This is a genomic window from Gilliamella sp. B3482, assembly GCF_026536805.1.
GTDB lineage: Bacteria > Pseudomonadota > Gammaproteobacteria > Enterobacterales > Orbaceae > Gilliamella > Gilliamella apicola_E.
Genome location: NZ_JAFNNL010000007.1, coordinates 1 through 57671 on the forward strand (window position 1 = coordinate 1; position 57671 = coordinate 57671).

Below are 57671 nucleotides of genomic sequence, written 5' to 3' on the forward strand. Positions count from 1 at the left end.
CCAACTTCATTATCGTCTGCTTTCGCTGACGCCGTGTCAGTGGATGCGCATTATAGGCACTTCTTTTTTTTTGGCAAGTGAAAAACAGCAATTCATTAATCGTTCGAATAAGCTTTAATCATCTAATACACTAATTCTCTGATATTTATCAAGATTATATTTAGATAATTTTTCCATCAATTTTTTAACTTGTTGGTTACATAATGTGCTCAAGACAATATTGTCTGTTGAAGATTGTGCTGTAACATTCTTTAGATCAAATCGCTCATTAAGTAATGAATAAACTCGAGAAGCGATCGCATTTCCCGAATCAATAAAAGTCGTATTAGGGAAAAGTAGTTTAAGTTCATCTTTAATAAATGGATAATGAGTACAACCAAGCACAATTGTATCAGGAATGACTGGTAGATTGAGCCATGGCTGCATTAGTATCTCAAGTTGCTGCATATCAACAGCAATGCCTTGTAACTTATTCTCTGCTATATAAGCTAATTCAGATAAACCAAGTAATTTAACATTACAATCAGGAGCAAACTCTTTAATTAAATTACTTGTATATGCTCTTTGAATTGTAGCTTTCGTCGCTAATAACCCAATACATTTATTTTTAGTAATTATGCTTGCAGGTTTAATTGCAGGTACAACACCGACAATAGGAAAAGAAAACTTTGAGCGTAAACTAGGTAAACAAATAGTACTTGCGGTATTACATGCAATGACGGCTAAATCAATTGAATATGATTCTATAATTGTATCTATTATATGACTTACTCGTTTAATTAAAAATTCAGAGGATTTGTCACCATAAGGAAACATCTCATTATCAAAGGCATAGATATACCGTAAATAGGGTATTTTATTGTAAATTTCGTTATAAATAGATAACCCACCAATACCCGAATCAAAAACTAATACTGTTGGAGTTTTTTTTACAATATTCATATGCAGTTAACGAAGGTTAAAAAATTAATCGAGCCATATCCTAAATTGATTAAAATTTTATGCAAGCAATTTTGTTTAAGGTAGTACTGGCTTTTTACAGAATAAATCATTAAAATAGACGTCTAGATGGTAAAACTGCCAAACATAAGTATTTCATACGATTATATTTAGAGCATTGCTCTAAATAAGTTAAAGAAGGTAACACATGTCAGAATTTTTATTTACTTCAGAATCTGTATCAGAAGGTCATCCTGATAAAATAGCCGATCAAATATCTGATGCAGTTTTAGATGCTATCTTAGAGCAAGATCCTAAAGCTCGAGTGGCTTGTGAAACTTACGTAAAGACTGGTATGGCATTAGTTGGCGGAGAAATTACAACTTCTGCTTGGGTAGATATTGAAGAATTAACTAGAAAAACGATTAATGATATTGGTTATACCAGCTCAGAAATGGGGTTTGATGCTAATTCTTGTGCTGTTCTAAATGCTATTGGTAAACAATCACCAGATATTAATCAAGGTGTTGATAGGCAGAATCCATTGGAACAAGGTGCTGGTGACCAAGGTATCATGTTTGGTTATGCTACAAACGAAATGCCTAATTTAATGCCTGCAGCAATTAGTTATGCCCATGACCTTATGCAACGCCAAGCTGAAGTGAGAAAAAATGGCACCCTCCCTTGGTTAAGACCTGATGCAAAAAGCCAAGTTACTTTAATTTATCAAAACGGAAAAATCCAAGGTGTTGATACTGTGGTTTTATCAACCCAGCATTCAGAAGGTATTGAACAAAAAGCTCTACATGAAGCCGTCATGGAAGAAATCATTAAACCAACGTTACCGGCGGAATGGCTAACTTCTAGAACGAAATATTTTATCAATCCTACAGGACGTTTTGTAATTGGTGGACCTATGGGAGATTGTGGTTTAACCGGCCGAAAAATTATTGTTGATACCTATGGCGGTGCAGCACGTCATGGTGGTGGTGCGTTTTCTGGAAAAGATCCTTCAAAAGTAGACCGTTCCGCTGCCTACGCAGCAAGATATGTTGCTAAAAATATTGTTGCAGCGGGACTTGCTGATAAATGCGAGCTACAAGTTTCTTATGCAATTGGTGTTGCTAACCCAACATCGATTTATGTCAATACTTTCGGTACTGAAAAAATTGAACATAATAAAATTATATCTTTAATTAAAGAATTTTTTGATTTAAGACCTTACGGATTAATTCAAATGCTAGATCTCATCCAACCAATCTATCAAAAAACTGCAACTTACGGCCATTTTGGTCGAGATATATTCCCTTGGGAAAAAACAGATAAAGCAACCATTCTTAGAGATGCAGCAGGATTATAAACGAATTCCAATTTATCTCCATAATCAAGTATTGGCTTGTTTAAGAACTCACTTAACTCAAGCCAATAATATATTAAATACTAATTATAAAGAACCCAAAGTCAGTTATAAACCTAAAGGTAGTGTTGCTGGATGTGCTTTTTTAACTCGCTGGGAAATTCAGCTCAATAGCATAATGCTTAATGAGAATGGAGAAAAATTTATTAATGAAGTTGTTCCTCATGAATTAGCACATCTCATTACCTTTCAAAAATTTGGAAAAGTAAAACCACATGGACAAGAATGGCAATATATCATGTCTGAAATAATGAAAAAGGAACCTAAAGTTACTCATAATTTTAATATTAAACGTAACGAATATGTCTATATTTGTAATTGCCAAGAACATTATTTATCACCAATACGACATAACAAAATTCGAAAGAATAAAACTAGTTATCAATGCCGTAAATGCGGTACTATACTAAAACTAAAAATATCTATTTAATTTTGAAGTAAAACATGCCTAATTTTGATACACATTTTTACAAAAGTTCCACAATTATTGTGATTTTAAGCTTTTGTTTATATATAGCAGGTAACTTTTTCATTCCATTGTATGGAAAATTGACAGTTAGCTTGGTCGAACATTTACAGTCTCTTTTCTTATTATTTATGTGCTGTTACACATATTTATATGCTAAAAAGGTCAAGAATCATGTAAATCTTTACAAATTTTGGGTTTGGACAATTTTCTGGTGGTTTATGCTTTTTGGCAGAGGAATCAGCTGGGGCCGTGACTTTTTCCCTGAGGTACCCCGTTTCTACTATAAAATAATTGCTGGTATCTTAATTGGAATACCTTTTTTAACAATATTTTTACCGACAATCCGTCAAGAGATAGTTCGCCGTTATAAATTTGAAAAAATTCCTGTCTGGCACATCTTTTTTGCTTTCCTCTTTCTAGGAATTGCTGATATTGCTGAACATCATCGTATTGGTCATCAATTTTTAGTCCTAAGCAACGAAAGAAAAGATCTTATTGAAGAGTTAATGGAAATACCTTGTCTTTTAAGTCTTGCATTAATAACTATTTATATGCAAAAAAATGAACAAGAGAGGTTAAACAAGCCATGTTAAGCTATCGTCATAGCTATCACGCGGGAAATCATGCAGATGTGTTAAAACACATTGTATTGACGTTATGTATTAATGCATTGAAAGAAAAAGAAAAGCCTTTTTTATATTTAGATACACATTCTGGCGCTGGTCGCTATTTACTACAAAGTGAACATGCTGAAAAGACTGGAGAATTTTTATCAGGAATCAATTTAATTTGGCAACAATCTGATACGCCAGAACTACTTAACACCTATTTATCTGTTCTGAAGCGTTATAATCCTTTCGATAATTTAAAATATTATCTAGGCTCACCTTTAATTGCTAAGCAATTACTAAGAGAGCAAGATAAACTTAATCTTACTGAACTTCACCCAACTGACTATTCCTTATTAAGACAAGAATTTAGTAAAGATAAGCGAGCTAAAGTATTTAAAGAAGATGGATTTGCACAACTCAAATCAAAATTACCCCCTGAATCACGACGTGGTATTATTTTGATAGATCCATCATATGAGATAAAAGATGATTATCAAAAAATCCCAAAAGCATTAATTGAAGCATATAAACGTTTTGCAACCGGGGTTTATTTAATTTGGTATCCAGTTGTCTCTAGAACTCAAACACAAAAGATGATTGAGCAAATTATTAATTCAGGTATTAAAAGAATTTCACAATTCGAATTGGCAGTAAAACCCGATAATAATCAGAAGGGAATGACAGCTTCAGGTATGATTGTGATTAATCCACCTTGGAAGTTAAATGAGCAAATGCAAACAATTATGCCTTGGTTAAAAAACATTCTTGATACAGAGAAAACAGGAAATTATCTTATCAAAGAACTTGTTAGTGAATAATTTAATCTATTTTTAAGTTAAAAATGCGAGATTTTCTCGCATTTTTTATTAAAACTTCAAAAATCTCTATTAAGGGAAGAAATGGCAAGCAAAGAGATAAATCCATAATATTAAAGTCAAAAGTAATGAAAGAAAAACAGCCGCGGAGCCATAATCCTTTGCTCGACCAGATAATTCATGTCGCTCACTTCCAATTCTATCAACCACACATTCAATAGCACTATTAATGAGTTCAACTATCATCACAAAGCCTATTGAACCAACTAATAAAATTCGCTCATAAATAGAAAAATCAATAAGCATTACAATAACATAAGCAAGAATTAACAAAATTAATTCTTGTCGGAACGCTGCTTCATTTATGATAGCTGATTTAAATCCCTTTAATGAGTACTTCGTCGCATTGATAATACGTTGTAGTCCTGTTGCTTTTTTCACAATAACTTCCCAAATTTAAAATTATCTTACATAGCCATAATTCATCAGACGCTGGAACCTTCTTTCAAGAAGCACAGGCAACTCCAAACTACCTAATTCATCAAGATCAGATAATAATTGCTTTTTAAGTGAGGCTGCAACAGCACTATAATCTCGATGAGCGCCACCTAAAGGTTCAGGGATAACTGCATCAATAAGTTTTAGTTTTATCAATTTATCTGCAGTCATATTCATTGCTTCAGCCGCCACTGGTGCTTTATCTGCGCTCTTCCAAAGAATAGACGCACAACCTTCAGGAGAAATAACAGAATAAGTGCTATATTGGAGCATATTAACTTTATCGGCCACACCTATTGCAAGTGCTCCACCAGAACCACCTTCACCAATAACAGTACAAATTGTTGGTACATTTAAACGAGACATTTCACGTAAATTACGAGCAATCGCCTCAGCTTGCCCCCTTTCCTCTGCGCCAATACCAGGATAAGCACCTGGTGTATCAATAAAGGTAATGATAGGTAATTTAAATCGCTCAGCCATTTGCATTAATCTCAATGCTTTACGATAACCTTCAGGAGCAGGCATACCGAAATTACGATAAATTTTTTGTTTAGTTTCACGACCTTTTTGGTGACCAATAACCATAACAGGTCGGTCATCAATACGAGCTATTCCACCAACAATTGCTTTGTCATCTGCGTAAGCTCTGTCACCGGCCAGCTCATCAAAGTCGGTAAAAATTTCATTAATATAGTCCAATGTATAAGGGCGATTAGGATGTCGGGCTAATTGAGCTACATCCCAAGGTGATAAATTTGAAAATATCTTCTTAGTCAACTCACGACTTTTTTGATTCAACTGTTTAATTTCTTTATCTAAATTGATATCCAATTCAACTTGTTGCGAATCAATATTCTTTAAGGAATTAATTTTTGCTTCTAATTCCGCTATCGGCTTTTCAAATTCCAAAAAATTATTCATAACGCTTATGATTGCCTCTTGTATTAATTGTATTTAGTTAAAATACATTACTAAATTTAGTATACTGACTATTTATTAAAATAAAATTAAGTCAATTTTACTATGTAATAATCATTGAAGTCACCAATATTTATTATTAATGAACATCAACATTCCAAATGGCACAGCTAGCTTTTAATAGGTTAACTGCAACCATTAAATAAAAAAATCTGTTTTTTAATTAATCAAATTCAAAGTCCACTCGCTCATTTCCTAATAAAGTTTTCAACTCTATTATTAGCGCATCTTCAGGCACAATCCGCCAAGTTGTACCAAATTGAAGACGTACCACAGAATCTTCTCTATGATAATAGAGATTAATCGGGACACTACCATGTCGATAAGGTTCTATAATTTGTTGTAATCGCTGTAAAATTGGACGGTTAACTTCAGCGTCAGATAAGGTTAAAGATAATCCTTTAACATACTTAGCCCTAGCATCTTTTAAGTCGACAATATCGCGAACCGACATCTTAAATCCGCCATTAAAATCATCATGACTAACTTGACCTGAAACGATTAAAATTTTATCTTTCACTAACAAATGACCAAACTTTTCCAATGCGTCAGAAAAAAGCAAGCCATCAATTCGTCCAGATCTATCGTCTAAAGTGAATAATCCAATCTTATTACCTTTTTTAGTTATTCGAACTCTGGCATCAACAACAATACCGGCAAATGTTGCCATTTTCCCCCATCCAGTTGGAGCCGCTTCACTTATTCTAACTCCACCAGAATATCGATTAAGTTCTTTTAAATATTGCGTAACTGGATGGCCGGTTAAATATAAACCTAAGGCTTCTCGTTCACCTTCAAGTAATACTTGTTCGGGTAATTCAGGAACAGCAGCATAAGCATTTTCAACTTGTTCTGGCTCCTCAGCTAATACACCAAACATATCTTCTTGCCCAATGGTTTGAGCTCTAGCATACTGATCTGCTGCTTGCATGGCGTCATTGATACTATGCAAAATAGCCGCTCTATGAGGACCTAATTTATCAAAAGCCCCAGCCATAGTTAATTTCTCTAACACGCGCCGATTGATTTTCTTCATATCTGTTCGAGCACAAAGCTCAAAGATATTTTTAAAATAACCACCACTATTACGTGCTTCGACAATAGCCTCAATTGGGCCCTCACCAACGCCTTTTATTGCACCAATACCATATACAATTTCGCCTTTATCATTCACATGGAAATGATAAAGACCACTGTTAATATCAGGAGGATTTACTTGCAGCCCCATTCTTAAACACTCATCAACAAGACCCACAATTTTATCTGTATTATCCATATCAGCAGTCATTACGGCTGCCATAAATTCGGCGGGGTAATGCGTTTTCAACCATAATGTTTGATATGAAACAAGTGCATAAGCAGCTGAGTGAGATTTATTAAAACCATATCCGGCAAACTTCTCAACCAAATCAAAGATATGCATGGAAAGTTCACCATCAACACCTTGTTTTTCAGCTCCTTCTTTGAAGACCGAACGCTGTTTGGCCATCTCTTCTGGTTTTTTCTTACCCATTGCTCTTCGAAGCAAATCGGCGCCACCAAGTGTATAACCCGATAGCGTCTGAGCAATCTGCATAACTTGTTCTTGATATAGGATGATACCATAGGTCGGTTCTAAAATTGGTTTAAGTGATTCATGCTGATGATTTATATCAGGATATGATACCTCCTCCCGACCATGTTTACGGTCAATAAAATTATCTACCATGCCTGATTGCAACGGACCCGGTCGAAATAGCGCAACTAAAGCGATCATATCTTCAAAACAGTCAGGTTTTAAACGTCTGATCAAGTCTTTCATTCCGCGCGATTCCAGTTGGAATACAGCTGTTGTCTCAGCTTTTAATAATAATTGGAATGATTCGTCATCATCAAGTGGTATGCAAGTAATATCAACTGGTGGTTTTCCATCTTTTAATCGGCGCTCATTAATCATTTTAATAGCCCAATCAATAATGGTTAAGGTCCGTAACCCTAAAAAGTCAAATTTAACAAGCCCTGCGTATTCAACGTCATTTTTATCAAACTGTGTTACTGGGTGATGACCTTCGGGATCGCAATAAATAGGAGAAAAATCGGTAATCTTAGTCGGAGATATTACTACACCACCGGCATGTTTACCTGCATTTCGAGTTACCCCTTCTAATTGTCTGGCGATATCAATGAGAGACTTAACTTCTTCGTTGTTATCATAAAGCTCTTGAAGTTGAGGCTCAACTTCAAATGCTTTAGCTAATGTCATACCCGGATCAAGTGGAATTAATTTTGAAATACGATCAACAAATCCATAAGGATGACCAAGAACTCGTCCTACATCGCGAATAACTGCTTTAGCAGCCATTGTACCAAATGTAATAATTTGAGATACTGCATCGCGACCATACATATCAGCAACGTGATCAATAACCATATCACGCTTTTCCATACAAAAATCAACATCGAAATCCGGCATTGAAACCCGTTCTGGGTTTAGAAAACGTTCAAAAAGTAGGTCAAATGCTAATGGATCTAAATCAGTTATCTTTAGAGCATAAGCAACTAAAGAACCGGCTCCTGAACCACGTCCTGGGCCAACAGGAATATCATTATCTTTTGACCATTGAATAAACTCCATGACGATCAAAAAGTACCCAGGAAAGCCCATTTGGTTTATTACGTTTAATTCAGTTTCTAACCGGTCATCATACTCAGAACGTCGCTGTTTTCGAACTTCTGGATCAGGAAAAAGAAACTCAAGCCGCTCTTCTAAACCTTCACGTGATTTATGCACCAAAAAATCTTCGGTTGACATATCACCCGTAGGAAACTGTGGTAAAAAATATTCGCCGAGTCGAATAGTCACATTACATCGTTTAGCTATTTCAACACTATTTTCCAATGCCTCTGGAATATCGGAAAACAATTTGCACATTTCTTGTTCCGATCGTAAGTATTGCTCGGATGAATAGTTTTTCGGCCTACTTGGATCTTCAAGTGTATTACCATCGTGGATAGCTACTCGAATTTCATGCGCTTCAAAATCAGAAGATGATAAGAAGCGCACATCATTAGTCGCCACAACCGGTAAGGAATATTGTTCAGCGAGTTTAATTGCGCTATGAATAAATAACTCTTCATTGGCGCGATTTGTACGGACTAATTCAAAATAGAAATGTTGATTAAAATTTTCTAAATAGTAAGTGATCGCCTCATCAATAATCGCTTGATTATCGCGAATAACACCAATACCAATATCACTTTCACGACCAGCTAATATGATTAAACCTTCTCGATGGATAGTTAGCCATTCTTGATCAACAACAGGCATATCACCAATATAGCCTCGTTGATAAGCTTTTGAAATTAATAAGGTAAGATTTTGATAGCCTGTATTATTAGCGGCTAATATTGTTAATCGATAAATATCATCACTTAGTTGTGAACTTTTAATTGCTAAGTCAGCACCAATAATAGGTTTAATGCCTTTTCCCATGGCTGATCCATAGAACTTAACTAGTCCACAGAGATTGGTAAAATCAGTAATTGCAAAAGCAGGCATTTGCAATTTACTTACTTCATTGACTAAAGCACCTACTTTAGCGATACCATCAACCATTGAAAAATCGCTATGCAAATGAAGATGAATAAACTTAGGTTCGGTCATATTTACCAAAAGTAATTACACAAAAAATTAGCCACAATTATAGCACAAACCAGACGAATATTCTTATTGCTTTATTTATCAAAAAATCGACTAATAAAACAATAAATAAAACTTCCGTTATAAAGAACGGAAGTTAATCAAATTAGTCTTAAAAATTATAAAAAGTTATTTGCGCCGTAAACCTTCAGCATTAGCTGCTTTTATCGCAGCAAATACTGTTTCTGGAGAAATTTCTGCAGGAGAATTATGAATTGATTCACCTTCAGCACAAGCTAAAATTGCCACTTGCATCAAATTATCATCGCTAACATTAGCTAATCCAATTTCTGCTAGCGTAGTTGGCAATCCAACTGACTCACAAAAATGATAAACAGTCTCGATCATTTCAGGATCGCTATCGATTAGCATTAACATAGCAAGCGTACCAAATGCTACTTTTTCACCATGCCAATAATTATGCGTTGCTTCTAATGCTGTAAATCCATTATGAATGGCATGGGCAGCTGAAAGCCCACCACTTTCAAACCCCAATCCGGAAAGAAGTGTATTAGCTTCAATTACATGTTCTAGGGCTGGAGTTACGACTTTTTGTTCACAAGAATTTTTTGCCTGAACACCATAGTTAAGTAATATTTCAAAACAAAATTTTGCTAACGCAAATGCAGTCATTGGACCTGGTCGTCCAGTCATATTCCCAGCTTTTGATTGTCTACAATCTTCGGCCTCAAACCATGTTGCTAAAGCATCTCCCATACCGGCAACTAAAAATCTTACAGGAGCATTAGCGATAACTTTTGAATCAACTAATACTACATCAGGATTTCTGGGTAACACAAAATATCTTTTAAATTCACCAGTTGGCGTATAAATTACTGATAAAGCACTACAAGGCGCATCTGTAGAGGCAAGCGTAGGGACCACAACACAAGGGTAGTTAATAGTTGCTGCAATCGCTTTCGCTGTATCAATAACCTTCCCCCCACCTATACCTACAATCACATCAATATTTTGAGATTTAGCTAACTCAATTATCCTTGCAATCTCTTCATCACTACATTCTCGATTAAATATATCTACGATACTTTCAATATTACCTGATAGTGATTTTTCGATAGTTTTAGATAAATTTTTATGTGCAGATGGACTTTCAAGTAATAATGCTTTTTTTCCAAGCCTTGCTAACTCTTGGCCTAGGCTATTTTCAATTGCATTAAAACCTTGAATGTAACGATTTGGAAAAAGTGCAGTAGTAATCATAATAACAACTCCTAAAAAATAAAAAATCCTGCATAGATAAATCTTATTATTTTAAGAAATATTTCTATCTATATTATTAGATTAAAACATACGCTTTTATCATTAATATACTACTAAATATTTTAAAAAATGAGGTGTATGCCACATTTTTTATTGTGAAATGTATTATTGAAAAATGAAAAAAAGAAATAGTTGCTTCCCATCACCAAATCGTGATGGGAAAAATGGAGATTAAATCTTTTTGAATAAGACTGAACCGTTAGTACCACCAAAGCCAAATGAATTACAAAGTGCATATTCTAAGTTTTTCACTTGACGAGCTGTGTGTGGAACATAATCAAGATCACATCCCTCATCAGGATTATCTAAATTAATTGTTGGAGGAACAGCCTGATCGCGTAATGCAAGTACAGTAAAAATAGACTCAACCGCACCAGCTGCACCTAATAAGTGCCCAATCATTGATTTAGTTGAACTTACCATTACTTTGTTGGCATTTTCTTTAAAAATGCTTTTAACTGCTTGAGTCTCAGCTTTGTCACCAGCAGGAGTTGATGTACCATGAGCATTAATATAACCAATATGTTCAGGTGTTATTCCTGCATCACGAATCGCACATTTCATAGCTAATGCCGCTCCGCTTCCATCCGCTGGAGGTGAAGTCATATGATAAGCATCACCACTCATACCAAAACCAACTACTTCAGCATAAATCTTAGCACCACGTTTTTTAGCATGTTCATATTCTTCTAGGAACATGATACCTGCACCATCACCAAGCACAAAACCATCACGATCTTTATCCCATGGTCGACTTGCAGCTTTTGGGTTGTCATTATTCGTTGACAATGCACGCGCAGCCCCAAAACCACCGATACCAAGAGGAGTACTCGCTTTTTCACCACCACCAGCTAACATCGCATCGGCATCACCATATGCAATCATACGCGCTGCATGACCAATATTATGTACGCCAGAAGAACAAGCGGTAGCAATAGTAATACTTGGACCTTTTAATCCGTAAATAATTGATAAGTGACCAGCGATCATATTTACTATAGTCGATGGTACAAAGAAAGGACTAATTTTACGTGGTCCACCATTAACTAATGCACTATGATTTTCTTCAATTAATCCTAGTCCACCAATACCTGAACCGATAGCACAACCGATTCGCTCTGCATTTTCTTCCGTAATTTCAATACCCGCATCTTGCATTGCTTGCATACCTGCCGCAATACCGTATTGGATGAAATAATCCATTTTACGAGCATCTTTACGTGAAATATTATAATCTTCGCCATCAAAGTTTTTAACCATCGCTGCGAAGCGTGTTGCAAAAGGGGCTGTATCAAAGTGTTCTATAAGTTCTACACCACTTTGACCGGCTAATAAAGCTTGCCAAGTAGAATCAACTGTATTACCTACTGGAGATATCATGCCCATTCCAGTAACAACAACTCTGCGTTTAGACACATTGTCCTCCAGAAAAGGATTGAAATGAAATTTGAATCATTGAAAATTTTTTATGAGTTTTCAAAATTAAATTGGAATCCACTCTATAAAAATAGAGATATAAATACAAACTAGGCGATCATTTGACCGCCTATTATGAAAACTCTGCTAACCTTATTGATTTGCAGTAATATAATCAATTGCTGATTGTACAGTTGTAATTTTTTCAGCTTCTTCATCAGGAATTTCAGTATCAAATTCTTCTTCTAAAGCCATAACTAATTCAACTGTATCAAGAGAGTCAGCGCCAAGATCTTCAACGAAAGAAGATTCATTTTTAACTTCATCCTCTTTAACACCAAGTTGCTCAACAATAATTTTCTTAACTCGCTCTTCAATAGTGCTCATACTCTTTTTTTTCCTATAAATATCGCCGAAAGTGGCGGTGAATGTAAGTTTATAAAATGTTGAAAAAGATGCCAATCATTTTTCAACCCAATTGCTTATTTTTTGTTCAAAACGTGAAATTATTGACTCATTTTACACTATTCTGATCAATTACACCATATACATGCCGCCATTGACATGTAAAGTTTCACCCGTAATATAAGATGCCTCATCAGAAGCAAGAAACGCGACTGCATTAGCAATTTCAGCGGGTTCACCCAAACGCCCTGCTGGCACTTGTGCTAATGTTAACGCCTTTTGTTCATCAGTCAATGCTTCTGTCATATCAGTTGCAATGAACCCTGGTGCTACCACATTAACCGTAATACCTCGAGATGCAACTTCACGAGCTAATGATTTACTAAACCCAATCAATCCAGCTTTTGCAGCCGCATAGTTAGCTTGGCCTGCATTACCCATAGTACCAACAACAGATCCTATAGTAATAATTCTACCATAACGTTTTTTCATCATTGTACGCATTAATGCTTTTGATAAGCGGAATACAGACGTTAAATTAGTATCTAAAATATCTTGCCACTCATCTTCTTTCATTCTCATTAATAAATTATCACGAGTGATACCTGCATTATTAACGAGAATATCAATATCACCAAATTCCGTTTTAATTGTATTAATAACTGATTCAATAGATCCTTCATCGGTCACATTTAGTGCTAAACCTTTACCTTTAGTGCCTAAATATTCACTTATAGCTTGAGCACCTTTTTCGGTTGTTGCAGTTCCAATAACGGTTGCGCCACAAGCAACTAATTTTTCTGCAATTGCCTTCCCGATCCCACGGCTTGCGCCAGTAACTAAAGCAATCTTTCCTGATAGGTTCATAACTACCCCTTTTACCTTCTATTTAGTATTTTCTATCGCAACATCTAATGATGCTTTATCATTAACAGCATAAGCCGATAATGAATCAACGATTCGTTTAGTTAAACCAGTTAAAACTTTGCCTGGTCCGATTTCAACTAACATTGTTACACCTTGTTTTGCCATATCCTCTACTGTTTCAGTCCAACGAACAGGGCTATATAGCTGAGCGATTAATGCTGTTTTGATTTTGTCTGCTGATGTTTCAACTTTAACATCAACATTATTAATTACTGCAAATTTAGGGGCATTGAATGTGATATTATTTAATGCTACCGCTAATTTATCAGCGGCTGGTTTCATCAAAGCACAATGTGAAGGCACGCTAACTGCCAGTGGTAATGCTCGTTTAGCACCAGCCTCTTTACACAGAGCACCTGCTCGTTCAACCGCTTCTTTATTACCCGCAATAACAACTTGACCCGGTGAATTAAAATTAACTGGTGCAACGACTTGGCCTTGAGCCGCTTCGTCACAAGCTTTACGGATCGAATCGTTATCTAAACCAATGATAGCAAACATTGCCCCTGTACCACTTGGTACAGCTTCTTGCATTAGTTTTCCACGTAGCTCAACTAATTTAATTGCATCTTTAAAATCAATTACACCAGCACATACCAATGCTGAGTATTCGCCTAAACTATGGCCTGCCATAAATTCTGGTTGAGCGCCATTAATACTTTGCCAAACACGGTAAATAGCAACAGATGAAGCAAGTAATGCTGGTTGAGTTTGCCAAGTTTTATTTAATTCATCAGCAGGACCATCTTGCACTAAAGCCCATAAATCATAACCTAACACTTGTGAAGCTTCATCAAAAGTTGACTTCACAATTGGATAGTTTTCAGCAAGATCTTTTAACATACCTACAGCTTGTGAGCCTTGTCCTGGAAATACCATTGCAAATTTGGTCATTTTGAAATCCTTGATTACTTAAAATAAGTTATAAATTAAAATTTAACGAGTGCAGAGCCCCAAACGAAACCACCGCCAAAAGCTTCTAACAATATTAACTGCCCTCGTTTAATACGGCCATCTCGCACACCTGCATCTAAAGCGCAAGGTACCGATGCAGCAGAAGTATTACCTTGTTTATCAAGCGTCACAATAACCTTACTCATATCCATATCAAGACGTTTAGCCGTAGCTGAAATAATTCGTAAATTAGCTTGATGAGGAACTAACCAATCTAAATCTGATTTATTAAATGCATTCTCGGATAATAGCTCATCGACTAAATTTGAAAGTTCTTTGACTGCAATTTTAAATACTTCATTGCCATGCATTGTCATATAAACTGGATCATTAAGTGAACGACGATCGACATATGGATATTTTAACAATTCACCATAACGACCATCAGCATGAAGATGAGAAGCAATAATTCCTGGTTCTTGTGAAGCACCCACTACAACAGCTCCTGCACCATCACCAAAAATAATAATTGTCCCGCGATCACTTGGATCAACACCACGAGTTAACATATCTGAGCCAACCACTAAGGCATATTTAATTGCACCACTCTTCACATATTTATCCGCAATATCAAGCGCATAAATAAATCCTGAACAAGCAGCTGATACATCAAATGCAATTACATCACCCAGATCCAATTTGGCCTGTAATTCAGTAGCTGAACTTGGAAAAGCATTAACCGATGTTGCTGTTGCAACAATAATCAAACCAATCTCTTGTTTATCGATTTTCGCCATTTCAATCGCATTAATCGCCGCTTCATAAGCCATACTAGTAACGGTTTCATCGGGTGCAGCAATGCGTCTTTCTTTAATACCAGTACGGGTAGTTATCCATTCATCACTAGTATCGACCATCTTTTCAAGATCGGCATTGGTTCTTATTTGTTTTGGAAGATAGCTTCCTGTTCCTAATATCTTTGTATACATCTAATTATTCGCTCTTAGGTAGTGCAGAAGAAAGACTATTGGCAATCTTCTCAGGTATATTCGTTTCGATAGCTAAAATAGCTTGCTCAATTGCTGCAAAAAATGATTTTTGATTGGCACTACCGTGACTTTTAATCACAATACTTTGAAGTCCAAGTAAACAGGCACCATTATATCGTCCAGGATCTAAATAACCAAAATTTTTTACTATTTTTCGTTGAAGCCATTTACTCAAAAATTTCATAATTAATGAGTTTTGCCCTAATAGCATTTTAAATGATGACATGAAAATTTTGATTAATCCTTCTACTGTTTTGAGCGTCACATTACCAACAAAACCATCACAAACAAGCACATCAGTTTTACCGGTCAACAGCTCATTGCCTTCTAAATAACCGATATAATTAATTTGATCATTGGCTTTCAAAATAGACGCCGCGGCACGAATTTTATCTAGCCCCTTAATATCTTCTTCACCAATATTAAGCAGAGCAACGCGCGGATTTTTAATATGAAGGACTGATTTTGCTAGTATTTCGCCCATTATGGCAAACTGCACTAGCATATCACTATCGCATTCTGCATTAGCACCTAAATCAAGCACAACAGTATTTTGGTTATTTAACGCAGGAATGGTGGCAACTAATGCCGGGCGATCGATACCAGTTAAAGAATGCAACAACAGCTTAGATAGCCCCATCAACGCACCAGTATTACCGGAACTGACGCAAGCCTGAGCCTTACTACTTTTCACTAACTCTAATGCAATCCTCATTGAGGAACCTTGGCTATGCCTAATTGCATATGATGGTTTCATATCGTTAGCGATGATCGCAGTAGATTCAGTTAACATCAAACGACCATTTTCTTGATATTGAGTAACCAGCTTTGCATTTTCTTTAGACAAAAAAAAGCCAACTTCCTTTAAATCACCGACAAGAAAGATAGAAAGGTTTGGATAATGGTGTAATGCTTGAATTGCAGCAGGAACAACAATACGAGGACCGAAGTCCCCGCTCATAGCATCTAACGCAATGGTTAGATTATCCAAAATGTCACCTGAAGATTTCTAGTTACTAAATAATTATTTAGAAATCACTTTACGACCGCGATAATAACCATCAGCGGTTACGTGATGACGTAAATGTGTTTTACCTGATTCATCAACTGAGATATTAGCAACAGTTAATGCATCATGAGAACGACGCATACCACGTTTTGCACGAGTTTTACGATTCTGTTGAACAGCCATGGATTTACCCCTTATTCTTTAAACTAACTAAAATTGCAAATGGATTTGGTTTTTCATTCTCCGCTGGAATTTCACCAAATACCATATCTGCCTCTGACACTTCGCAGTGTTTACTATCATGCACCGGCGCAATTGGTAATGAGAGAATAATTTCGTCCTCAATTAACGCTAATATATCTACTTCACCAAACTCGTTAACTAAAACGGGTTCATAATGTTCCGGTAATGCCTCTGCTTGAGCATCGCTCTTAACAGGGCTGAATTTATTCATCACATGGACTTCAGTGATAAAAGGTTTAAAACAACGCTGACAAATCAACTCAAGCGTCATTTTTGCATCAATGGTGATAACGCAAAGTTTTTGTTCATCATAATCAAAAGATAGATGACATTCGATATCACTTTTTGGACTTTCAATCCTCGTTGCACTTTTTGCTGGATAATATCCAACATAATCAAGTCTTTTTTGTGCTGCTTTAATTGGGTCAATTGTTAATGGTAATTTATTTTGCATAAGATATGCATGTCTACCTTAAAAATTATTAAGTGCAGCTAAAAACCACACAAAGCCATAAGGCGCGCATATTACCTTTAAATCACTGTTTCGTCAATGGGTAAGCACAAGATAATTTGTTTTCATTATTAATTATTCCTTTAATATTTATCATTTTTATTTCCTGACATTAGTATTAGAAAAAAAAGTTGAGGAGCGGGGTTTTTTAATATCCAAAATCGTTATTTATTTGATCATTGAAATTCTATTCACTTAATAGAAATCGCTTTCTCAATTTCAAATTTAAAGCAAATTAATTATGATAGCCGCCCAAAACTGTCTTTTACTATGGCTTGAAAATCATCGAAATTTCGACTATTTAGTAACCGCTTAGTTGATCTTTCTTTAACAAAATTAACCACTAAATTATAGATTCGCATTGCATCTTCATATTCATCTTTACTGATTGCTAATAAGAAAATGACATGCGCAATCTCATTTTTATTCCATTCAATACCTTGAGGAGCCAAAATAGTTGTTACCACTGTCTTTTTAGCCAACAACCCTACTGAATGGGGAATAGCAATATTTTCACCAATTAAGGTTGATACAATATTCTCTCGCTCCACCACCGATGGATGAAAATCTGATCCAACATATCCTGATTTCTCAAGGCGCTGACAAATTATCTGAAACAGTTCATTTTGTGTCATTGGCTTATCAATAATTAGGAAAAACTTTTCATTAAAAAAGCGCTCAATAATATATGGCATTGTGCGATCTACCATAGACAATCGCCCTAATTGTTCAAGTTGATAAGGTGTTGGAAATGGCGCTATTTTTACTATTTGCTTATCTTTTTCGGTCAAGCGAACGGTAGAGACAACAAAATCTTCCTCAATATGAGTTAACTGTTCATATTCTCGATAAGAAAGCGTTCGTTTAATTAAAATATGAGGGAAATCTCGTTTAATCTTTGATTCAATCATACGCAAGGTGGCATTACCTAATTCACTAACGAGTAAAATTTGCACTAATCTTTCATATCCAGCACTATAGTTACGCTCTAATGCGACGCCTATATGAATTGCTAAATAACTAATTTCATCTTCAGTCATTTTAACATCAGTAAATTTATGAATATTCGCTAATGCTGATAAAGTAATATCATAGGCAAAAGGGTAATATTGCTTAATTTCATGTAGTAATGGATTGGAAGTATGAATTTTATACTTGATCCGAGATAGCATCGATGAAATATGGATTAACATATCTTGGCGAAGTTTCATGTCATCTTTCAAATTATAGTGATAAGAATCATTGATATAAGACAAGATATGTTCAAATAACTCTAGACTTTTAGCTTGATTAGGTGATTGCATAATAGTGCGCGACATAATCTGCACACATAAATAATTAAATTCAGCATCTGAAAGTGCACTGCCTAAAAAATAAGAAAAGCCTTCAGAGACCTCTCGTGCAGCTCCAATTACTGTAGAATCAATATGATCCACTTGATAGTCCAATAATTCATGACCTTGCGTAATTCTAGTTATCGAAACTGCACAACAATAGAGCAAATACCCTTGCCCTTCCGAAGTTAATTTCAATTCAAAACGTTCAAACTGGTCTTGTAATAGGCTTTCAAGATACTCTAAATCAATATCAGGCAATATTGCCTGTATTAAACGATTAACATTGATAGTATCGCCCGTTATATGGTGTTGCCATAAAATATCAGTTAAACAAGCTCGGATAGCTGATTCCTCTCCGACTAATCGCATACCAGAATAAGGACGATTATCGAGCGATAAATGGTATTTGTCTAAATACTGCTTAACTTCAATAACATCATTTTGCAATGTATTACGGCTTAAAAACCATTCACCAGCAATATCATCCAATTTTACAGATTTAGATTGTGTTAAAAATGCAATAAGTAAGGCGGAAACACGTTCTTTATTAGTGCGAGGAACCCGTTCAATTTGCTGAACGATGGGTATTGTTGCATAAAGGTTAGAATCAACTATTACAAGGCGATAACCAATATTTTTAATATAATCAACCTGCGCACCATAAGTTTGTAACACATCATTTAAAGCAGAAATATCCGAACGAATAGTTCTTATCGATACTGAAAAACGATTTGCTAGCTCTTTTTGAGGTAGCAATTCATTTTTTATCGTATCAAAAATATAAGCTAATCGTTGATAAGGGAATAGCAATTTAGATGCCATTACTCATCCTGCTAATTTTTGCGTAATAGCTAAAAGTTGTTTAACATCTTCAGTTCTTGTCGCACCAGTTTCTTTATCAATAATTGACGTATAAATATGTGGAATCACTTTTTTTACACCTGCATCTAAAGCAATTTTCAAAATGGCTTCATAATTGTCTAAATCTATTCCCCCTGTAGGTTCTAAATAAAAATCAAATTCAGCACAGCATTTAGCTACATATTCATATTCATTTACATGTTTTAAACCACCCATAGGAAAATATTTTATAGAGCTCCCTCCCATATCTTTTAATAACGCAATAGCGGTTTCAACAGGTACGATTGCAGCGGGTGATTTTGAACTTAATGGTCCGGTTGCGATATTAACTAAGCCCACTTTACCTGTTGGTGATACAAGTCCATTGATTACGGTTTCTTTTTGCCCTAATAAAGCGCGACTTGTTCCTACTCCAGTAAAAACTTGATTGACATGTTGAGGCTGAAGAACGGCTGATATTTCAGACACCATGTTAGATTGATTTGGATCACCCGCGCCAAGGCCAACTGAAATTGCATTATCAATGGCTAAAGCATATTTTTTCATATCAGTGATTGCTTGATCATTATCTGGATAGTTTTTTGATAAGACGCCAACAACAACATAAGTTTGAGCGGCTTCATAAATAGCACGCGCATTATCAATTGAATTGGCTAGTACATTCAAACAAACACGGTCATTAAAATAATTTGGTGTTAATTGCATTATTTTACTCCTTGGATAATTTTTTTAATTTTGTTATAGATAATATCAAGCTGTTCGGCAGTGACACTGCGAACATCTGCATCTACTTTGCCTTCATTGGCCTTATATTCCCTAAAATAGACTGCAACTTCACCTTGCTTCATCAGCTCAATCATTTCAATTGCGGTTTTACCAATAACTTTTGAATCAAATGATATTTCTGCTCGAGCAATATCGCGCCCTGCACCATCCCAAACAACTTTTGCTGATATGCCATCAATTGAATTTAATTTTTCAATAAATGGTGTCATTTTAGAAACCATTTCTTGTCCAGTTTCTTGTTTTGGATCATTAATATATAATTCAATAGCCTTTGTTAAACCTAAAATACCTTCTTTCCCCACTTTCATTGGTCTTCCAATACCTTGGGACTGAAGTTTAAGCCACTCAATTGCTTGATGACGACCAATGACTAATCCACTAGTCGGCCCTTCAATAGCTTTTGCACCACTATAGATAACTAAATCCGCACCTTGTTGATAATAGGCTTGTAAATCCTCTTCTGCAGCGGCATCAACAATTAATGAAATATTATATTTTTTGGCAATCGTGGCGGTTTGAGCTACGGATAACATACTTTTTTGCACGCAATGGTGTGATTTAACATATAAAATAGCTGCAGTATCAGGATTAATTAGTGATTCAATATGCTCTGGTTTACACTCATTCGCATACCCCGCCTCAACGACAAGCCCACCACCCAAAGACACCATCGTACCGATAGGAGCACCAAAATTAACGTTATGTCCTTTGGGAACGATAATTTCACGAGGTACATATTTATCAGAACTATGGAGATTAAATAGCAAATCACGATCATCTTTAACAATTAAACCCGCGACAGCTTGCGCAATTCCAGCAGAAGCACAGGACACAACTACAGCATTTTCTACATTAAGTAATTTAGCAATGTATTGACCTGTTTTATCAACAAGATCTTTTATTTCAAAATATTCATTCAAACCATGAGATACGGTATCTACCACTTCTGCTCTAGGGGTTGATACACCTAAAATAGTCATTCGCCCGGAAGCATTAATCACTTTTTTCAAATGGTATTTACTGTATATTTCTTTTTCAGTTTGAGATTCTGAGCTCATTTTCACTACCTTCTTGTATTATTTCATTAATATTATTAACGATAGAAGCCAAAGGAACAAACTGCTCATGACATTCACGCACATCACCTTCTGAATCAGTAAACAAAACAGTCTGCTTTCTTACATCAAAAATAGTCAAATCAGCATCATAGCCAATTGCTATTTCTCCTTTGTTTTTTAAATGCAATATTTGTGCCGCATTTTTCGTCACACTATCTATAATTCTAGTTTTGCTATAACCTAAACAAATTAATTTACTCATGACATTAGCCAAGCTAAATACTGGGCCTTGTAAGCGATTTTTAGAATAAATATCAGAACTGATAGTGTTAGGATAAACATCTAAACATTTAGCGCGCTCGGCAACAGCAAAACTAAAACTTTCACCGCCATGACCAATATCTAAAATGACGCCACGCTCAATAGCGCGTTTAATTGAATCTCGCAGATTATTTTGTTTATCGAATATTTGATTTGGTTTACCATTAAAACAGTGAGTAATAATGTCACCTTTAGTTAATAACTCTGCAATTTCATCAAGTTCAGGAGGATTATTACCAACATGAATCATCAGTGGTAAACCAGTCTTTTTCTGCATCTCTTTTGCTTTGATTAATGGTAAAATACCATTGTCACCAACAACGCTACGGCTCATCCTAACTTTTATTCCAATAATAAAATGAGGATATTTAGCGAGTGATTTGTCAAATAACGCAACATCAACATCTTGCATATCAGCAAGCTCATTTTGCCTTATTAAGCCAATTTTTGAGATATTTAAAAAAGAATAAACATGAGTCTTAGCTTGCATAGCTAAATCATAAAACTCATCAATATCTAGGGCACCAACACTGCCGGCATCAACCACTGTCGTCACCCCAGCCTTAACACCAATTAGATCGGGTTCATCATGATATATAGGTGAGCGCGCAAAGCAGTGAGTGTGAGAATCGATCCAACCAGCACTGATATAGTGTTGACTTTTTAGATCCAACATCCGTTCAGATGGTGCTGTTATATCCTTGCCAATTTCAACAATTTTGCCATGGTTAATCGCGATATCAGTTACTGAATCATTAATAAGTTTGGCATTTTTTATAATTAAGTCATACATAATTTAATCCAACCCCTCCACCATGCTATAAATAGAGGGGAACATGACGTTATATAATTGGGAAGATACCACCAAAGATCATGGCACCCAAGATTGCACCACCAGTAATAGGCTTTTTCCACACATAAAATAGTAGTGCACCAAGCAGTGAACCTATACCGATTGGAATAGAAGCAACCATAGCTGATAAAATAATCATTGGACCAAGAAATCTACCTGAAGCATTCCCCGCGCCCATCATGACATCAGCCCCAAAGGTTGAGCCGCCGCCACTGTTAACGGTAAATTTACGTATCAGGATGATAATTAAGCCTATTGCTAAACCGAGAATTAAACCTGTTACTAATGCCACAAAAAAATTCTCAATTGGCAATGTATAGCCACCAGCTAATAACAGCGCAGGTACCCCTAAACCAATACCGGTTTGTAGTGCACCACCGATATCAAGGATACCAACTAGCGATCCTTCAATAACACGTGCAAATAAAAAGCTCGCCCCAAAAGCTGCTACAGCGCCATAGTCGCCCGTTGTCATTCCTGATTTAAGCATTGCAACAAAGGCAATTTCATTAAAAGCGCCAATACCATATACATAGAAAGTATGCGTCCCAGCAAAAATACCAGCAGAGAGTAATCCACAAAGAATAGGGAAAGACCAATCTGCATACCAAAAACTTTTATTAATGGTTGTTTGAGTATTCATAATGTGTTGTTCCCTATATTATTTAAACCAATAAGACAAACCATCTCGAAATGAATTTATCATCTTCATATCAAAACCACGGAAATATCCGCTCATGACAAATAAGATGATTACTGCAACAAGCATGATTTTCATTACTCGATTCCAACCACTGTCATCTACACCTTTGCCAATCAAGATTCCCAGAACTAATCCTGGCACTGCATTACCCATAATTAATTGGGCAAGGCCTCCAAACAATGTGCCCCAAAAACCACTTCTACGACCAGCATCTAAGGCAGCTAACCAGAAAATAACTGGCATCACTGTAGCCACAAGCAAATTCGCAGCTGGAACTAGGACTTTTGTTGCAGTGATTTTTAATGAATCAGGAATAACTGATGTCGTTGTATTTAAAAATAACACAACAATCACACCGATAAATGCACAAGCAATCGCCATTTTCTTAGGATCATGTAGCGTTTGAGCTAAATTTCGGTTTTTTATCATCAATAATGCAGCTCCCCAGTTCGGGATAATACGATGATCAACATCTTGCGTGAATGAACCCGCAGCAACTGATGAAGCCCATGCATTAAAAAAGAATCCTAAACCAAATGAAAAGTGAGCAGCTGGATCACCCTCACATGAATTGAGCTCACCTAGGGTACGAAATGCCCCCATACCTTGATAGGTTGGAGCATGAAACATTCGAGCGGCACCCGCTCCTACTCCAAATCCACACAGTCCACCAATTACAATAGACTTTAACGCTATAATTAGAATTTCCATGACTTTCCTTTTACGTTATTTAGAGATAAATTTAATATCGCTTAGATCGATAAACGTAACATTTACTGATACATCAAGAGTGATGTCATAAAATGCTTTTTTTCTAGGTAAAAAGATAAATAAAAAACGTTCTGTAGTTATCTTTTCTGTAGCAGAAACAACACTAATATCTAGGGGTTCAATTCGTAACATTACATTATTCGTATTTTTAAGCACCTGTTTCTGCACTTGGCTTAAGGCTATGGCAAATGCACGCTGCTTTGAATCCCCTTGCCCGGTTACTCTTACTTGTATCTGCTCAGTTTTTTTCATATTTCAAACCTATTTAAGAACGAGGGTATTTTTTTAAAAATGCTTGGGCGATACGCTGACCAAGCTCTACCGTATCCATAAAACCAAAACCAAGCACTTTACAACCATCATTAATGGCAGTTTCACCTTCTTCAATCGAACGCATACCATGTCGTTGTGAATAACCATACTTATTTTGGGCTGTTATCGCACCCGCGCCACCACTTCCACAAAACGAAAGCCCTAAATCCGCATTTTCTTGATTCATCACATCACCTAATTTCATATCGGCGGCCATACCTGGTATAACAATTGCGCGACATCCATCAATAGAATTGATTCCTTCTGCAATTTTTTGTCCTTTTCCCATTCTATCGCCGATTACGATGACTAATTCAGCCATAATTGTTCTCCTATTAATTATCGTTTTTTATATCTAGTAACTTGTTTAGTTGGCCATGGCCACCTCATAATGAACAGCCAATAAATAAACCTCTTCCATTGGAAGATTATTGAATAGTTCTACTGTTTTACGCGAAAGAGCTAAAGCTTGCTCTGATAATTCATCAAATATAGTGGGATCGACTTCGGGGAGTTTTTCTAAAGTTTTTGCTCTTTCTACCATCGCTTTAACATGTGATAACAGCATCGCTTTTTGCACATCATTTTGAGTGATTTGATGCTCAGCTAACCAATGATTAATGATTTTTATCGTTTGCTCAGTAACAACTTCGGGATCTAAATCATCTTCGACCATTCGGAATTGTGGCATAGTCATTATTATTCTCTTGTTTATTTATAAGATGACTTAGCCTAAATGAAATAACAATCAATGTGGAGAGAGACTTTTTCCTATTGCAAAAGGAAATTTATTGTCATGATGAGTGAGTTCTGTAACTAACAAGGATTGTCGTGTTGGATAAGTAATTGAGTAAATTGATTTCAAACTTAATCATTAAAAACGATTAAAAACGTCATTAACGCCCTAAATTAATATTAAAAAACCCCGTTCCTCAACTTTTTTTTGATGATCGGGGTTTTAATGTTAAAGCTGATTATTGTGGAGAAGATATATAACCAAGATCGTTTTATTAAAAATTACCAGCTACCGGAAGCGCCACCGCCACCGCTAGAACCTCCACCGCCGCCGCTAAAGTCGCCGCTATCGCTAAAACCACCGCTAGAATCACCAAAATCGTCACTTCCTCCGTGACTATTTCCTCCTCCGCCAGCTCCGGGAGTTAAAAAGTTGCTAACTAGGAGACTGAAACAAAATACGACAAACATTATAAAAAACAGAAAAAATGCTATCTCAAGTATATATTCCACATGCCAAAGAGTGTATCCAGCAACAGATAATGCGTTAAATAAACCAGTACGTAAACATTGTTTGGTTTTATCTTTACGATATAATAATTTGGCAAGTATAAAACAAATAACGAATGACACCAGCGCATAATAAGCAAAGTTTTCTGTAAATAACTGTTCAATCCTAAGGCCTTGTTCATTATCTTCACATTTCGGGGTAGGATTATCGATTTTTTGTTTTAGCACAGATAAGGCGTTATCAATACCCTGATAATAGTTATTTTGTCGAAATTGTGGTGCTAATTGCTCACGAATAATTTTACTGGCCACTAAGTCTGTAATAGTTCCTTCAAGCCCATAGCCAACCTCAATTCGCATGAGTTTATCATCTTTAACAATAACTAATAAAATACCATTGTCTTGTCCTTTTCGACCGATTTTCCATTGAATAAAGACTCTATCTGCGTATTGTTCTACCGTTTCATCATCCAGTTTGGAAATCATTAAAACCGCTATCTGGGCACCATCTGTTCGAGGCTTTTCAAAGCCAATTAGGCTTGATTCTAATGACTCTTTTTGAGAATCGGTTAAAGTATGAGTCGTGTCGATAACACGATGTGCAAATTCCGGGATGTCAGTTAGCCCATAACAAAACCAACTGAATGTTAACAATAAACTACTTAGAAAATATCTTTTCATTATATTTTCTGCCTCATGACTAACAACGCTAAATAAAACTATTATATAGTCAAATCAAAATCTTACTATTAAAACTTAATGAGTATGATCTTTGTTCATCTCATTACCAACGACCAGATGCACCGCCACCACCACTGCGGCCACCACCGCCACCACTAAATCCGCCACCTCGAGAACCACCGCTAGAACCACCAAAACCGCCACTTCCTCCGCGATTATTTCCTCCTCCGCCAGCTCCGGGAGTTAAAATGCCGCTAGCCATGGTACTTAAACAAAATACGACACACATTATAAAAAACAGAAAAAATGCTATCTCAAGTATATATTCCACATGCCAAAGAGTGTATCCAGCAACAGATAATGCGTTAAATAAACCAGTACGTAAACATTGTTTGGTTTTATCTTTACGATATAATAATTTGGCAAGTATAAAACAAATAACGAATGACACCAGCGCATAATAAGCAAAGTTTTCTGTAAATAACTGTTCAATCCTAAGGCCTTGTTCATTATCTTCACATTTCGGGGTAGGATTATCGATTTTTTGTTTTAGCACAGATAAGGCATTATCAATACCCTGATAATAGTTATTTTGTCGAAATTGTGGTGCTAATTGCTCACGAATAATTTTACTGGCCACTAAGTCTGTAATAGTTCCTTCAAGCCCATAACCAACCTCAATTCGCATGAGTTTATCGTCTTTAACAATAAGTAATAAAATACCATTGTCTTGTCCTTTTCGACCGATTTTCCATTGAATAAAGACTCTATCTGCGTATTGTTCTACCGTTTCATCATCCAGTTTGGAAATCATTAAAACCGCTATCTGGGCACCATCTGTTCGAGGCTTTTCAAAGCCAATTAGGCTTGATTCTAATGATTCTTTTTGAGAATCGGTTAAAGTATGAGTCGTGTCGATAACACGATGTGCAAATTCCGGGATGTCAGTTAGCCCATAACAAAACCAACTGAATATTAACAATAAACTACTTAGAAAATATCTTTTCATTATATTTTCTGCCTCATGACTAATAACGCTAAATAAAACTATTATATAGTCAAATCAAAATCTTACTATTAAAACTTAAAGAGTATGATCTTTGTTCATCTCATTACCAACGACCAGATGCACCACCACTGCGGCCGCCACATCCACCTCGGCACTCGAATAGCTATATGAAGATCGACTGCTTCTGCCACTCCCGCTACGACTTCTTCTTATGCCGTTTTTACGACTGATAGCGATGAATAACAAGTTAGCAAACACATAATTTATACCAAAAATAAAAACGACATCGGTAAGATATAAGTAACTAAAATCGTGAACATATCAAGTTACAATAAGGAGAAACAAACTATTTGATAGTGATGTGATGATAATGCGTTTAAATTCACTTTTTTCGAATTTAACCGTGAAAACGAACAAACAAAAAAAGAAAACACTTTCCAGCTTTGTTGAATAATCCAGTTAAACAACATATCTAACATTTCACTTAACCCAATTCTATGATTATTCTGGGTTTGTTTCTCTGGATGAATTTCATTACCTATTGTGACATCTTTTAATACCGAAATTGCATCATTAATACCCTGATAATAGTTCTTTTGCTTAAATTGTGTGGCTTACTGTTCTCGAATGATGTGGCTAGCGATTGTTGTAAAAAATAAACTGCTATTAATCGATATGATTAAGGCGCATATAGCGCCTTATTTTTTATCCTATTTACCAGCTACCGGAAGCGCCACCGCCACCACTGCGACCACCACCGCCGCCGCTAAAGCCGCCACCTCCGCCGAAGCCACCGCTAGAACCACCAAAACCGCCTCCTCCTCGATGATTTCCTCTTCCGCCACCAGCTCCGGGAGTCACAATGCGGCTGGCAATGGTACTCAAAATAAATACCACAAACATGATAAATACTATAATAAATACATCGCGCATATGCCAAAGAGTAAATCCACCAACAGATAGTGCGTTAAATAAACCAGTAAGAAGACATTGATTGGTTTTATCTTTACGATACAATAATTTGACAACTATAAGACAAATAACGAATGACACCAGCGCATAATTACTCAACATGGAAGTAAAATCTTCTGATGATAACAAGTTAAAGCCTTGTTCGTTATCTTCACTTTTCGGGGAAGGATTATCGATTTTTTGTTTCAGTGCAGATAAGGCATTATCAATTCCTTGATAATAGTTATTTTGTCGAAATTCTGGCGCTAATTGTTCACGAATAATTTTACTGGCCACTAAGTCAGTAATAGTTCCTTCAAGCCCATAACCAACCTCAATTCGCATGAGTTTATCATCTTTAACAATAACTAATAAAATACCATTGTCTTGTCCTTTTCGACCGATTTTCCATTGAATAAAGACTCTATCTGCGTATTGTTCTACCGTTTCATTATCCAGTTTGGGAATCATTAAAACCGCTATCTGGGCTCCATCTGTTCGAGGCTTTTCAAAGCCAATTAGGCTTGATTCTAATGACTCTTTTTGAGAATCGGTTAAAGTATGAGTCGTGTCGATAACACGATGTGCAAATTCCGGGATGTCTGTTAGCCCATAACAAAACCAACTGAATATTAACAATAAACTACTTAGAAAATATCTTTTCATTGTATTTTTTGCCTTATGATTAACAACGCTAAATAAAATTTTAATTTTTACAACAAACAGTTAATTGCGATCCATTTAATAAAGCGTTTAGACAAGATATCATTGGTTAACTAAAACTAGTATATAGCCGAATCAAAATCTTACTATTAAAACTTAATGAGTATTATCTTTGTTCATCTCATTACCAACGACCAGATGCACCGCCACCACCACTGCGGCCGCCGCCTCCGCCGGTTCGGGAACTTCTACTCGAATGGCTATATGAAGATCGGCTGCTACTGCCACTCCCGCTACGACTTCTTCTAGTGCCGTTTTTAAAACTGATAGCGATGAATAGCAAGTTAGCAACTACATAATTTATACCAAAAATAAAAACGACATCGATTAGATATAAGTAAGTAAAACCGTGAACACACCAAGTTACAATTAGGATAAATAAACTATTTGATAGTGATGTAATGATAATGCGTTTAAATACATTTTTTTCGAATTTAACCGTGAAGGCTAAACAAACAAAAAAGGAAAACACTTTCCAGCTTTGTTGAATAATCCAGTTAAACAACATATCTAACATTTCACTTAACCCAATTCTATGATTATTCTGGGTTTGTTTCTCTGGATGAATTTCATTACCTATTGTGACATCTTTTAATACCGAAATTGCATCATTAATACCTTGATAATAATTATTTTGCTTAAATTGTGGGGCTAACTGTTCCCGAATGATGTGGCTAGCGACTAAATCGGTAACAATGCCTTCAAGCCCATACCCCACTTCAATACGCATCTGTCGGTCATCTTTTGCTACTAACAATAAAATACCATTATCCAGCCCTTTTCTTCCAATTTTCCATTGGTTAAAAACTCTCTGCGCGTACTGCTCTATGGTTTCGTTGTCGAGTTTTGCGATCATCAAAACCGCTATTTGCGCCCCATCAGTTTTCGAGTGTTCAAATTGAATTAGGCTTGATTCTAAAGACTTGACTTGCGATGCACTTAAAGTATTGGTTGTATCAATAATATGACTATTAAAAGCAGGAATTTCAGTCAAACCATAACTAAACCAACTAAGCATTAACAACATACTAAAGAAAACATATTTTTTCATTATATTTTGACCAAAATGACCTGCAATAGAATAATATTATTACTTTTAAAAAACGCATATCAAAAGCTAATCTACTCTATTTTAGGTTTAAGTAGTATAAGACATCAATGGGTAGAAATGACTATTATATAGCCAGATAACAATTTTGCTATTAACATCTGCTTTTTTATCAAGTTTTGCCGTCATGGAAATTTGGCACTATTTATTTTGTATTGGGGGAAACTTAATAGAGCTTTATTGTACAATATTTCTATGTGATCGAGTTAAGGTATGGTCATAACTCGATCTTAAAGGAAGAGAATTTCAGTTGATCGATACCAACTGATGATTAACAGCAAACTTAACACTCAATATTTTTTGAGCAATTATGTTTATTGAAAGTTAACTGCGGGTGCATTTGAAATTTCTTTTTCATTATCAACCGTAAATTGCTGTTTAGGTTCTACACCTATAAAGCCAGCAATCCACTTATTTGGTATTTTTCGGATATAAATATTAAACGATTGAACTGCTTGTATATATCGTCCTCTGGCAACTGCGATCCGATTTTCAGTGCCTTCTAACTGGCTCATAAGATCCTGAAAAAGTGAACTGGCTTTAAGATCTGGATAGTTTTCACTGACAGCAATTAAGTGGCTTAAGGCAGTACTTAATTCTGATTGCGCTTGTTGGAATTTAGCAAATAAAGCCGGATCGGTTAGCTGATCAGCGTTGATTTGAATTGAGCCAACTTTACTTCTTGCTTCGGTCACTTGAGTTAACACTTCTTTTTCGTGTGTAGTATAACCTTTAACCGTATTAACTAAACTTGGAGTTAAATCAGCCCGACGCTTATATTGGTTGACAACTTCTGACCATGCAGCTGCTACACCTTCGTCACGGGTTTGGATATCATTGTATCGACTAAAGCAGAAAAATGCTCCAACAATAATTAATACCAAAACACATAATAGAAATTTTGATTTCATTGTATATTCCTATAAATAGTTGAATTTATGGATAGCTTAACAAATGAATACATCAAAAAATAGAATTAAAATAAGCTATCTGCGATTTTTAAACACTTATTTATACCTCAAGTTTAAATCTCACTAACAAATTTATACCGATATTTCGATAAAAAGAACAAGCTCTGAAAAAAACAAGGAATGTAAGTTATCAATCTGTGGACTCACTAATATTGAATTGGCTATATTGCAAATTAATATCGCCTTAATCCACACCGTTTAAGATAATTTACTCAATATTATTATAGCCATTTTTATAATGCATGCTATGTATAATCCTAATTTACGCATAAAAAATATACCGCTTATTTTTATTCTTGATCATAAAACTTTTATTAATGATGATTTAGGTAGATTTTACCAATTTATAATAAGCGGTTTATTATTTGATAATTATTTATAATACACTTTCAAAGCATTCTAACTGTGCTGGCTCATAGTAAATATCGTTATTATTTGGTCTATTTCCGGTATTACGATGAGTATGTTTGAATTGTTCTGAGTTTACCCAAGCGTCGAAATCGGCTTTTGATTCCCACTCAGCAAATGATGAAAATAACGTATAATTTTCCTCCGTTTTCCCCTTTAAAAAATAAAAACGATTAAAGCCTTTCATCTCTTTTAAATGGGTATCACGATTACTCCATATTTCAATAAAAGCCTCTTCACTACCTCGTTTTACTTTAAATCGGTTCATGACAATATACATATCAAAACTCCTTTTTTTAAATACACATAAAAAAATAGCACGTGCTTACACGTGCTATTTTAATAACTTAGTCCTACTGACTATTGATTTTCTTCTGCAGAATTGAGTAATTCTGCTAAGTTAGCTGTTGCTTCTTCAGCTGAAACAGTTGGTTGAATTTCATCATCAATAGGCATTGTACGTTTACGCAAACGCTCTTTATGATAAGCATAACCAGTACCAGCTGGAATCAAGCGACCAACAATAACGTTTTCTTTCAAGCCACGAAGCTCATCATTTTTACCAGCTACTGCTGCTTCAGTTAATACGCGAGTCGTTTCTTGGAACGATGCCGCAGAAATAAATGATTCAGTAGTAAGTGATGCTTTAGTAATACCAAGCAGATCATGCAAGTAAACAATTGGCTCTTTACCTTGTGCCTCAAGCTCACGATTAATAATCTTCAAGCGTGAAACTTCAAGTTGTTCGCCGTCAAGTAAACGAGAACCACCCGGATGAATAACTGTCGCTTTACGTAACATCTGACGAACAATAACTTCAATATGTTTATCATTGATTTTTACACCTTGTAAGCGATAAACTTCTTGAACTTCGTTAACGATGTAACGTGTCACTGCATTAACACCACGTAAACGTAAAATGTCATGTGCAGATTCTGGACCGTCAGAAATCACATCACCACGTCCAACTTGTTCGCCTTCAAATACGTTGAGTTGACGCCATTTTGGAATCATCTCTTCATATGGATCACTACCATCTAATGGAGTGATAATTAAGCGACGTTTACCTTTGGTTTCTTTACCAAACGAGATAATACCATCGATTTCAGCAAGAATTGCTGGCTCTTTAGGTTTACGTGCTTCAAATAAGTCAGCAACGCGTGGTAAACCACCGGTAATATCTTTAGTACCAACCGATGCTTGTGGAATACGTGCAAGTGTATCACCCACATTGATTTCAGCACCATCTTCTAATTGTACTAATGCTTTACCTGGTAAGAAATATTGAGCAAGCATCTCTGTACCTGCAACATAAATATCTTTACCTTTAGCATCAACAATCTTAATTGCTGGACGTAAATCTTTACCAACACCTGTTCGTTCAGCGACATCTAAAATAACAATTGATGATAAACCTGTTAATTCGTCGGTTTGACGGGTGATAGTTTGACCATCAACCATATCAACAAATTTAACAAAGCCTTTCGCTTCAGAGATAACTGGCATGGTATGTGGATCCCAGTTAGCAACTGTTTCACCGGCATCAACCGCTGCACCATTACCTTTAGTTAGAATCGAACCATAAGGAACTTTATAAGTTTCTTTCATTCGACCTAATTCATCGATAATCGTTAATTCAGCATTACGAGATGTAATAACCAGTTTCTTATCTGGGTTAGTTACAAATTTAGCATTAGATAATTTGATGCTACCTTTGTTTTTAACTTGAACACTTGATTCTGCTGCTGCTCGTGATGCCGCACCACCGATATGGAACGTACGCATGGTTAACTGTGTACCTGGCTCACCGATTGATTGAGCAGCGATAACACCGATTGCTTCACCTTTATTTACTAGGTGACCACGGGCTAAGTCACGACCATAACATTTCGCACAAACACCAAAGTCAGTATCACACGAAACAACTGAACGAACTTTAACGCTATCAACAGATTCTTCTTCAAGTAAATCACAATAGTTTTCATCAAGTAGCGTATTACGAGGAATTAAAATATCCGCACTACCTGGTTTTAATACATCTTCTGCTGTTACACGACCTAATACACGTTCACGAAGTGGCTCTTTAACATCTCCACCTTCGATAACTGGTGTCATCACTACACCTTCTAACGTACCACAGTCATCTTCAATAACGACTAGATCTTGAGCTACGTCAACTAAACGGCGAGTTAAGTAACCTGAGTTCGCAGTTTTTAATGCGGTATCGGCAAGACCTTTACGCGCACCATGGGTCGAGATAAAGTACTGAAGAACGTTTAACCCTTCACGGAAGTTTGCCGTAATTGGTGTTTCGATGATTGAACCATCCGGTTTTGCCATCAATCCACGCATACCAGCTAACTGACGAATCTGAGCTGCAGAACCCCGCGCACCAGAGTCGGCCATCATATAGATGCTGTTAAATGAAGATTGAACTTCTTCTTTACCTTCATGATTGATCACTTTTTCAGTTGATAAGTTATCCATCATCGCTTTAGCAACACGTTCATTGGCTGCTGCCCAGATATCGATAACTTTGTTATAGCGTTCACCAGCGGTAACTAAACCTGATTGGAACTGTTCTTGAATTTCAGCAACTTCAATTTCAGCTTCATTGATGATTTGTAATTTTTTAGCTGGAATTTCCATATCATCAATACCAACCGATACACCAGAACGTGCTGCATAAGCAAATCCGGTATACATTACTTGGTCAGCCAAGATAACAGTTTCTTTCATGCCTAATTGGCGATAACAAATATTTAAAATTCGTGAAATCGCCTTTTTACCAAGTGGTTGATTGATGACAGAGAAGCTCATACCTTTAGGCATAATTAACCATAAGATAGCACGACCAACTGTAGTATCAACTACAGAAGTTGTATCTTCCCACTCACCAATACTATTACGGTGGCTTTCAGTAATACGTACTTTAACTTTAGCATGTAGCTCAACAAGACCTAAGCGATACAGTTTTTCTGCTTCTTTAGGTCCGGTTAAAATCATGCCTTCACCTTTCGCATTGACTTTATCACGAGTCATGTAGTAAAGACCTAATACCACGTCCTGAGAAGGAACAATGATAGGCTCACCACTCGCAGGTGAAAGAATGTTGTTGGTTGACATCATTAACGCACGCGCTTCTAATTGCGCTTCTAACGTTAATGGTACATGAACCGCCATTTGGTCACCATCGAAGTCAGCATTGAATGCCGCACAAACTAATGGATGTAATTGGATCGCTTTACCTTCAATTAGGATAGGTTCAAATGCCTGAATACCTAATCGGTGAAGTGTTGGTGCACGGTTTAGTAATACCGGATGTTCACGGATAACTTCATCTAAGATATCCCAAACAATTGCATCTTCACGTTCAACCATTTTCTTGGCTGCTTTAATGGTAGTTGCATAACCACGACGCTCTAATTTACCGTAAATAAATGGTTTGAATAATTCAAGTGCCATTTTCTTCGGTAAACCACATTGATGTAATCGTAAGTATGGACCTACAGTGATTACTGAACGACCTGAGTAGTCAACACGTTTACCTAATAAGTTTTGACGGAAACGACCTTGCTTACCTTTAATCATATCGGCAAGTGATTTTAATGGACGTTTGTTTGAACCGGTAATAGCACGACCACGGCGACCATTATCTAATAATGCGTCAACAGATTCTTGTAACATACGTTTTTCGTTACGTACGATAATATCTGGCGCTGCCAAATCTAATAAACGTTTTAAACGATTATTACGGTTAATCACTCGACGATATAGATCGTTCAAATCTGATGTTGCAAAACGTCCGCCATCTAGCGGTACTAATGGACGTAAATCGGGTGGCAACACAGGTAATACGTTTAAGATCATCCATTCTGGTTTATTTTCTGATTGAATGAATGCTTCAATAATCTTAATACGTTTAGTCAGTTTTTTACGCTTAGTTTCAGAATTGGTAGTTTCAAGCTCATCACGTAGTGCTTCACATTCAGCTTGCACATCGATATTACGTAGTAATTCTTGAATTGCTTCGGCACCCATACGAGCATCGAATTCATCACCAAACTCTTCTAACGCATCTAAATATTGTTCTTCTGTTAAAATTTGACCGCGTTCTAAGTTTGTCATTCCGCCGTCAAGAACCATAAATGATTCAAAATAAAGCACACGTTCAATGTCACGAAGTGGCATATCTAATAATAGACCAATACGTGATGGTAATGATTTTAAAAACCAGATATGTGCAGTAGGTGATGCGAGCTCAATATGCCCCATACGCTCACGACGTACTTTGGCTTGAGTAACTTCAACACCACATTTTTCACAGATCACACCACGGTGTTTTAAACGTTTATATTTTCCACATAAACATTCATAATCTTTTACTGGTCCAAAAATACGAGCACAAAACAATCCGTCACGTTCCGGTTTGAACGTACGATAGTTAATTGTTTCAGGTTTTTTAACTTCACCAAAAGACCATGAACGAATCATATCAGGAGAGGCAAGGCCTATCTTGATAGCATCAAAATCTTCAGTTTTAGTTTGTGCTTTTAGAAACTTTAGTAAGTCTTTCACAATTGACTCCTATGGAGTTAAACCAATTAGATAACTTATCATTGCTGATAAGTTATCCCTATAAATAGAAATCATTTCAGTTAGTTAAGATTACTCTTCATCTAACTCGATATTAATACCTAACGAACGAATCTCTTTTAATAATACATTAAATGATTCTGGAATCGCAGGCTCCATACGATGATCACCATCTACAATATTTTTATACATCTTAGTACGACCATTCACATCATCTGATTTAACAGTTAACATTTCTTGTAGAGTATAAGCAGCACCATATGCTTCAAGTGCCCATACTTCCATCTCACCGAAACGTTGACCACCAAATTGAGCTTTACCACCCAATGGTTGTTGTGTAACCAGACTATATGAACCTGTAGAACGCGCATGCATCTTATCATCAACTAAGTGATTCAATTTCAGCATATACATGTAACCTACAGTTACTGGACGTTCAAATTGCTCACCTGTACGACCATCAAACAATGTAATTTGACCTGAAGTTGGTAAATCACCCAGCTCAAGTAATGACTTGATTTCTTGCTCTTTTGCACCGTCAAAGACTGGCGTTGCAAGAGGCATACCATTACGTAAATTTTGTGCCAATGTCATCACTTCTTGGTCAGTAAATTCAGCAACATTGACTTTCTGTGCTGCCCCTAAACCAAGGTCATAAGCTTTTTGAATGAAATCACGTAATTTAGCTAACTCTTGCTGTTCTTTTAGCATTGCATCGATCTTCTGACCAATACCTTTTGCCGCCATACCTAAGTGAGTTTCTAAAATCTGACCGATATTCATACGAGACGGAACACCAAGTGGATTCAATACGATATCAACCGGACGTCCTTTATCATCATATGGCATATCTTCAATTGGGTTGATTTTAGAGATAACCCCTTTGTTACCATGGCGACCCGCCATCTTATCACCAGGCTGAATTTGACGTTTAACGGCTAAGTAAACTTTAACAATTTTGAGAACTCCAGGTTGTAAATCATCACCTTGAGTAATCTTCATTCGTTTAGCTTCAAGTTTCTTATTAAATTCAGCTTTGATTTCATCATGTTGTTCAGCAAGTTGTTCTAATTGAGCTTGCTTACTTTCATTAGAAATACCAATGGTTAACCATTTTTCACGTGGTAAAGCATCTAATTTGTCTGCTTTAATACCACCAGAAATTAATACATCACGGATACGAGCAAACAATGCTGCTTCTAAAATTTTAAGTTCTTCAGTTAAGTCTTTTCTTACTTGTTTCAGTTGCATCTCTTCAATTTCAAGTGCACGTTTGTCTTTTTGTACACCATCACGAGTGAAGACTTGTACATCAATAACCGTACCTGAAACACCATTTGGTACACGTAATGAAGTATCTTTAACATCAGATGCTTTTTCACCGAAAATAGCACGTAGTAATTTCTCTTCTGGTGTTAATTGCGTTTCGCCTTTAGGCGTTACTTTACCAACAAGAATATCACCACCTTTTACTTCAGCGCCGATATAAACAATACCAGACTCATCAAGTTTAGAAAGTGCTGCTTCACCCACATTTGGAATATCAGCAGTAATTTCTTCAGCACCAAGTTTAGTATCACGAGATACACAAGATAGTTCTTGAATATGAATCGAAGTGAAACGATCATCTTGTACCACTTTTTCAGAGACTAAAATAGAATCCTCAAAGTTATAACCGTTCCATGGCATAAATGCCACGCGCATATTTTGACCAAGTGCTAACTCACCTAAATCCGTTGATGGACCGTCTGCAAGTACATCGCCACGCTCAACTTTTTCACCTAATTCCACGCATGGAATTTGGTTAATACAAGTATTTTGGTTAGAACGGGTATATTTAGTTAAGTTGTAAATATCAATACCTGTTTCACCGGCATACATTTCATCATCGTTAACGTTAATAACAATACGTGAAGCATCAACATATTGTACTGTACCGCCACGACGAGCAACCGCAGTTACACCTGAGTCAACAGCAACCGCACGTTCCATACCAGTACCAACAAAAGGTTTCTCTGCTTTTAATGTTGGTACAGCTTGACGTTGCATGTTCGCACCCATCAAGGCACGGTTCGCATCATCATGCTCAAGGAATGGGATTAATGAAGCACCAACAGAAACGATTTGTTGTGTTGATACGTCCATATAATGAACTTGTTCCGGGCTATATAAACCAGATTCACCATTTAAACGGCAAGTCACTAAATCTTCTTTAAAGCGACCATCGTCATCAAGATTTGAGTTAGCCTGAGCTATAACAAACTCACTTTCATCGATTGCTGATAAATAGTTAATCTCATCAGTCACAACACCGTCAATCACTCGACGATATGGCGTTTCTAAGAATCCATACTCATTGGTACGTGAATAAACCGCTAATGAGTTAATTAAACCGATATTTGGACCTTCCGGCGTTTCAATCGGACATACACGACCATAATGTGTAGGATGTACGTCACGCACTTCAAAGCCTGCACGTTCACGAGTTAAACCACCTGGACCTAATGCAGAAATACGACGTTTGTGAGTAATTTCAGATAATGGATTGTTTTGATCCATAAACTGAGATAATTGGCTAGAACCAAAGAACTCACGAATTGCCGCTGAAATTGGTTTAGCATTGATCATATCTTGTGGCATTAATGAATCAAGATCACCTAAAGATAGACGCTCTTTTACAGCTCGTTCAACACGAACTAAACCAATACGGAATTGGTTTTCAGCCATTTCACCAACACTACGGATGCGACGATTGCCTAAGTGATCGATATCATCAACTTCACCATGACCATTACGGATGCTGATTAATTTCTTCATTACATCAACGATATCAGCTTTTGTTAAGACACTTTCGCCTTCAATATCGTCTCGTCCTAAAGAACGATTGAACTTCATACGACCTACCGCTGATAAGTCATAACGTTCGTCGGAGAAGAATAGATTATCAAATAACGCTTCGGCTGCTTCTTTTGTTGGTGGCTCGCCTGGACGCATCATTCGATAAATTTCAACTAATGCACCTAATCGATCACGTGTTGAATCAACATTTAATGTTTCAGAAATAAATGGTCCATGATCTAAATCATTAGTGAATAATGTTTCAATTTTCTTATAACCAGCATTGGTTAATTCAAGTAATAGTTCTAAAGAAATTGGTGTATTGGCAAAAGCAATAACCTCACCAGTTTCTTCATCAACATAATTTTTTGCTAAAACTTTATTTACAATATATTCAACTGGAACGTCGATTTTAGTTACTTTATCTTTTTCAAGCTCACGAATATGACGAGCTGTAATACGACGACCTTTTTCTGCGTAAACTTTGCCTTTAGATTCGATATCAAATAGCGCTGTTTCACCACGTAAACGCTCTGGCACAAGTTCCATTTTTAATTTTGATTTGCCTACTTCGAAAATAGTTTTTTCGAAGAACATATCTAAAATTTCTTCAGTTTCATAACCTAACGCACGTAAAATAATTGTTGCTGGAAGTTTACGACGACGGTCGATACGAGCAAAAAGATTATCTTTTGGATCAAATTCGAAATCAAGCCAAGAGCCACGATAAGGAATAATCCGAGCATTATATAAAACTTTACCAGAAGAGTGCGTTTTACCTTTATCACTGTCAAAGAACACACCTGGACTACGATGTAATTGTGAAACGATAACACGTTCAGTACCGTTAATCACAAAAGTACCATTGTCCGTCATTAAAGGGATTTCGCCCATATAGACGTCTTGCTCTTTAATATCTTTAACTGTTCCTTCTGGCGCATCTTTATCATAAATAACTAAACGTAATTTAACGCGCAATGGTGCTGAGTAAGTGATCCCTCTGATTTGACATTCTTTTACATCAAACACAGGTTCGCCCATTTTAAAGCTTACGTATTGTAACTCAGCGCTACCACTATAACTTTTTATCGGAAATATTGAACGGAATGCGGCTTCTAAGCCATATTGACCTTCTGGGTCTTGCTCAATAAACTTCTGGAACGAATCAAGTTGAATAGAAAGAAGATACGGTATATCCAAGACTTGTGGACGCTTACCAAAATTCTTACGAATTCGTTTTTTCTCGGTATAAGAGTAAACCATTAGTTCCTCAACTTGCTTATCTGCTATTTTAGCATGATTAAATATTCATCAGGGTACTACGAAATGATAACGCCTGACACCTCATCGAAAATATCTATAAATATCAATTGATTAGGCTTAATAAATATATTATTTCTTTATTACTTTTTATTGATAATCTTCAAATAAAATTATTTGACTTATTACAGCGCAAAAAGGCTGGAGGTATAAAACCCCCAGCCGTTTAGCTTGCTATTGATAAACTTACTTAAGTTCGACAACTGCACCAGATTCTTCAAGTGCCTTTTTAAGTTCATCTGCGTCAGCTTTGCTAACACCTTCTTTAACTGTTGCTGGAGCTGATTCAACAAGGTCTTTTGCTTCTTTTAAGCCTAATCCTGTTGCACCACGAACTGCTTTGATAACAGCTACTTTGTTAGCGCCAACATCTTTTAAGATTACATCAAATTCAGATTTTTCTTCAGCTGATTCAGCTGGACCAGCTGCTGCAACTGCTACAGCTGCTGCTGCAGAAACGCCAAATTTTTCTTCCATCATTGATACAAGTTCAACAACATCCATTACAGACATTTCTGCAACTGCATCTAAAATTTGTTCTTTAGTGATAGACATAATATAGTTTCCCAAATTTACATTTTTTTAATTAATAAAATTCACAATCACAGAGCTATTAAGCAGCTTGTTTTTGATCGCGAACCGCTGCAAGAGTACGAACCAATTTGCCAGCTGCGGCTTCTTTCATGGTTGACATCAAGCGAGCTAATGCTTCTTCATAAGTAGGTAATGTTGCTAAGCGATCAATGTTCGCTGCAGTAATTAACTCACCTTCAAAGGCTGCGGCTTTAATCTCAAAATTATCATTTTCTTTTGCAAACGCTTTAAAAATACGCGCAGCAGCACCTGGGTGCTCATTTGAAAATGCAATTAGAGTTGGACCAACAAACGAATCTTTTAAGCACTCGTATTGAGTTCCCTCAACAACACGGCGTAATAAGGTGTTACGAACAACACGCATATAAACACCAGCTTCACGAGCAGATTTACGTAATGCAGTCATGTTTTCTACAGTTACGCCACGAGAGTCAGCTACAACTGCAGATAGCGCACCTTTGGCGATTTCATTAACTTCAGCAACAATTTCTTGTTTATTTTGAAGATTTAGTGCCATTGGTATTGCTCCTGGATTAAACTAGGCAAAGCCTAGAATTATTTAAACTAACTACAAATGTAGTTAGCACAATCACGATGAGCAGAATGCCTGTATTATATCTTATCAGGTTCTGTCACCGTCTACGTAGGAAGATTAAGTAATTAAATATCAATTACACCTACGGTCTTGGACGGGGTCTGGTTAAGGCCAGACACCAACCGATTCTTTGTTTAACAATTAATTAAACAGATGCATTTAAAGTTGCTTGGTCGATAGCAACACCAGCGCCCATTGTAGTAGAAAGACTAACTTTCTTCACAAATACACCTTTTGAAGATGCTGGTTTTGCACGTTTTAATGCAACAAGTAATGCTTCTAAATTCTCTTTAAGCTTATCTGCATCGAAATCAGCTTTACCGATAGTAGTATGGATAATACCATTTTTATCATTACGGTAACGGATTTGACCAGCTTTAGCGTTTTTCACTGCTTCAGCAACGTTAGGAGTTACAGTACCAACTTTAGGGTTTGGCATTAAACCACGTGGCCCTAAAATTTGACCTAATTGACCAACAACACGCATTGCGTCTGGAGATGCAATAACAACATCAAAGTCCATTTCGCCTTTTTTGATTTGATCCGCTAGATCATCCATACCAACTAATTCAGCACCAGCTTCTTTAGCGGCATCAGCGTTTGCTCCTTGAGTAAATACAGCAACACGTACACTACGTCCAGTACCGTGAGGAAGAACGATAGCACCACGCACATTTTGATCTGATTTACGTGAATCAATACCTAAATTAACTGCAACATCAACGCTTTCAGTAAATTTAGCAGTAGCAAATTCTTTTAATAAAGCGATTGCTTCATTGATTTCATATTGTTTAGTCGCGTTTACTTTTTCGCGGATAAGTTTAGCTTTCTTAGATAATTTAGCCATGAATTAACCCTCCACTTCCAAGCCCATTGAACGAGCAGTACCTTCAATAGAACGCATCATCGTTTCAATAGTTGCACCATTCATATCAGCAGCTTTTAATTCAGCGATTTCACGAATTTGAGCGCTTGTTACTTTACCTACTTTTTTCTTATTAGGCTCACCAGAACCAGACTTGATTTTAGCTGCTTTCTTTAATAATACAGCCGCAGGAGGAGTCTTAGTTACAAAAGTAAATGAACGGTCAGAATATACTGTAATAACAACAGGAATAGGTAGACCTTTTTCCATGCTTTCTGTTTTAGCGTTAAATGCTTTACAGAATTCCATGATGTTAACACCATGTTGACCAAGTGCTGGACCAACTGGTGGACTAGGATTTGCTGCACCAGCTGCAACTTGCAACTTGATGTAGGCTTGTACTTTTTTTGCCATTTTAGTTTCCTTTTTCTCGGGTGCAAACGCTTCTATTAATCAATAGACAGCTCCCCTAAGTTAAATGAGGGCGAAATTATCCTACAACTAATACAAAAATGCAAGACTTTTTATTAGCGGATAAAATAAAAGCAGGAATAGCCCTGCTTTTATATAATAATGAATGATATTAAAGTACGTCGATCGCATTAAGTTCTTTAAATGCAAGTTCTAAACGAGCAACTAAAGATTCTTGACCTTTACGTAACCATACGCGTGGATCATAATATTTTTTATTTGGAGCATCAACGCCTTCAGGGTTACCTAATTGACCTTGAAGATAAGCTTCATTTGCTTTGTAATATTCTAAAACACCAGCCCAGTTTGCCCATTGCGTATCAGTATCGATGTTCATTTTAACAACACCGTAACTTACTGCTTCTGCAATTTCTTCAGGAGTAGAGCCAGAACCACCATGGAACACAAAGTTCAATGATTTAGCTGGTAAATTGAATTTCTCAGATACATATTTTTGAGAGTTATCTAAAATTTTTGGCGTTAATTTAACATTACCTGGTTTATAAACACCATGAACGTTACCGAATGAAGCTGCGATAGTGAAACGTGGGCTAATTGCACTTAAACGCTCATAAGCATAAGCAACATCTTCAGGTTGAGTATAAAGTGCTGAACTATCCATATGGCTATTGTCAACACCATCTTCTTCACCACCAGTACAACCAAGCTCTAATTCTAATGTCATTTTCATTGCTGACATACGAGCAAGATATTGACAACAAATATCAATATTATCTTTTAAAGATTCTTCTGAAAGATCGATCATGTGAGAAGAGAATAGAGGTTTACCCGTTTTAGCAAAGTGAGCTTCACCTGCGTCAAGTAATCCATCAACCCATGGAAGAAGTTTTTTAGCACAGTGGTCGGTATGAACGATAACTGGCACACCATATTTTTCAGCCATAAGGTGAACATGTTTAGCGCCAGAAATTGCACCTAAAACAGCAGTTTCTTGCCCATCTAATTTCAATCCTTTACCTGCGATGAATTGAGCACCACCATTAGAGAATTGAACGATAACAGCAGAACCAACTTTAGCCGCAGTTTCGATTACTGCATTAATTGTATTAGTGTCAACACAGTTAACAGCTGGTAATGCAAAATTATTTTCACGAGCAACTTGAAACACTTTTTGAACATCATCACCGGTTACAACACCAGGTTTAACGACATCAGAAATCTTTGTAGCCATTTTAATACCTATAGATTTATTTATATAAAAATTAAAGGATGAGTGATTGGCTCATCCTTCATATAGAAAATTATTACGCTTTTGCTCTCTCTTCTAGCATTGCAACAGCAGGAAGTTTTTTACCTTCTACAAACTCTAGGAAGGCACCACCACCAGTTGAAATATAAGAGATTTTATCTTCAATACCAAATAAATCAATTGCAGCTAATGTATCACCACCACCTGCGATTGAGAAACCTTGGCTGTCAGCAATTGCTTTAGCAACAATCTCGGTACCACGACGGAAATTAGGGAACTCAAATACGCCAACAGGGCCATTCCATAATATAGTTTTGGCTTTTTTGATAATGTCTGCTAATGCTTCAGCTGATTTATCACCTAAATCAAGAATTTGTTCATTCTCTTTTACATCAGCAACTGATTTTTCAGTAGCTATCGCAGTTTCACTAAACTCTGTTGCTACACGAACATCAGTAGGAACTGGAATATGACAATTAGCCATTAATTTTTTTGCTTCAGGAATTAAATCAGCTTCATAAAGTGATTTACCCACATTATAGCCTTCAGCTGCGATGAATGTATTTGCGATACCACCACCAACAATAATTTGGTCAGCGATTTTTGATAAAGAATCAAGAACAGTCAATTTTGTTGATACTTTAGAACCAGCAACAATCGCAACCATTGGACGAGCTGGATTATCTAACGCTTTACCTAAAGCATCAAGTTCAGCTGCTAATAATGGACCGGCACAAGCAACTGGCGCAAATTTACCAGCTCCATGAGTTGAAGCTTGAGCACGGTGAGCAGTACCAAATGCATCCATTACATAGATATCACAAAGTGCTGCATATTTTTTAGATAAAGTTTCATCATCTTTACCTTCGCCTACATTAAAACGTACGTTTTCAAGAACAACTAGTTCGCCTTCCTTAACGTCAACACCGTTAAGATAATCTTTTACTAGACGAACAGGGAAAGAAACATGTTCTTTTAAATAATCAACCACTGGTTGTAGAGAGAACTCAGGGTTATATTCGCCTTCAGTTGGACGGCCAATATGAGAAGTAACCATTACTTTAGCGCCTTTTTTAATGGCTTCTTCAATAGTCGGTAATGATGCTTTAATTCGAGCATCAGAAGTAACCTTACCATTTTTGACCGGCACATTAAGATCTGAGCGAATAAATAAACGTTTCCCTTTTAGATCAAGATCTTGCATTCTAATGATAGACATGAGACTTCCTCTTTTAAATATAAAAACAATAAAATTTTTGCTATTCTAACATAAAATTTCTTTTTAGGTTACATCCATTATCGGTTATATAGTAAACATTTAGTAGAAATTAGTTATTTATACTATATAGGAAATTTTTTTATGTAACAGCATTGACAATAGAAAGAAAATCAGGCATATTTCCCCGCCTTATTAATATGTATTTTTTATCTAAACTTGGGAGTTGACTTTGGCTAATATCAAATCAGCTAAGAAGCGTGCGGTTCAGTCCGAAAAACGCCGTAAACATAATGCTAGTAACCGTTCAATGATGCGTACTTATATTAAAAAAGTTTACGCAGCTGTAGCAGCTGGTGATAAACAAACAGCTGAAGTAGCATTCAAAGACATGCAAGCAGTTGTTGACCGTCAAGCGGCTCGTGGTCTAATCCACAAAAACAAAGCAGCACGTCATAAAGCGAATTTAATTAAACAGATTAAAGCATTAGCTTAATTTTCTAATCTGTTGACAATAGAGTTAAAGAAAATTAAAAAAAAGTGGTGTAAGCCACTTTTTTTATTTATATACTATTATTTAAATTTATGTGAATAAAAGAAAAGAGAGCGTATTGTGGTTCAGCGTGATTATGTAAGAAAAAAGAGCCAATCAAAAGGAAAAGCTAAAAAAAATAAGTCACGATTATTCCCATCTTTAATGATATTCCTTGCAATCATCATTATTATTTTGTTTTCTTCTATTCTATATTATCTTTCAACCAATTCTTCTGAAAAACCAGTTGAAAAACCAAAAGTCAAAACTGAATCTCCAGCAATAACCCTGCCGGAAAAACCACAAGAACGCTGGACTTACCTTAAAGAATTGGAAACACCAAATGCTAGTAGCAACTCAAATAAAATGGCAAGTGAACGGCAACAAATATTAGATAGCTTTATGAATAACACCACGACCACATCGACTATATCATCAAGTAATGATAATAATAAATGGTTACTACAATGTGGTGCTTTTAAAGATAAAACAAATGCAGATACATTAAAAGCATCTTTGGCAATGACCGGTATTAGTGGTAACATATCTTTAAGTCAGCAGTTATATCGAGTTACCGTTGGGCCTTATACAAATAAAGGTGATGTGCAAAAAGCATTAAACACTTTAAAAACGAATGGAATTAATAACTGTATTATTTCTAATTAAATAAGATATATTATGAATATACTTAAGCATATACAGACCTTTTTGGTAATGTTATGGTCTCGTATAAATCATGATCGTTTAACCTCATCCTCGGCAGAACTAGCTTATACGACAATACTTGCATTAGTCCCATTAATAACTGTTGTGTTTTCTTTACTTTCTGCGTTTCCTATGTTTAATGAAGTTAGCCAATCATTAAAACAGCTCATTTATAGCAATCTTGTCCCTACTGCAAGTGACACCATTCAAAATTACCTAGAACAATTTATTGCCAATACAAAAAAAATGACATTTATTGGAATTATCGGTTTAATAATAACATCATTACTACTTATTAACTCTATTAATAATGCACTAAACCGTATCTGGCAAACCAAACGCAAACGCTCATTCATGTATAATTTAACCATGTATTGGACAATTTTAACATTAGGTCCTATTTTAGTTGGTTCAAGTGTTGCAGTAAGTTCTTATATATTTTCCCTAAAATGGTTATCGAATGCAGCTAGTGGTGATCTCCTACTAAGTACTTTACCATTTATCATATCGGTTGTTGGCTTTTGGTTGCTTTACAGCATTATTCCAACCGAATCAATTCCATTTAAAGAAGCAGCAGTTGGTGCGTTAGTTGCAGCAATATTATTCGAAATTGGTAAACGTGCTTTTGCGCTGTATGTTACTTCTTTTCCGACTTATCAACTTATTTATGGGGTAGTTTCCTCAATTCCCATTATGTTAGTTTGGATCTACTGCTCATGGTGTATTGTTTTGTTTGGCGCCGAATTTGCAGCAACACTCGCTGACTATAATAAACAACAAAAAGCGCTATTAAAGCCCCAATCTTAACTGGAATAATATAAATTATGATTGCCTTAATCCAACGTGTAAAACAAGCATCGGTTTCTGTTGATAATCAAATTATTGGTCAAATCGATCAGGGATTACTTGTTTTACTCGGTGTTGAACAAGATGACAACGAGCAAAAAGCAATACGCTTGAGTGAAAAAGTACTCGGCTATCGTATTTTCAGTGATATTAATGACAAAATGAATCTCAATGTTCAGCAAATAAATGGAAAATTGTTGGTTGTTTCTCAATTCACCCTGGCCGCTGATACTCAAAAAGGTATGCGCCCAAGTTTCACAAAAGGTGCTCCACCCGATAAAGCTAATGAACTTTATCAATTTTTTGTTAGACAATGTCAGCAACAAATTGAGACACAAACTGGACAATTTGCCGCTGACATGCAGGTTTCTCTTATTAACGATGGACCCGTAACTTTTTGGCTACAAGTTTAAAAATTATTTTACTTTATTTAGCCATTCTAAAGATGCGTTATTATCAGTAAAACCTAGTTTACTCAGCTTATTTTTATAAAACTGTTTTACCTCGTCCCAACGGTAGTACGGATAATTATCGGTTTTCAATGGTAAATGCACTTCTCTTTCATTTAACATCACTTTGATTAAAATGGGTTGATGGGGTTGATTGCTTTGGTAAAAAATCCATTGAATATTAGCGCCCATAGGAATAATTTTTTCTGCTTGCCAAACGAATGGATAATCCGCGACTGAGTTAACAGCAGTATAAGTGCCTTCAAGTTCAAGCAATGTTGCTAATGGCGAAATAGTTTCAGCATGAGCAAACCGTAAATTAGCATCAATATTTTTATCAGTTATTGCCTTATCAGCTGTTTTTAACATATCCAACAATAATGGCGCAGCAATTTTAATCTGGATACCATTCGCATCAAACGCTGGACCAATTTGTAAAAAATTTTTAGAAGTGACTACCGTGTCAAACCATGATAACTGATTTTTAGTGAAATAAAGGCTAAAATCAAGATGGTTATCAGCTAAAATTTCAGGAGAAAATGATAATAACTCCTGGTAAAGTTGATAAACTGCAATGACAAAATCTGCTGTTTTAATTGAAGATTTTTCAGGTAAAGAAATCCCATTATTCAACTCATTACAAAAGCCTTGAGTAAATATCAAACTTGCAACATTTTGACTCATCTCTACTGTTTTAGTCGAATTTTCTAGCGATTTTAAGGCATTTTTAACACTTTTACTCTTTTTATATTCTTTATAAGTCGGAGAATATTCAAAAAAACGTAATAGAGTTTGTTGATCTTCTGGTTGTTGATAAATATTGATATCAGAATAGTTATTTTTAAATGTTTTAATAAAAATTTCTGCTGTTTCTTTAGCTCTTGGTGAGGTTGATGATATCACTTCGATTTTTTGTCCTTTAAAAACCGTTGGGTTATTGGCTAACATGCGTTGACTAATTAAACTAATATCTTTTCGACCAAGATCAGTAAGCTGACCATAATGATTTTTATTCAATGCTTTAATACGAATAATTTGCCTTAATAATGATTTTCCCATTTCGGTTAATTGATTATTTTTATCAGCTAAAATTAATACGTTATAAGCAATATCTTCATATTTAGGTTTACTAATATAACGTGAACCATGCCGACCAATATGATCAATATAAAATGCTTGATATCCATCTGGTGCAGGAGTCTGTTGTTTATCATACTGATACGCGGTCTTTGAACCTGATGTTATCATTTCTGCAAAACTTAATGGTGAAAACATCAGTAAACTGATGACTAAGATTAAAAATTGGATAAAAAAAGATTGTTTTATAAAAGACATAATGACTCCTACCTAATAATATAAGAGCAAAATAACAAGAGCGTGCTTTTAAAGCATTTTATACCATTAATCACATAATTTAACTGAAAATCATACAATTATTTTTAGAATACTCTTTCAATTTTTTAAAAAAAGATTATCTTATTAGCTACTTTTTATAACTCATTTAACTGCTTTAAAACATAATGAAATTATATGGCCTTTCTGGTATTAAAATAAGCTGTGCGTTTATATCTGCATGCATAAATACTCCTTACAACACAACTCGTTTTCTTAAAGATTTAATTGCCGGAATAACGGTTGGCATTATTGCTATCCCGCTTGCTATGGCTTTAGCTATTGCAAGTGGTGTTGCCCCTCAACATGGCCTCTATACCGCAATTATAGCAGGCTTCGTGATAGCTCTCACTGGAGGATCACGTTTTAGTGTTTCCGGCCCAACTGCGGCGTTTGTGGTCATTCTATATCCTGTTTCCATACAATTTGGCTTATCAGGTCTATTAATTGCCACTCTACTTTCAGGCATTTTTTTAATATTGATGGGTGTAATTCGTTTAGGTCGATTAATCGAATACATTCCTCTACCAGTGGTGCTAGGTTTTACTTCTGGTATTGCAATAACCATCGCCACCATGCAGATAAAAGATTTTTTTGGCTTAACGCTAGAACACATGCCAGAAAATTATGTTAATAAAGTTATTGAACTAGTTAAAGCTTTTCCAACCATTAATATCGCAGATACCTTTGTTGGCTTAGTTACACTGATTGTTTTAATCATGTGGCCAAAATTTCGAGTAAAAATATCTGGCCATTTACCGGCTTTAATTGCTGGCATACTAACCATGTTAGTATTCAATCAATTTGGCTATCAAATCGAAACAATCGGTTCACGATTCACTTATACATTAGCCGATAACACTGTTGGTCATGGTATTCCGCCTGTTTTACCAGAATTTATCTTACCATGGGAACATGCAAGTTTCACATGGGATTGGTCAACAATAACCGCTTTAATTCCAATCTCATTAACGATGGCTATGTTATGTGCGATTGAATCACTACTATGCGCAGTTGTATTAGATGAAATGACCCATACCAAACATCATTCAAATAGCGAACTGATTGGCCAAGGTTTAGGAAATATCATTGCGCCATTTTTTGGTGGCATTTCAGCAACAGCGGCTATTGCGCGTTCAGCGGCAAATGTCAAAGCGGGCGCAACATCGCCAATTGCCGCCGTATTGCATTCATTAATCGTATTATTGGCACTTATCTGTTTTGCCCCACTTTTATCATTTATTCCATTATCAGCTATGGCAGCATTATTATTAATTGTTGCATGGAATATGAGTGCCATTCAACGCGTTATCTACATTATTAAATGCGCACCTAAAGACGATATCATGATCATGCTTATTTGCATGTCCCTTACCGTATTATTCGACATGGTAATCGCTATTACGCTTGGAATTGTATTAGCCTCAATCTTGTTTATGCGTCGTATTGCTAGTATGACTCGTTTGGTCGAATTGAACCAAAGCAATGAAAAGACGTTAGTGCTAAGAATTAATGGTCCATTATTCTTTGCGGCTGCTGAACGGACTTTTTTAGAGTTATACCAAAAAATCAATGGTTATCAACATATTGTTTTACAATGGGATGCGGTACCTATCCTAGATGCAGGAGGCTTAAATGCACTTATCCATTTTATTGATGAATTACCAGAGTCAGTTGATCTATCTATTTGCGAATTGCAATTCCAACCATTAAAAACCTTAGCTCGGGCGAGAATTGTACCTGTATCAAATAAATTAATGTTTTATTCAACTTTAGATGAAGCACTGAAAGATAAAATTTAATATCAAAATTGATTTTATTATATTGATTAAATATTATACTTAGTGAAAGTAAATCGTCCGAGTTTTCACTAAGTATTTTTTATCAGCTATGTACACTTCCCTTTTTCATATGAGTCAAGATTAACTCAGAAAGATGGTGTTCATTTAATACATTACATTAACAACAGGAAATAAATATGATAGCTAATGAAAACACTATTCAAAGTTTTAAACAAAAATCAAATTGGTTTATTATTATTGGTATAGTTTTAATTATTCTCGGTTGCTTGGCATTAGGGTATCAATTCATAGCCACCGTTTTTTCTGTTTATTTTATCGGTTCACTCCTTTTTATCGCAGGGATTATCCAAGTAATCCACTCTTTTAACATCAAAGGATTTGGCCAAACTGCTTTATGGGCAATCATGGGGATTTTATATATCTTCATTGGCGCTATGTCGTTTTTCCAACCGATCGCGGTCTCAAGCGCATTAACATTATTAATTTCTTTATTATTGACGATTAGTGGATTTACTCAAATTTTTGCTGCAATGAGCAACCGCAACATACCTCGTTGGGGATGGGTCGTCTTTTCTGGGGTGATTAACATCATTTTAGGACTTATGTTAATGGCAGGCTGGCCATATGATAGCGTTTGGGTATTAGGAATGTTTTTAGGTATAGATTTAGTTTTCCAAGGCTTTGCTTATATTGCAATTGGTTTTGCACTAAAAAATCATAGATCTTAAATTTCATTTTATTGCTCACAAGTCATGTTGTGAGCAATAAGCCTCAACAGTTCAAAAATAAAACCTTCTAACCAAAAGCAATTATTTATAACTTTTATTGGTTTTCGCTTTGACTTCGCGCATTGACTGTAATATTCGATGATAATTATCTAACCTTGATGGTGCAATCGCGACTTGTGCAACAGCTTTCTGGAGTAAACATCCAGGTGTATCTAAGTGATTACAATCACGAAATTGGCAACCTCCTAAATAATCATCAAATTCAACAAAACCAGCAATAACTTGCTCTGGCTCTAAATGCCATAAACCAAACTCACGAATTCCTGGTGAATCAATGATATCCCCGCCATTAGGTAAATGATAAAGCCGAGTTGAAGTTGTGGTATGTTGGCCAAGCCCAGATATTTCAGATACTTCACCAGTTAGCGTAGCTTGGTTGTGAGGCAATAGTAAATTGATGATACTGGATTTACCGACACCTGATTGACCAACTAAAATAGAAATTTTACCATCTAAAACCTTCTGTAAAGGTTCAATACCTTGTTGTGACTGACATGAAACAAATAAAACCTGATAACCAATTTTAGTGTAAATAAGAAACTGTTGCTCAATTTCTTGTTTTTTTTGCTCATCAAGTAAATCAATTTTATTCAATACGATAATAGGTTTAATTTTCGTCGCCTCACAAGCGACTAAATACCGATCGATGATATTAAACGATAATTCAGGTAAAACGGCTGAAATAATAACAATTTGATCGACATTTGCTGCAACAGGCTTAACTCCATCATAAAAATCAGGCCGTACTAACTCGGAATGACGAGGATGAACTGCTTCAATAATACCATTAGTATTCGGTTCCAAACTCTCACGCCACAATACTTTATCTCCCGTCACTAATGACGGTAAAGTACGGCGAATACTACATCGATAAATAATCCCAGCATTATCTTCAACATCCGCTGATTTGCCAAACCTACTTACCACCACCCCATCACGAGGCGCAGAGAAATTTGATAGATTTTCATCCATCTTAGTTTCTAAACGTTGTTGATGCTTAGCGGCCATACGCCTTTTTTGATTTTTTGAAAGTTGATTTTTTGCCACGGTTGCTAATTTTTTTGGTCAAACAGTTTAGTACTTATGCTACACTACTCAGCATTAAAAAGAAAATTTATACCACAAATTATGACTACTCTATCAAATAATCTGATATGGATTGATCTGGAGATGACAGGCCTCAATCCAAATAGCGATCGCATTATCGAAATCGCAACTATTGTAACTGATTCTAATTTAAATATTCTCGCTGAAGGTCCAGTCATTGCCATTCATCAAACAGATGAACAACTTGCGCTTATGGATGATTGGAATCAAAAAACGCATGGCAAGTCAGGATTAATCGATCGTGTTCGTCAAAGTACGGTTTCAGAACAACAAGCTGAACAACAAACTCTTGCGTTTTTAAAACAATGGGTTCCCGAAAACTGTTCACCAATCTGTGGTAATACGATTGGTCAAGACCGACGTTTTCTGTTTAATTATATGCCAAATCTAGAAAAATATTTTCATTACCGTTATTTAGATGTCAGTACGATTAAAGAATTAGCCAGACGCTGGAAACCTGAAATATTAAAAGGTATCAGTAAACAGAGTTCTCACCAAGCGTTAGATGATATTCGCGACTCAATCGCCGAATTACTTTATTACCGAGAACACTTTTTCAATCTAACTAATGAGTAATCATGAATATTTTATATACGATTTTACTTTATTTAATCCAACCGCTTGTCTGGTTTAGACTGCTTTGGCGCAGTCGCAAAGCACCAGATTATCGTAAGCGTTGGTTAGAACGCTATGGATTTTGTAAAAATAAAGTCAAATCAGGTGGAATTTTAGTTCACGCGGTATCTGTCGGCGAAACACTCGCAGCAATTCCATTGATAAAAACACTTCAAAAACAATATCCGCAGTTACCAATTACCGTTACAACAATGACACCTACTGGCTCTAAACAAGTTAAGACGCTACTCAAAGATAGCGTTAGCCATGTCTATTTACCTTATGATTTGCCCTGTGCAATACATCGTTTTCTAAAAGCAGTTAAACCTAAATTAGTCATAATCATGGAAACCGAGCTTTGGCCAAACTTAATTAGCCAATGCCATAACCAAAAAATCCCATTAATTATTGCTAATGCGCGATTATCTGAACGTTCAGCCAATAGGTATCACAAATTAGGAAAAGCGATTAGTAAACTATTAACTAAAATCAGCACTGTCGCCGCTCAAAACGAACAAGATGGAGAGCGATTTTTATCGTTAGGTTTGCCAAAAGAGCATTTAACCGTAACCGGTAGTATTAAATTTGATATTGAACTAACTGATAAACAAAGTCTTGCGCAATTAAAACAGCAATGGCAATTACATCGACCAGTTCTTATAGCCGCGAGCACACATTCAGGTGAAGATGAAATCATTTTATCAGCATTTCAACGACTACTAAAAAATCACTCTAACTTATTACTTATCTTAGTTCCGCGTCATCCAGAACGTTTTAAAACTGTTGAAGAACTAATTTCCGACAATAAGTTAAATTATATCAAACGAAGCACGAAGCAAATCCCAACTGAGCAGACGCAAGTGATTTTGGGCGACACCATGGGAGAACTATTAGAACTTTATGGTTTAGCTAATATCGCTTTTGTTGGCGGTAGCTTAATTGAACATGGTGGTCACAATCCATTAGAACCGGCACTACACCATATTCCAATTATTAGCGGTAAATACTTTTTTAACTTTAAAGTGATTTGTGAACAGTTAATTGAAGCTAATGGTATGTTGATATGTGACAGCACAGCTGATTCACTCTATTCAACTGTAAACAGCTTATTGAATGACGACAATCGTTGTCAGCAAATGGGCGAAAACGCATATCAAGTATTAAAAAGAAACCAAGGAGCACTAAATCGCCTACTTAAGGTTATCCATCACTATCTTGAACCATATAAGGATAACCGATGAAAAACAAACAGGGAGTATTAATTGTTAATTTAGGTACGCCAAGTGCTGCAACGCCAGAGGCAATTCGCTCTTACTTAACAGAGTTTTTACTCGATCGTCATGTTGTCGATCTTCCTGCTTTTATTTGCTATCCAATACTAAAATACCTAGTATTACCTAGACGCGTTCCCTACATCATTAACCATTATCAAAAAATATGGATAAATGAGGAATCACCATTACTCCATTACAGTAAACGCTTGATGAATCAATTACAACAAGCATTACCGGATATACAATGCGAATTAGCCATGACCTATGGTGAACCGAGCTTACAATCCGCACTAAATAATTTAAAATCATGTGATGAAGTAACACTATTACCGTTATTTCCACAATATTCTACAACTACAACTCAGGCGGTATTAGATAAAGTTAAGCAACTTACTCGTGATTTTGCGTTCAAGATTAACTATATTCGTGATTATGCAGATGATGAAAGTTATATCGATGCGCTCTATTCACAAGTGCAACAAGCTTTTTCAACGCAAGGACAACCTGATGTATTGCTTCTTTCCTATCATGGCATACCTCAACGCTATATTGATAAACGGCAAGATGACTATGTGCAAAGATGCCAGTTAACAACCCAGTTATTGATAAAAAAATGCCAAGATAATGGAATCGACTTACCAATCAAAATGGCTTATCAATCAAAATTTGGTAAAGGGAAATGGGTTGAACCAAACACCAGCGATATATTAGAAAACCTAGCTAAAACCGAGACTGAACATGTTCATGTTATCTGCCCTGGTTTTTCGGCGGATTGCATTGAAACACTTTATGAAATTGATGAGCAAAACCGAGAAATATTTTTAAATGCGGGCGGTAAACAGTTTTATTACATTCCAGCCTTAAACGATACGCTATTACAGGTGGAATTAATCAAAAATATACTTCAAAAACCCCGTTCCTCAACTTTTTTTGATTAATTAAAACTTATTTTAACGATAACTCGCTATCCCAAATATTATCTACTGACCATAAATTGATTACGATTAAAGCTAAATAACCAACTAATTTAACCTAAATGATAACCTGTGTTAGGATGATAGTTAAAAATTATCTGCGCTCAAAGGAGAATTATCGATGAAAATAATCATCATTGGCGCTCAAGCAGCTGGAGCAAGTGCTGCTGCAAAAGCCAAAAGAAGGGAACCCAATGCGACAATCTGTATCTATGAAAAATCAGATATAGTTTCATTTGGAGCTTGTGGATTACCTTATTTTATTGGCAATCATTTTGGCGATGAAAATGAAATGATATCCAGAACGCCAGAACAATTTGCTAAAGATGGCATTGAAATCAAAACATTACATGAAGTTATCGCTATTGATCCTAATTTAAAAAAAGTCACCGTCAAAGATATCAAAAACAATAATTGCTTTGACGATGATTATGACAAGTTACTCATTTCCGTTGGGGCGATACCAATAATTCCACCTTTAGAAAATAGACAACTGGAAAATATTTTCACTTTACGCGATATGTATGATGGTCTAGCAATAAAAAAAGCCTTAAACCAAAATACCAATGTCGTGGTCATTGGTGCTGGCTATATCGGGCTAGAAATAACCGAATCGTTAGTAAAATTGAATAAAAACGTAAAATTAATTCAATTAGATGATAGAGTTTTGACCGATGCCTTCGATCCAGAACTTACTGAGATAATTGAAGAAAATCTAAAACAACATTGTGATTTACATCTACAAGAGCAAGTACAAGGTTTTGAAGGTGAACAAAAAGTTACTCATGTTATCACCGATAAAGCTAAATATCCCGCCGACATTGTCATTATTGCCACAGGAGTAAAGCCTAATAGCGAAGTTTATAAACACCTTAATATTGAAACTCTTAGTAATGGTGCAATTGTCGTTGATAATTATGGACAAACTAACATAGCTGATATTTATGCTGCAGGCGACTGTGTCGCGCTTCATCATCGCGTTAGCCAATCAATGACTTATATTCCATTAGCGACCGGAGCGAACAAATTAGGTAAAATTGTTGGTGACAATTTAGCAGGCGGTAACAATCAATTCCCAGGAACCCTTGGGACATCAGCATTAAGGGTATTTGATATTGAAGCCGGTCGAACAGGATTAACCGAACAACAAGCTATTAAAACTGGTATCCCATATAAAACAGTAGTAGTTAAAGATAAAAATCATAGTAACTATGTTGAAGGGCAAACTAGCGTCACGGCTAAACTTATTTATCACGCCGAAACTCGTATTTTATTAGGTGGACAGATTGCTGGGGGCAGTGGTGCTGTATTAAGAACGAATAGTTTAGCCACCGCTATTTGGGCTAATATGAAAATTGATGAATTAGCCATGATGGACTTTTTATATGCACCACCTTTTTCAAGACCATGGGATATTTTAAATATCGCTGGGGGCATTGCTAAATAGTATTGAAATATCTCAAATATTTGCAAAATTATTAAAATTCAAAATATGTGGTTTGGTTTTAATCCAAACCATAAAAGATTATTAAAAATTAATTCAATTTTATCCAAAAGCTGGGGGTAAACATGTCAGATGCCATTTTTCAGGGCACTTTTTTCGAAAAGTTCTTATCCATCACCCATTATCAAACTTTAATCGGGATTGGTTTATTACTGCTTTGCTTTTTTGCCGTCATGCGACCGATGCAAACCAAAAAAGTTAATTTTTCCATTAGAATGTTAGTCGGATTGGTGCTTGGTGCTGTTATTGGTTTAGGTATTCAAGCTGCAGCCGGTTTTCCAGAAAGTTCAACTGTTTGGATGCAAGAAACAGCAACATGGTATGGTTTGTTTGGTCGTGCCTTTATTGCCTTCATACGCATGTTAGTGATTCCATTAATTTTTGTCTCAATTGTAAAAGTGATTATTGATTTTTCTGGTAAAGACAATTTGCCGAAAATAGCATTCAGAGGAATTTTTTGGTTACTATTCACTACAGCCATCGCTTGTATTGTCGGTATTATTTTAGCAAATTTATTATCATTAGGTGAGTTGAGTTCAGCATCAACCAAAACGGCTACCGCCAAACAATATACCAATATTATTGACACTTTCGTGAATCTTATTCCAAGTAATATCATCGGCTCTATGGTAAAAGAGAATATTGTAGGCTTAGTTATCTTTTCAGCATTGATGGGACTTGCCGCTAACCGAATGGAAAAAAAGAATCCACAACCTATTGCTCTTTTTAAAACCTT

Annotated in this window: 53 protein-coding genes (1 of these 53 running past the window's edge); 15 read left to right on the forward strand and 38 right to left on the reverse strand. The window is 36.0% G+C overall.

What is annotated here, in order from left to right:
* Window positions 1-114: 114 nt before the first annotated feature.
* Window positions 115-942 carry a glutamate racemase gene (gene murI / locus J3U18_RS10415; RefSeq protein ID WP_267332447.1) on the reverse strand — a complete coding sequence of 276 codons (828 nt, stop codon included), beginning with the start codon at window positions 940-942 and terminating at the stop codon, window positions 115-117.
* 205 nt (window positions 943-1147) lie between these two features.
* Between murI and metK the strand changes: the two genes are divergently transcribed.
* The 4 genes from metK to J3U18_RS10435 are packed head-to-tail and all read left to right on the forward strand — an operon-like array spanning window position 1148 to window position 4254.
* Window positions 1148-2299: a methionine adenosyltransferase gene (metK, locus tag J3U18_RS10420; protein ID WP_065735192.1), complete on the forward strand. Its 1152-nt coding sequence runs from the start codon at window positions 1148-1150 to the stop codon at window positions 2297-2299.
* On the forward strand, window positions 2283-2786 hold the full coding sequence (locus J3U18_RS10425; RefSeq protein WP_065735193.1) for a SprT family zinc-dependent metalloprotease: 504 nt from the start codon (window positions 2283-2285) through the stop codon (window positions 2784-2786). Before metK ends, J3U18_RS10425 begins: the two co-directional genes overlap by 17 nt.
* Before the next feature lie 14 nt (window positions 2787-2800).
* Window positions 2801-3418 (forward strand): hypothetical protein, encoded by a 618-nt coding sequence (locus tag J3U18_RS10430; RefSeq protein ID WP_065561845.1) that lies wholly within the window; start codon window positions 2801-2803, stop codon window positions 3416-3418.
* Window positions 3412-4254: a 23S rRNA (adenine(2030)-N(6))-methyltransferase RlmJ gene (locus tag J3U18_RS10435; RefSeq protein WP_065735195.1), complete on the forward strand. Its 843-nt coding sequence runs from the start codon at window positions 3412-3414 to the stop codon at window positions 4252-4254. Before J3U18_RS10430 ends, J3U18_RS10435 begins: the two co-directional genes overlap by 7 nt.
* 69 nt (window positions 4255-4323) lie before the next feature.
* On the opposite strand, the gene J3U18_RS10440 is transcribed toward J3U18_RS10435, so the two are convergent.
* The 35 genes from J3U18_RS10440 to pgk all read right to left on the reverse strand — a co-directional run bounded on the left by J3U18_RS10440 (window position 4324) and on the right by pgk (window position 44950).
* Complete coding sequence (locus J3U18_RS10440) at window positions 4324-4695, reverse strand: diacylglycerol kinase (protein WP_081299430.1); 372 nt, start codon at window positions 4693-4695, stop codon at window positions 4324-4326.
* An 18-nt stretch (window positions 4696-4713) separates the two neighbouring features.
* On the reverse strand, window positions 4714-5673 hold the full coding sequence (gene accA, locus J3U18_RS10445; RefSeq protein ID WP_065561842.1) for an acetyl-CoA carboxylase carboxyl transferase subunit alpha: 960 nt from the start codon (window positions 5671-5673) through the stop codon (window positions 4714-4716).
* A gap of 220 nt (window positions 5674-5893) precedes the next feature.
* Complete coding sequence (gene dnaE, locus J3U18_RS10450) at window positions 5894-9373, reverse strand: DNA polymerase III subunit alpha (protein ID WP_267353991.1); 3480 nt, start codon at window positions 9371-9373, stop codon at window positions 5894-5896.
* Between the two features lie 165 nt (window positions 9374-9538).
* The gene (locus tag J3U18_RS10455) at window positions 9539-10630 is read right to left on the reverse strand and encodes a glycerol dehydrogenase (RefSeq protein ID WP_267353992.1); all 1092 of its coding nucleotides are present in this window, start codon (window positions 10628-10630) and stop codon (window positions 9539-9541) included.
* Between the two features lie 231 nt (window positions 10631-10861).
* The gene (gene fabF, locus J3U18_RS10460; protein ID WP_065561839.1) at window positions 10862-12106 is read right to left on the reverse strand and encodes a beta-ketoacyl-ACP synthase II; all 1245 of its coding nucleotides are present in this window, start codon (window positions 12104-12106) and stop codon (window positions 10862-10864) included.
* A 153-nt stretch (window positions 12107-12259) separates the two neighbouring features.
* Window positions 12260-12493, reverse strand: a complete 234-nt coding sequence (gene acpP, locus J3U18_RS10465) for an acyl carrier protein (RefSeq protein WP_025316503.1) — start codon at window positions 12491-12493, stop codon at window positions 12260-12262.
* Window positions 12494-12643: 150 nt separating this feature from the next.
* A complete protein-coding gene (gene fabG, locus J3U18_RS10470) occupies window positions 12644-13378 on the reverse strand; it encodes a 3-oxoacyl-ACP reductase FabG (RefSeq protein ID WP_065561837.1) in 735 nt (244 codons plus the stop codon).
* Window positions 13379-13396: 18 nt separating this feature from the next.
* Window positions 13397-14332, reverse strand: coding sequence for an ACP S-malonyltransferase (gene fabD / locus J3U18_RS10475; RefSeq protein WP_267331124.1), 936 nt, complete (start codon window positions 14330-14332; stop codon window positions 13397-13399).
* 35 nt (window positions 14333-14367) lie between these two features.
* Window positions 14368-15321 carry a beta-ketoacyl-ACP synthase III gene (locus J3U18_RS10480; RefSeq protein WP_065561835.1) on the reverse strand — a complete coding sequence of 318 codons (954 nt, stop codon included), beginning with the start codon at window positions 15319-15321 and terminating at the stop codon, window positions 14368-14370.
* A gap of 4 nt (window positions 15322-15325) precedes the next feature.
* Window positions 15326-16372: a phosphate acyltransferase PlsX gene (gene plsX / locus J3U18_RS10485; RefSeq protein ID WP_081303428.1), complete on the reverse strand. Its 1047-nt coding sequence runs from the start codon at window positions 16370-16372 to the stop codon at window positions 15326-15328.
* A 33-nt stretch (window positions 16373-16405) separates the two neighbouring features.
* Window positions 16406-16573, reverse strand: coding sequence for a 50S ribosomal protein L32 (rpmF, locus tag J3U18_RS10490; protein ID WP_025316508.1), 168 nt, complete (start codon window positions 16571-16573; stop codon window positions 16406-16408).
* A 4-nt stretch (window positions 16574-16577) separates the two neighbouring features.
* Complete coding sequence (gene yceD, locus J3U18_RS10495) at window positions 16578-17087, reverse strand: 23S rRNA accumulation protein YceD (protein WP_267353994.1); 510 nt, start codon at window positions 17085-17087, stop codon at window positions 16578-16580.
* A gap of 296 nt (window positions 17088-17383) precedes the next feature.
* Window positions 17384-19303 carry a BglG family transcription antiterminator gene (locus J3U18_RS10500; RefSeq protein WP_267353996.1) on the reverse strand — a complete coding sequence of 640 codons (1920 nt, stop codon included), beginning with the start codon at window positions 19301-19303 and terminating at the stop codon, window positions 17384-17386.
* A 3-nt stretch (window positions 19304-19306) separates the two neighbouring features.
* Window positions 19307-20047 (reverse strand): 2-dehydro-3-deoxy-phosphogluconate aldolase, encoded by a 741-nt coding sequence (dagF, locus tag J3U18_RS10505; RefSeq protein ID WP_267339303.1) that lies wholly within the window; start codon window positions 20045-20047, stop codon window positions 19307-19309.
* Window positions 20047-21186, reverse strand: a complete 1140-nt coding sequence (locus tag J3U18_RS10510) for a DgaE family pyridoxal phosphate-dependent ammonia lyase (protein WP_267353998.1) — start codon at window positions 21184-21186, stop codon at window positions 20047-20049. Before J3U18_RS10510 ends, dagF begins: the two co-directional genes overlap by 1 nt.
* Window positions 21164-22300, reverse strand: a complete 1137-nt coding sequence (locus J3U18_RS10515) for an amidohydrolase/deacetylase family metallohydrolase (RefSeq protein ID WP_267354000.1) — start codon at window positions 22298-22300, stop codon at window positions 21164-21166. The genes J3U18_RS10510 and J3U18_RS10515 overlap by 23 nt, the downstream gene beginning before the upstream one ends.
* Window positions 22301-22349: 49 nt before the next feature.
* On the reverse strand, window positions 22350-23003 hold the full coding sequence (locus J3U18_RS10520) for a DUF4310 family protein (RefSeq protein WP_065561829.1): 654 nt from the start codon (window positions 23001-23003) through the stop codon (window positions 22350-22352).
* An 18-nt stretch (window positions 23004-23021) separates the two neighbouring features.
* The gene (locus J3U18_RS10525) at window positions 23022-23774 is read right to left on the reverse strand and encodes a DUF4311 domain-containing protein (RefSeq protein ID WP_267354002.1); all 753 of its coding nucleotides are present in this window, start codon (window positions 23772-23774) and stop codon (window positions 23022-23024) included.
* 15 nt (window positions 23775-23789) lie between these two features.
* Complete coding sequence (locus J3U18_RS10530) at window positions 23790-24086, reverse strand: DUF4312 family protein (RefSeq protein ID WP_065561827.1); 297 nt, start codon at window positions 24084-24086, stop codon at window positions 23790-23792.
* 13 nt (window positions 24087-24099) lie between these two features.
* Complete coding sequence (locus J3U18_RS10535; RefSeq protein WP_065735204.1) at window positions 24100-24468, reverse strand: SFCGS family glycine-rich protein; 369 nt, start codon at window positions 24466-24468, stop codon at window positions 24100-24102.
* Window positions 24469-24513: 45 nt separating this feature from the next.
* Window positions 24514-24843, reverse strand: coding sequence for a PRD domain-containing protein (locus J3U18_RS10540; RefSeq protein WP_065561825.1), 330 nt, complete (start codon window positions 24841-24843; stop codon window positions 24514-24516).
* A 320-nt stretch (window positions 24844-25163) separates the two neighbouring features.
* Window positions 25164-26072 carry a TPM domain-containing protein gene (locus J3U18_RS10545; protein WP_267354004.1) on the reverse strand — a complete coding sequence of 303 codons (909 nt, stop codon included), beginning with the start codon at window positions 26070-26072 and terminating at the stop codon, window positions 25164-25166.
* A 103-nt stretch (window positions 26073-26175) separates the two neighbouring features.
* Window positions 26176-27081: a TPM domain-containing protein gene (locus J3U18_RS10550; protein WP_267354006.1), complete on the reverse strand. Its 906-nt coding sequence runs from the start codon at window positions 27079-27081 to the stop codon at window positions 26176-26178.
* Between the two features lie 714 nt (window positions 27082-27795).
* Window positions 27796-28698: a TPM domain-containing protein gene (locus tag J3U18_RS10555; protein WP_267354008.1), complete on the reverse strand. Its 903-nt coding sequence runs from the start codon at window positions 28696-28698 to the stop codon at window positions 27796-27798.
* Window positions 28699-28879: 181 nt separating this feature from the next.
* On the reverse strand, window positions 28880-29806 hold the full coding sequence (locus J3U18_RS10560; protein ID WP_267339153.1) for a TPM domain-containing protein: 927 nt from the start codon (window positions 29804-29806) through the stop codon (window positions 28880-28882).
* A gap of 371 nt (window positions 29807-30177) precedes the next feature.
* The gene (locus J3U18_RS10565) at window positions 30178-30774 is read right to left on the reverse strand and encodes a LemA family protein (protein ID WP_065561819.1); all 597 of its coding nucleotides are present in this window, start codon (window positions 30772-30774) and stop codon (window positions 30178-30180) included.
* Between the two features lie 436 nt (window positions 30775-31210).
* The gene (locus J3U18_RS10570) at window positions 31211-31522 is read right to left on the reverse strand and encodes an antibiotic biosynthesis monooxygenase family protein (RefSeq protein ID WP_267354010.1); all 312 of its coding nucleotides are present in this window, start codon (window positions 31520-31522) and stop codon (window positions 31211-31213) included.
* 80 nt (window positions 31523-31602) lie between these two features.
* Window positions 31603-35820, reverse strand: a complete 4218-nt coding sequence (gene rpoC, locus J3U18_RS10575; protein WP_065561817.1) for a DNA-directed RNA polymerase subunit beta' — start codon at window positions 35818-35820, stop codon at window positions 31603-31605.
* Between the two features lie 90 nt (window positions 35821-35910).
* Entirely contained in the window at window positions 35911-39939 is a 4029-nt protein-coding gene (gene rpoB, locus J3U18_RS10580; protein ID WP_065561816.1) for a DNA-directed RNA polymerase subunit beta, read from the reverse strand.
* Window positions 39940-40182: 243 nt separating this feature from the next.
* Window positions 40183-40551 (reverse strand): 50S ribosomal protein L7/L12, encoded by a 369-nt coding sequence (gene rplL / locus J3U18_RS10585; RefSeq protein ID WP_065561815.1) that lies wholly within the window; start codon window positions 40549-40551, stop codon window positions 40183-40185.
* Window positions 40552-40609: 58 nt separating this feature from the next.
* On the reverse strand, window positions 40610-41107 hold the full coding sequence (gene rplJ, locus J3U18_RS10590) for a 50S ribosomal protein L10 (RefSeq protein ID WP_065561814.1): 498 nt from the start codon (window positions 41105-41107) through the stop codon (window positions 40610-40612).
* Window positions 41108-41330: 223 nt separating this feature from the next.
* A complete protein-coding gene (gene rplA, locus J3U18_RS10595) occupies window positions 41331-42032 on the reverse strand; it encodes a 50S ribosomal protein L1 (protein WP_065561813.1) in 702 nt (233 codons plus the stop codon).
* 3 nt (window positions 42033-42035) lie between these two features.
* On the reverse strand, window positions 42036-42464 hold the full coding sequence (gene rplK / locus J3U18_RS10600; protein ID WP_034884321.1) for a 50S ribosomal protein L11: 429 nt from the start codon (window positions 42462-42464) through the stop codon (window positions 42036-42038).
* A 169-nt stretch (window positions 42465-42633) separates the two neighbouring features.
* Window positions 42634-43713 carry a class II fructose-bisphosphate aldolase gene (fbaA, locus tag J3U18_RS10605; RefSeq protein WP_065561812.1) on the reverse strand — a complete coding sequence of 360 codons (1080 nt, stop codon included), beginning with the start codon at window positions 43711-43713 and terminating at the stop codon, window positions 42634-42636.
* Window positions 43714-43786: 73 nt separating this feature from the next.
* A complete protein-coding gene (gene pgk / locus J3U18_RS10610) occupies window positions 43787-44950 on the reverse strand; it encodes a phosphoglycerate kinase (RefSeq protein WP_267354012.1) in 1164 nt (387 codons plus the stop codon).
* 229 nt (window positions 44951-45179) lie between these two features.
* On the opposite strand from pgk, the gene rpsT reads away from it, so the two are divergent.
* The 4 genes from rpsT to dtd all read left to right on the forward strand — a co-directional run bounded on the left by rpsT (window position 45180) and on the right by dtd (window position 47443).
* Window positions 45180-45443 (forward strand): 30S ribosomal protein S20, encoded by a 264-nt coding sequence (gene rpsT, locus J3U18_RS10615; protein ID WP_025316521.1) that lies wholly within the window; start codon window positions 45180-45182, stop codon window positions 45441-45443.
* 117 nt (window positions 45444-45560) lie between these two features.
* Entirely contained in the window at window positions 45561-46145 is a 585-nt protein-coding gene (locus J3U18_RS10620; protein WP_065735209.1) for an SPOR domain-containing protein, read from the forward strand.
* A gap of 12 nt (window positions 46146-46157) precedes the next feature.
* Window positions 46158-46991 carry a virulence factor BrkB family protein gene (locus tag J3U18_RS10625; protein ID WP_267354014.1) on the forward strand — a complete coding sequence of 278 codons (834 nt, stop codon included), beginning with the start codon at window positions 46158-46160 and terminating at the stop codon, window positions 46989-46991.
* A 17-nt stretch (window positions 46992-47008) separates the two neighbouring features.
* A complete protein-coding gene (gene dtd / locus J3U18_RS10630; protein WP_065561808.1) occupies window positions 47009-47443 on the forward strand; it encodes a D-aminoacyl-tRNA deacylase in 435 nt (144 codons plus the stop codon).
* A 3-nt stretch (window positions 47444-47446) separates the two neighbouring features.
* On the opposite strand, the gene J3U18_RS10635 is transcribed toward dtd, so the two are convergent.
* The gene (locus tag J3U18_RS10635; RefSeq protein ID WP_267354016.1) at window positions 47447-48814 is read right to left on the reverse strand and encodes a histidine-type phosphatase; all 1368 of its coding nucleotides are present in this window, start codon (window positions 48812-48814) and stop codon (window positions 47447-47449) included.
* Between the two features lie 185 nt (window positions 48815-48999).
* Between J3U18_RS10635 and dauA the strand changes: the two genes are divergently transcribed.
* A complete protein-coding gene (dauA, locus tag J3U18_RS10640) occupies window positions 49000-50673 on the forward strand; it encodes a C4-dicarboxylic acid transporter DauA (protein WP_065735213.1) in 1674 nt (557 codons plus the stop codon).
* A 176-nt stretch (window positions 50674-50849) separates the two neighbouring features.
* The gene (locus J3U18_RS10645) at window positions 50850-51401 is read left to right on the forward strand and encodes an HdeD family acid-resistance protein (protein WP_065561805.1); all 552 of its coding nucleotides are present in this window, start codon (window positions 50850-50852) and stop codon (window positions 51399-51401) included.
* An 81-nt stretch (window positions 51402-51482) separates the two neighbouring features.
* On the opposite strand, the gene rsgA is transcribed toward J3U18_RS10645, so the two are convergent.
* Entirely contained in the window at window positions 51483-52508 is a 1026-nt protein-coding gene (gene rsgA, locus J3U18_RS10650; RefSeq protein ID WP_267354018.1) for a small ribosomal subunit biogenesis GTPase RsgA, read from the reverse strand.
* Window positions 52509-52589: 81 nt separating this feature from the next.
* Between rsgA and orn the strand changes: the two genes are divergently transcribed.
* From orn to J3U18_RS10675, 5 genes are all read left to right on the forward strand, one after another.
* The gene (orn, locus tag J3U18_RS10655) at window positions 52590-53144 is read left to right on the forward strand and encodes an oligoribonuclease (protein WP_416380417.1); all 555 of its coding nucleotides are present in this window, start codon (window positions 52590-52592) and stop codon (window positions 53142-53144) included.
* 2 nt (window positions 53145-53146) lie between these two features.
* Window positions 53147-54424: a lipid IV(A) 3-deoxy-D-manno-octulosonic acid transferase gene (gene waaA / locus J3U18_RS10660; RefSeq protein ID WP_267354020.1), complete on the forward strand. Its 1278-nt coding sequence runs from the start codon at window positions 53147-53149 to the stop codon at window positions 54422-54424.
* The gene (gene hemH / locus J3U18_RS10665) at window positions 54421-55395 is read left to right on the forward strand and encodes a ferrochelatase (RefSeq protein ID WP_267354021.1); all 975 of its coding nucleotides are present in this window, start codon (window positions 54421-54423) and stop codon (window positions 55393-55395) included. Before waaA ends, hemH begins: the two co-directional genes overlap by 4 nt.
* Window positions 55396-55552: 157 nt before the next feature.
* A complete protein-coding gene (locus J3U18_RS10670; RefSeq protein WP_267354022.1) occupies window positions 55553-56878 on the forward strand; it encodes a CoA-disulfide reductase in 1326 nt (441 codons plus the stop codon).
* Between the two features lie 122 nt (window positions 56879-57000).
* Window positions 57001-57671, forward strand: the start of a protein-coding gene (locus J3U18_RS10675) for a cation:dicarboxylate symporter family transporter (protein ID WP_267337653.1). The gene runs 751 nt beyond the window's last position; the window shows 671 of its 1422 coding nt (coding positions 1-671); its start codon is at window positions 57001-57003; the stop codon falls past the right edge of the window.

Coding starts and splice junctions, on each gene's coding strand:
- accA (WP_065561842.1), bottom strand. CDS start 5,673: ATGAATAATTTTTTGGAATTTGAAAAGCCGATAGCGGAATTAGAAGCA.
- J3U18_RS10520 (WP_065561829.1), bottom strand. CDS start 23,003: ATGAATACTCAAACAACCATTAATAAAAGTTTTTGGTATGCAGATTGG.
- J3U18_RS10670 (WP_267354022.1), top strand. CDS start 55,553: ATGAAAATAATCATCATTGGCGCTCAAGCAGCTGGAGCAAGTGCTGCT.
- J3U18_RS10540 (WP_065561825.1), bottom strand. CDS start 24,843: ATGACTATGCCACAATTCCGAATGGTCGAAGATGATTTAGATCCCGAA.
- dnaE (WP_267353991.1), bottom strand. CDS start 9,373: ATGACCGAACCTAAGTTTATTCATCTTCATTTGCATAGCGATTTTTCA.
- J3U18_RS10545 (WP_267354004.1), bottom strand. CDS start 26,072: ATGAAAAGATATTTTCTAAGTAGTTTATTGTTAACATTCAGTTGGTTT.
- J3U18_RS10510 (WP_267353998.1), bottom strand. CDS start 21,186: ATGAGCTCAGAATCTCAAACTGAAAAAGAAATATACAGTAAATACCAT.
- rpmF (WP_025316508.1), bottom strand. CDS start 16,573: ATGGCTGTTCAACAGAATCGTAAAACTCGTGCAAAACGTGGTATGCGT.
- J3U18_RS10455 (WP_267353992.1), bottom strand. CDS start 10,630: ATGATTACTACTGCACTTTTTCCAAATCGTTACATTCAAGGTTTTAAT.
- rplJ (WP_065561814.1), bottom strand. CDS start 41,107: ATGGCACTAAATCTTCAAAATAAACAAGAAATTGTTGCTGAAGTTAAT.
- J3U18_RS10515 (WP_267354000.1), bottom strand. CDS start 22,300: ATGTATGACTTAATTATAAAAAATGCCAAACTTATTAATGATTCAGTA.
- J3U18_RS10560 (WP_267339153.1), bottom strand. CDS start 29,806: ATGAAAAAATATGTTTTCTTTAGTATGTTGTTAATGCTTAGTTGGTTT.
- J3U18_RS10550 (WP_267354006.1), bottom strand. CDS start 27,081: ATGAAAAGATATTTTCTAAGTAGTTTATTGTTAATATTCAGTTGGTTT.
- rpoB (WP_065561816.1), bottom strand. CDS start 39,939: ATGGTTTACTCTTATACCGAGAAAAAACGAATTCGTAAGAATTTTGGT.
- pgk (WP_267354012.1), bottom strand. CDS start 44,950: ATGTCTATCATTAGAATGCAAGATCTTGATCTAAAAGGGAAACGTTTA.
- J3U18_RS10480 (WP_065561835.1), bottom strand. CDS start 15,321: ATGTATACAAAGATATTAGGAACAGGAAGCTATCTTCCAAAACAAATA.
- orn (WP_416380417.1), top strand. CDS start 52,590: ATGACTACTCTATCAAATAATCTGATATGGATTGATCTGGAGATGACA.
- fabG (WP_065561837.1), bottom strand. CDS start 13,378: ATGAACCTATCAGGAAAGATTGCTTTAGTTACTGGCGCAAGCCGTGGG.
- metK (WP_065735192.1), top strand. CDS start 1,148: ATGTCAGAATTTTTATTTACTTCAGAATCTGTATCAGAAGGTCATCCT.
- murI (WP_267332447.1), bottom strand. CDS start 942: ATGAATATTGTAAAAAAAACTCCAACAGTATTAGTTTTTGATTCGGGT.
- J3U18_RS10645 (WP_065561805.1), top strand. CDS start 50,850: ATGATAGCTAATGAAAACACTATTCAAAGTTTTAAACAAAAATCAAAT.
- dtd (WP_065561808.1), top strand. CDS start 47,009: ATGATTGCCTTAATCCAACGTGTAAAACAAGCATCGGTTTCTGTTGAT.
- J3U18_RS10570 (WP_267354010.1), bottom strand. CDS start 31,522: ATGTATATTGTCATGAACCGATTTAAAGTAAAACGAGGTAGTGAAGAG.
- waaA (WP_267354020.1), top strand. CDS start 53,147: ATGAATATTTTATATACGATTTTACTTTATTTAATCCAACCGCTTGTC.
- fbaA (WP_065561812.1), bottom strand. CDS start 43,713: ATGGCTACAAAGATTTCTGATGTCGTTAAACCTGGTGTTGTAACCGGT.
- yceD (WP_267353994.1), bottom strand. CDS start 17,087: ATGCAAAATAAATTACCATTAACAATTGACCCAATTAAAGCAGCACAA.
- rplL (WP_065561815.1), bottom strand. CDS start 40,551: ATGTCTATCACTAAAGAACAAATTTTAGATGCAGTTGCAGAAATGTCT.
- J3U18_RS10435 (WP_065735195.1), top strand. CDS start 3,412: ATGTTAAGCTATCGTCATAGCTATCACGCGGGAAATCATGCAGATGTG.
- J3U18_RS10500 (WP_267353996.1), bottom strand. CDS start 19,303: ATGGCATCTAAATTGCTATTCCCTTATCAACGATTAGCTTATATTTTT.
- rplA (WP_065561813.1), bottom strand. CDS start 42,032: ATGGCTAAATTATCTAAGAAAGCTAAACTTATCCGCGAAAAAGTAAAC.
- dagF (WP_267339303.1), bottom strand. CDS start 20,047: ATGCAATTAACACCAAATTATTTTAATGACCGTGTTTGTTTGAATGTA.
- hemH (WP_267354021.1), top strand. CDS start 54,421: ATGAAAAACAAACAGGGAGTATTAATTGTTAATTTAGGTACGCCAAGT.
- acpP (WP_025316503.1), bottom strand. CDS start 12,493: ATGAGCACTATTGAAGAGCGAGTTAAGAAAATTATTGTTGAGCAACTT.
- rplK (WP_034884321.1), bottom strand. CDS start 42,464: ATGGCAAAAAAAGTACAAGCCTACATCAAGTTGCAAGTTGCAGCTGGT.
- J3U18_RS10635 (WP_267354016.1), bottom strand. CDS start 48,814: ATGTCTTTTATAAAACAATCTTTTTTTATCCAATTTTTAATCTTAGTC.
- J3U18_RS10530 (WP_065561827.1), bottom strand. CDS start 24,086: ATGAAAAAAACTGAGCAGATACAAGTAAGAGTAACCGGGCAAGGGGAT.
- J3U18_RS10535 (WP_065735204.1), bottom strand. CDS start 24,468: ATGGCTGAATTAGTCATCGTAATCGGCGATAGAATGGGAAAAGGACAA.
- J3U18_RS10525 (WP_267354002.1), bottom strand. CDS start 23,774: ATGGAAATTCTAATTATAGCGTTAAAGTCTATTGTAATTGGTGGACTG.
- dauA (WP_065735213.1), top strand. CDS start 49,000: ATGAAATTATATGGCCTTTCTGGTATTAAAATAAGCTGTGCGTTTATA.
- fabD (WP_267331124.1), bottom strand. CDS start 14,332: ATGACCAAATTTGCAATGGTATTTCCAGGACAAGGCTCACAAGCTGTA.
- J3U18_RS10425 (WP_065735193.1), top strand. CDS start 2,283: ATGCAGCAGGATTATAAACGAATTCCAATTTATCTCCATAATCAAGTA.
- J3U18_RS10430 (WP_065561845.1), top strand. CDS start 2,801: ATGCCTAATTTTGATACACATTTTTACAAAAGTTCCACAATTATTGTG.
- J3U18_RS10555 (WP_267354008.1), bottom strand. CDS start 28,698: ATGAAAAGATATTTTCTAAGTAGTTTATTGTTAATATTCAGTTGGTTT.
- J3U18_RS10565 (WP_065561819.1), bottom strand. CDS start 30,774: ATGAAATCAAAATTTCTATTATGTGTTTTGGTATTAATTATTGTTGGA.
- J3U18_RS10625 (WP_267354014.1), top strand. CDS start 46,158: ATGAATATACTTAAGCATATACAGACCTTTTTGGTAATGTTATGGTCT.